Genomic DNA, 57,671 nt, shown 5'->3' on the forward strand with positions numbered 1-57,671 from the left:
ATGGGAACCACCATGACGATCTTCCAGTCATTCACATCAGAATCCTTTACCTGGATCATCTGGCTTCCTAAAGTCTCCCGCCCTTTTGTCAAATCACCGGTTTGCTCCAGGATATCTTTCTTTAACTTCTCCGGGATCGCTTCTGCCTCCACTGCGGCTTCATTGCTGGAGGAAATCAGACTGCCCTCCTCTGTTATCACATAAATATCGCCGGGAACGGACCGGGCCAGTTCCGCATACTGTTCATAGATATCCTGCTCCTTTAAGGCAAAGACCTGCACATATTCATACCGGCTCTTTTCCCAGGAATAAATTCTGCGGATGCCCATAACAGCCTTTCTCTGCCTGATCTCTTCGGGCTGGTCGCTGAGAAAGAAATTATCCTGAAGGGGATACCAGCGGAATTTCATCAAAAGGTCAGGGTCTTCAATGTTCATGTCCCGCAGTTTCCTGACCACCTCTTCCGTGTCGTTATTGGGGTCTAAAAGATTAAACAATTCCCCTTTGTAGGTGTACATGGCGCTGATCCTCACCCGCCGGTTCAGCATGTCATAGGCTTCGAATATGTTGCTGTAAATTCTCACAATATCCAGCTTTTTATACATCCGGTCCTGGGGGGAGTACTCTTTTTCAATGTATTGTTTCAACTGGTCATTGGCAGCAAAATTGTCGGAGACGCTGTAAATATCCTGAAGCTTTGCATCGATCTTACTGGCAATGTCCGTGATCCGGCTCTGGGTGGTGCGCATGTATTCCTGCTTCATGACATTTCGGGTGTGCCAGAACAGCATGGTGATGATCACCATAACCGGAATCAGCACCTGCAGGATTCCATACAGCATCCGGCGTTTTAAATCCGCGCTCTTTTTCTTCTGTACTTTTTCATTCATTTTCATCGCTGTATTTTTCCATGCCTCCGCCTTCCGCCTGGAGAATATTCCGGTATTCCTTGGGGCTTATGCCGTACTTCTTCTTAAACAGCTTAATGTAATTGGACACATCGGCCCAGCCCAGTTCCTCAGAAATCTCGTAAACCTTCCGTGCCGGGTCCTCCAAAAGCTTCCTGCTCTTTTCCAGCCGTTTCGTAATAATGTAATCACTGAAATTACAGCCGAATTCATTTTTAAAAATCTTGGAAATATAAGCTGTGTTTTTATGTACCTTTTCCCCCACGTACTCCAGGGAAATCTGGTTGGAATCGTACTCTTCGTTGACAATTTCCCTGATTTTCATGGCAAGGCTGCTCCGATTTTTCCATTCCCCTTTCATGCGGGCCGTTTCTTTCGAGGCTTCCTTTAGAATCCGGGATAAGAATTCCTTTTTTTCTTTCAGGCTTTTTAAGGAATAAATACTGGTATACGTGCAGTCCATGGCCTTCATGACTTTTTCAAGCTGAACGCCGCAGCGCAGTAATTCACGGGATAAATTAAACAACAGTTCAAGGCTCAGCCGGTCAATATAATCGTAATCCAGGACCACCTTTCCCTTAAACTCAGCAAATATCTTATCCAGAGCAGTTTCTATGTTGTTTTCCTGCTGCTCCATGATTTCCTTTAAAATCTGCCCTGAATCAAAGGAAATGGCGTAATAATCAAAGTCTGCCTCCTGTATTTCTTTATAAAAGGTGACCAGATTCTTTCCTTCGCTGTAGATTTTCTGGCTGGCGCAGCATTTTGCCTGTTCGTAGCATTGGGGGAGCATTTGAAAATCGGCATAAAAGCTGCTGATGCCCGCGTAAATATGGAGGCCGGTCTCTTTAAAAACGATTTCCGCCAGACTTCTGACAAAGGGCTGTAAATCCTGTTCCAGAGGCTCTTCTTTGGAACTTAAGATTCCGGTTATCCTCTCTTCAAAATTCCAGATAAAGGTTCCATCGATCCATTCTTTGGAAACCTTTTCGTTGAGAATTTTTTCTGCCTTTATCTGGTCCTGATAGATGGTGTTTTTATCCTCTCCCCCGGAAACGTCCAGATGAATGACCATGACCCCCAGCCAGTTTTCCCCCTGGCGGAAAAACTCTTCTTCCATCTCTTCCACATCATAGCCATAGCCTTTTATCAATAAGTTATACTTCTTCCGGAGCTTTAAGCTTTTGCTCTCTTCATAAACGGATTTTAATTCTTTTTCCTCTAATTCCTTTTTCCTCTCCTCATCAAGCCTGATTTTTATTTTCCGGAATGTCACTTCAAACTCATCTAAGTCCGTGGGCTTTAATAAGTATTCCATAACCTGATTTTTAATGGACATCTGCAAATACTCAAAATCATTATAGCCGCTTAAAATAATAATTTTGATTTCAGGATAATGCTGGCTTAAGTGCTGCATCAGCTCGATTCCATCCATTTCCGGCATGCGGATATCGGAAAGCACCACATGGGGCTTGTCCTTTTTGATCTGCTCCAGAGCTTCTATCCCATTGCTGCATACACCACTGATTTCAAATCCCCACGTTTCCCATTCAATGCTGTTTGCAATTCCATATGCGATTGATTTTTCGTCTTCCACCACCAATAGTTTATACATATCTTCCCGTCTTTCTCCTGCCATACCACTTACCTGTTTTTTATTATGATTGGAATCCCGGCAGCCACCTCAACCACCGTGCCGGCCTCTTTGCCAATCCGCTGATTGACTTCTCCAAGAACTTTCCTGTATACCAAAGTCTCTTTGCTGTAGCTGTCCCCGTCGGAAAAGACTTCATTGGTCACGATAATAACGTGTTCTGCCTTTTCCTCCAGGTTTTTGATTCCTCTCAATATCTCTTTTGATACGGCCCCTTCTTCCAGATAGGGAGCCTCATTTTCCTCTCCCAGTCCGAACAGCTCATTAGAGACCAGATTGGACATGCATTCCAGCAGAATCACCCCGGCTTTCCCATCCCCCGGCAGTTTCAGTTCCTTTAAACTGCGATAGCATTCCACTGTCTCAAACTGCTTTTTCGCTCTCATCTGCCTGTGGCGTTCAATTCTCTGCCTGCATTCCTCATCCCAGGGCTTCATGGTGGCGATGTAAATACGCCTTTCCTGTCCCAGACTCACGGCCAGGTTTTCGGCATACTCTGATTTTCCGCTTCCGCTTCCTCCGATAACTAGTGTGACCATCAAGAACCTCCCAAGGGCTTATATTCTTCAATGCATATATCCTGAAAGGAACTCATTTTTTTATAAACCCCATACGCCATGTCAAGGAGCGGAACGGCTGCCACTGCTCCGCTTCCTTCTCCCAGGCACATGCCTGCCTGTATGAAAGGAGTTAATCCCAGCTCATCGAGAAGCATCTTCCCGGCGGGTTCCGCGGATACGTGGGAGGCCAGCATATAATCCCGGCAGCCCGGATAAATCCGCTCCGCACAAAGAGCTGCGCTTGCGGAAATAAATCCATCCACCAATATGGGAATTCGACAGATGGCGCCGCCTATGAATACGCCTGTAAGCCCGGCCAGATCAAATCCGCCTACGTGAGCCAGAATATCCACAGCATCCTGGCACTCTAAGCCGTACATTTCTATGGCCTCCTTGATCACCTGAACTTTTCTCCCAAGCCCTTCATCGCTCAATCCGGCTCCTCTTCCAGTCAGTTCTTCCGGATTTCTCTTTAAAATCATGGAAGAAACGGCACTGCTGGTGGTGGTATTTCCAATTCCCATTTCTCCGGTGGCAATGAGTCCATAACCTTTTGCCGCCAGTTCTTCCACCAATTCGATACCGGTTATCACGGCTTTTACCGCCTCTTCCCTCGTCATGGCCGGCTCTTTTCTGAAATTTCTCGTTCCGTAAGAGACCTTTTTGCTTATGAGAGTGTGGCGGCTGCCGGATTTTAAGTCTCTGGCAACTCCCATATCCACCGGAAATACGTCAACCTTGGCCTGCTCCGCCATAATACAGACACTGCTGTTTCCCTCTGTCATATTTTCCGTCACAACGGCAGTCACTTCCTGGCCTGTCTGGGTAACCCCTTCCTCCACGATTCCGTTGTCACTGCATAAAATGAGGAGAGCCCGTTTTCCCATATCAGGCTGCAAAGTCTCTCTGATACCGGCTATTTTTATGATACATTCTTCCAAAATACCCAGGCTGTTAAGAGGCTTTGCCACCTTGGCCCATTTTAAGCGGGCCATTTCCATGGATTTCTCATCCAAAGGACGTATTTGAGATAAATACGGCTGTAATTCTCTGTTCATGGTCACTCTCTTCCCTGCAAAGACTTTTCATACACCCGAAACCATTTCAATCCCAAATAAGGCTCGTATCCCAGATCAGCGGTTCCCGCGTGTTCATATCCCAGGCTTTCATAGAGGCGAATCGCAGGCTCATTGTGTTCGTAAACGTCAAGACGGATGGTTTTTCTTCCTTCTTCTATGGCCTTTTTTTCAGCGAATTCCATAAGGGCTCTGCCGACTCCGAATTTCAGGTAATCCGGATGGACCAGGAATGTATGGACCACCGCCACCTCTTCCGGGCTCGCTGGAGTTTTCCATGAAATAAACTCATAACCCGGTTCCTGCTCCTGGTTGACAATCACTGAACCAGCAAATTTTCCTGATGAAAGAGCAACGTAAAGAGTACCTTCCTTCACCCCTTCCTCCGCCTGGATGCGGGTAGGATATATCCCTTTTTTCCAGCCGGTATAATTGGTATGGCTTTCCAGGTATTCAATGACTGCATCGTATAGCGCTGATATTTCATGAATATCCTGTTCTGTTCCCTGTTTTATCTTCAAATCATTCATGTGTCTCTTCCTCCTTTGATGGCATGACACGAAATTCCTCACAAGCCTTTACAAACCGTTTCGGCAATACAGGATTGGAGGGGTAGTAAAAATGAGGAAAGCCCGCCAACAGACTTTTCCCGGCGTGAACGCAGTCCCAGCGCTTCTCCTGTCCGGGCTTTTTGGCTTCCATCCGGTTTCCGTTATCCGTGCTGTCCCAATAATGGAATTCGTGGCCCCGTATGGATTCTCCTGTTTTAATAAACCCGGTGTTTTCCCTGGAAAAAGCTTCGATGTAGCCGAATCTCATAAGGCGTTCTGTGGGAAAAACTTTTCCTTTTATGATTCCGGCCATAGGATAAACCTGACGGTCTTTTGTCTCCATTTCCTCATGAATATACATAAAGCCTCCGCATTCAGCCAGCAGGGGCATGGAACATTCCGCTGCCTGCCTGATTTCCCGAAGCATGGACTGGTTTTGAGACAGTTCTCCGGCATATAATTCCGGATATCCGCCTCCCAGAATAATGCCGCAGATTCCCTCAGGAAGGCATTTATCATGAATGGGGCTGAAAGGGATCAGCTCTGCTCCCATCTCTTCCAAAAGCCTTAGATTTTCCTGATAATAGAAACAGAATGCCTCATCCTCTGCAATTCCTATGGGCACCCGGATTCCGGGAACAGGCTTTTCCTCTGCTCCTTCATGTTCTTCCCCGCAGTTTTCTTCATGGCAAAAAGGCAAAGGTCCGGCGCTTTTGGCCAGCATGATCAGCCCGTCTAAATCTATGGTGTCCTCCAGCTTTAAAGCCAGCCGGTCAAGCTGTTCTTTTAACCCGTCCGCTTCACCGGGAAGCACCAGGCCCAGATGGCGGCTTTCCAGGCGGCCCTCCTCACACTCCGGCAGATATCCATAAACCCGGACTCCCAAAGCTTCCATGGCAGGCGTAAGCCGTTCTGCCATAACCTTTGAAGTTCTGTTTAAAATCACGCCGCAGATATGGCTGTTCTCTTTATATTCTAAAAATCCTTTTACCACAGCAGCCATGGACAGGCTGGCGCCTTTGCAGTCTAAAACCAGGACAACAGGAGCTTCCACCGCACAGGCCACCTCATAAGAGCTGGCCCATGTGCTGTTTCCTCCGACCCCGTCATAATATCCCATAACGCCTTCCATAACAGAAATCCCGGCTCCTTCTGCCCCGGCGGCAAATAAGCTTTTCACTTTCTCTTTTTCCAGAAAGAAAGTATCCAAATTTCCCCCATCTATGCCGAGGACATATTTGTGAAACATGGGATCAATGTAATCGGGGCCGCATTTAAAGGAGCGGCAGGATAAAATTCTCTTTAGAAATGCGTTTAACAGCCCGCATGTCATCATGGTTTTGCCGCTTCCGCTTTTGGGAGCGGCCAGCATCAGTCTGGGATATTCACACTTCAAGCAGAGTTCCTCCTTCCCCTCCGAAAGAAATCACATAAACCGGATTCTGTCCCATCATCAGATGATAACCCCCTGCTTCCTTGGCCCTGGAAACCTGTATCTGAACAAGCTCTGCTGCAATGGAATTCTCTTTTAACCAGCTTAAAATCTCCGAAAGAGACTCCAGAGCGAGAACATTGATGACGATACGGGCCCTGGGATTCTTTTGCAGAACAAGGGAAAGCACCTCTTTCATGGAGCCGGAGGTCCCTCCGATAAATACATGGGTCGGCGCTTCAAGGCTCTCCAAAGCCTTTGGGGCGGTCCCCTCTACGATTTCCAGACAGCCGGCATGAAACCGTTCTCTATTGGCTTTGATCAGACTGATGGCTTCTTCTTTTCTCTCGATGGCATAAACCTTTCCCTTTTTAAGAAAAGAAGCGGCTTCAATGGATACGGAACCTGTCCCTGCTCCCACGTCATATAAGACAGAGTCCTCTGCCAACTCCAGCTTTGATATGGAAACAGCCCTGACCTCACTTTTTGTCATGGGCACCGCTCCCCGGATAAACAGTTCATCTCTCATAACGTTCCTCTCTTCCGCCCGTCTTCTCATGGCATACGGATATATCTGCAAGGGCTTGCCATTTTCTACCTGCAAGGCACTCCCTGCTCCCTTTCAATCAGCACTACCGACAGAACATCAAACTCCTCATTTTCCAGCACCTCTGGCATCCCAACCGTAATCCGCTCATCAGGATAAGAAAGCCGCTCTCCTACAGAAATCTTCACCTCGTCAAATCCCTGTTCTCTGAGAAGTCTGCAAATATTTTTCACTGTATTGGTTCCGTCTAACAGGGCAAAAACCCTGGGATTTTTCCTCAGTTCCTCTATCATATCACATCCCCGCCCGTGAAGACTTACAAGCCGCACGTCCTCCCAGCCGGTTTTCAGCCTGGAACACAAATAAGAAACAGAGGATATTCCCGGAAACACGGATACATCATGCATCAGGCTGTACGGTTCCTGATTTAAGCTCTCAGCCATTTTTTTTGCCCCGCTGTAAAATCCCGTGTCACCGGAATACAAAATTCCGATTCTGCGGCATTCTTTGTGGTCCATAAGCCAGGGAAGTATGTCTTTGCTCAAATAAAACGGTACTTTCCTGGCCTTTGGCGCTGCCTGGGCAAGTCCAAGAAGCATCCGCTCTGCACCGAATACCACATCGCAATCCTGGAGCGCTTTCCAGGCTCCTATTACCATCTGATCCTGTCCGCCCATTCCAATTCCGATCAGTGAAACCCTTCTCTTTTCCTGCTGAACATCACGTTCTTCCCCGGTTTTCCAGCTCTTTAATGCTTCCATTGCTTCCTCTGGTGTAATTCCATTTTCCTTCACCGGGCGTCCTACCACAACCGCTGTAATGCCGCATTCGGCTGCTGACCGCATCTTTTCCGGAAAACCTCCGGCATTTCCCGCTTCTTTTGTCACCAGATACCGGATGTCATACTGCTCTATCATGGCCCGGTTCATTTCTGCGGAAAAGGGTCCCTGCATCCCAATCAAACGGTTTCCTTTTATTCCCATCTCTTCGCAGGCGGAAATCACGGATACGGTCGGAAGAACTCTCGCAAAGACCCTCTCTTCCCAGGAGTTCATGGCAGTATAGCGGGAAAGCTCCTTGCTTCCTGTTGTCACAAGCACATTTCCCGTCTGTTTATTCAAGTAAAGGACTGCATCCTCCACCGAATCCACCCACACGGTGCTCCCTCCTTCAAAGCCTTCCGACGATTCCCGAAGCACCCGCATATGCGTGACCTCTGCTTTTTGGCAGGCGATGAGAATGTTTTGGCTCACCACTGCCGCATAAGGATGGGTAGCATCAAGAACCAGGGCAATTTCCTTTTCCCTTATGAAGCCTTCCATTTCACCGGCGTTCATGGGAGACTTGTGAATATGAAGGTATTGGCTTTCAGGCAGTACCATTTCCCCGTATCCGGTGGCTACGCTGACCCAGACGTGAATCCCCTGCTCATGGCAGTATTGCGCCAGAATCCGGCCTTCCGTAGTTCCTCCGAAAATAAGAATCTTACACATTTTTATACCCTCTGGGCGTGACCATCCGGCCTCTGATTTCTTTTGTCATGGAGTTTCCTATGTAAACCGTAGTAAACATGTCCACCTGGGCATCCTTTAATTGTTCCAGGGACAGAATCTCCATTTCTTCCTCTTCCCTGCTGATGTTCCTTACAAAGCCGCACACGGTTTTTGGACTCTTGTATTCCATGACAATTTCACAGGCCCTCTTTAAATAATCGGCCCTCTTTTTACTGGCCGGGTTATAAATGCACAGAATCATATCCGCCTGGGCAGAACGCCTCAGCCTTTCTTCAATCAGTTCCATGGGGGTTAAAAGATCGCTTAAGCTGATCACTGCAAAATCGTGGCCAAGGGGTGCACCTAACAAAGCGCCGCCGCTTAAAGCCGCAGTCACTCCGGGAATCACCTGAATTTCCAAATCAGCGTCATGTTCCGCCATTTCCAATATCAGACCGCTCATTCCATACACACCGGAATCCCCGCTGCACACCATTGCAACCGTTTTCCCCTTTTTGGCCTCATCAATGGCAAGCTGGCACCGTTCCTGTTCCCTGCGCATGGGAGTGGTGATCATTTCCTTACCCGGAAAATGGTCCCGTACAAGGTCCACATATACGGTATATCCCACAATAACCTGGCTCTCTTCCAATGCCTTCACCGCCTTTACGGTCATATCCTCATAGGCTCCGGGGCCGATTCCCACCACGTAAAGTTTTCCTGTATTCTTCATATTCCTCCTAATCAATACGCTCAGATAAACTCAGCTTCCAGTCCAAAGCAGCCACCGCCACTGTCACACCGTTTGCTGCCTGTTTTCTCACCAACAGCTTCCCGCCTCCCAGCTCCTTCACACAGGCAAGAGCGGCCCTTTCACAGACGTTGTCCACTCCTGTCACCTGCTTTACAAAAGAAGAAGCAGAGAATTCGCCTTCCACCTTTGCGAGGACCTCAGAGGGAAAAGTATAAAACCGAATTCCCCTGGCAGCCGTAAATTCACAAAGCCCCGGCTCTTCTTTTTTTAAATCAATGCTGGCACAGGCGGCCAGACTCTCTTTTGATAAGTTCTGGGTCTCTAAAACCTGATTCACAGCTTTTTCTATTATCTCGGAAGCAACTCCTTTTCGGCAGCCGATTCCCAGCACCAAAAGTTTAGGAACCAGTTTAAAGGCATCTTTCAGCACATCCTCCTGCGGCTCAGCCTTTATGGCGGTCCAGATGTTTACAGCCCGTTCATCACCGGAGACAAGAGGGGCAGGGAGTTCTCCTTCTATCGGAAAATCACTGAAAAATCCGATTTCTTCCCCTCTGAGAACCGCAGAAGAAACCTCTTTTATCTTATGAATCTCACAAATGGCCAGCTTATGCTTTTTAGCAAACAAATCCACTGCAAAACCGCCGTGAATGTCCGTGGCCGTGGTGATCACTGCCTGGCCTCCTGAAATTTCTGCCGCCTCTTCTGCCAGCTCATTTGCACCTCCCAGATGGCCTGATAAAAGGGAAATGGAAAATCTCCCCATATCATCTAATACCACCACTGCCGGGTCCTCTGCCTTTGTCTTTAAAAATGGGGCAATGGCCCGGACCGCAATCCCTGCTGCCCCGATGAATATAATTCCATCCCTGCTTAAAAACTGTTCTTTTGTCCACTCTGACAGAGATACCGAAAGGGGAACCAGTTTTCCCCCATAAGGGCTGCTTTCCGCCAGCTTCCCAGGGCCATATCCCTGACACTGGCTGCCTTTTTCAGAAAACCCTTCCATAAGCTTCACACACAGCTCTGCTCCAGCCTCCGTAAAGCAGATAAGGGACAGCCTTTTCATAAATCCTCTTTCCTGTCCATATTTTCAGGACACAGCGGTGTGTCTTCCGGTCCTTCTCCCGTTCCCTTGCGAAATTCCGTAGTAAAAACCGGATCATAGAGCTTGGAACGCTCATAACCGTTTTGGGCTACCGCCTCTCCTACAACGATTAAAGCAGTTTTTCTTATATTCTCCTGCTCTGCCCGCTCGCTTAAACTTTCCACCGTACAAACCACAGTCTTTTCCTCAGCCCAGGTGGCCTTGTAAACGATGGCAGCAGGGGTTTTAGGCCCATAGCCTCCTTTTATCAGCTCCTCGGACAGCTCTTTCAGCATTCCGGTGCTCAAGAAAATGACCATAGTGGCACCGTGAGCTGCAAAGGAAGCGATAGACTCCTTCTCCGGCACAGGCGTTCTTCCCGCCATGCGGGTAATAACCACGCTTTGGGATATCTGGGGAAGGGTATATTCCATCTTTAAAGCGGAAGCCGCGCCGCAAAAGGAACTGACTCCCGGACAGATATCATAGGAAATCCCCCTTGCGTCCAGTTCATCCATCTGCTCCCTTATGGCGCCGTAAAGGCAGGGGTCTCCGGTGTGAAGCCTGACCGTCACCTTCCCTTCCCTTTCCGCCTGTTCCATGACTTTAATCACTTCTTCCAGGGTCATCCTGGCACTGTCATAAACCTGGCAGCCTTCTTTTGCCGCCTCCAGCAGGACAGGATTGACCAGAGAACCGGCATAAATGATCACATCAGCCTGTTCAAGCAGAGCCTTTCCCCTCACTGTTATTAAATCCGGTGCTCCCGGACCCGCTCCCACGATATGTACCATATTTACCTCACAATCAATAATGAATAATAGCCTGCATCTTCCGGGATTTCCTCAAGAGAACGGTAAATTTTCTCCTCAGCCATCCCGCAGTTTTCCACCATCACAGCACTGGCTTTGCATTTCCTGATTTCTTCCTTTACCGCTTCCATCTGCCTGCCGGCCTTCATCAAAACCTTGACTCCCGGCATTTGCAAAGCTTCTTTTATCTGGTAAGAAGCGGGAATGATGTGAAGCTCCTCCGCTCCTGATACCAGGGGAATCCCCAGTCTGGCAGCCGCCGCACAAAAGGAAGGAATCCCCGCCTCCAGACGGGTGGTATAGCCTTCCTCCTGAAGCCTGTCCAAAAGATAGCTGCACGTGGAATAAATGCTCACATCTCCCAGATTAATAAATCCCACATCTTTCCCTTTTGACAAATATTCCATCACGGTTTGGGCCGCCAGTTCATGGCTTTCCTCCAGCACCTTTTTATCCTTAGTCATGGGCATGGAAAGGTAAATGCATTCCTTTTCCTCAATTTCCGGTACCGCCTGTCTGGCGATCTGATACGCCACACACAATTCTTTATCTGTATGAGGGATGGCAATGATATCCACGCTCTTAATCCTCTTTACCGCCTTTAACGTCATAAGCTCCGGATCTCCCGGACCCACTCCGATTCCATACATGATCCCTGTCACGTCTTATCCTCCTGCTCATCCATATCTGAACTTTCCGTTTCTCCGGTAAAAAGGCGGATGAAAACCTCCGCTTCCCGGCTCTTTCCAAGTATACCGTATACAGTGGAAAATGTCACCACCTCCACACGAATCCCTCCTGCGAAGCGGGAGGCGAACTTCTGGATTCTGTTCACCGCTTCCTCCATGACAGGCTCTAAAATTCCATATTCTTTCAGCATCCTCACGCCTTCATCCATGGTGTTTGCCGTGAGAATATTATTTTTCAACGTTTCATCCTCGTGTCCGCCGTTTTTTAGCAGAAAAGAGGTGATGTCCCACAAAATTTCCATTCTCCGGTCCCCGTATTTGGAATGGGTGTTGAACACGCCTCCTGCCACCTTAATCAGCTTTCCGATGTGGCCCACAAATAAAATCCGGTCAAAGCCTTCTTTTGACGCCATTTCCAACGCTTCCCCGATAAAGTTGCTGCAAGTCACCCCGTTTTCCATGGAAAGTCCCAGAGATTCTTTTATAAATGCTTCTCCGTAATTTCCCGGAGTCAGAATCACCTGCCTGACTCCTTCCACTGCTTTCATATGCAGTTCCAGACCTATGGTGGCTGTCAAAGCCTCTTCACTCATGGGCTTTACGATTCCGGTGGTCCCAAGGACCGACAGACCGCCTTCGATTCCCAGCTTTGGATTAAAGGTCTTTTCCGCCAGTTTCCTTCCCTCCGGTATCCAGATGCATATTTTTAAAGGGCCTTCATAACCGGCATCCCTCCTGGCCTCCTCCACTCCCTGAAATATCATGGCGCGGGGAACCGGATTAATGGCTGGCATGCCGACAGGACAGGATAGCCCTGGCTTTGTCACCCGCCCGATCCCCTCTCCTGACGTTAAAAAAAGCGGACTTTTGCCCGCCTCCTCTCCATACCAGCAATAATATTTCTCTGTTTCCCCGTCCTTCTGTTCCTTCACATATTCCACGGAAGCAAAGATCAGGGCCTGGTTCGTCACATCCGGATCGTCTCCGGCATCCTTTTTAACAGCACATGAGACTGTTTCCCTGTTTTTGGCAACGCAAAAAAGGGGCAGATGGGCTTCTGTCCCTTTTGGTGTCATGAGCTTCATATGTTCCAGTTCCCCTCCCGTAAGCAGCATAACTGCCGCTGCCTTGGCCGCCGCAGCGGCGCAGGTTCCGGTGGTGAATCCGCTTCTTAATTTGTTTTCTTCCATCTCATTCCATCTCTCCTGCCCTGTTTTTCAGGCATAACAGACACTGATAAGGTGTTTCTTCCTTTGTTTTGTATTATAAAAGATTTTTGCTGACGGTGCAAGGCATTTTCTGCTTTTGCCTATTGCTCTTCTTCCTTTTGTAAGTCACTCTGCTTTAATTCCCGTTTTCTTTTGGTGATCAGCCCCCCGATCCTCCCGCTTTCCTTGGCAGTCAGGCTTCTCCAGCCATCCTTTACCACCTTATCGCTGAGTCCAAGCTCTGTAGCGATTTCAAACTTAAGTACATCCTCAGGCTTCATGTTTTGAGGATCAAAGGGCTCATTTTTCTTTCCTTTTGGCATATATCTGTATCTCCTTTCACAAATCTAAAGAGAGTATGCCCGCTGCAAAAGGAAATAAACATTTATCCCAATCTTCTGGGAATAATTACTGCTGCTATAATGTAGGCGATGATCCCTGCGCCGCCCATGCAGGTCAGCAATGCCCACAGCAAACGGATCAGTGTTGCATCCACGTTGAAATATTCTGCAATTCCTCCGCATACTCCGCAAAGCATTTTATCTGTATCGGAGCGGTATAATTTTTTCTGATTGTCTTCCATTTTTATTTCTCCCTTCCTGTTATGATTCCTTTATGAAATCCACCTGAATGCTGCCTGTGCTGCATTCCAAATCCATGGTTTTTCCAGCGTTGTTATCCTTCTTTTTACTGCTTCTTAAGCCTGCTATGCTCTCTCCTGCAACGTTTACCTCTCCCACATTGCATTCAATGTCATAGTTATAATCTTCTTTTTCTCCTTCCAGCTCCATCTGGATGCTGCCGGCCTTGCATTCCCCGTAAATATCTCCGTCAACTCTTCCTGTAAATTCCACACTGCCTGCGCTGCTTTCCACTTCAAGCCTTCCTGCTTTTGCCTGCCCGATTTTTATAACTCCTGCTTTTGTTTCAAGCCGGAGCTTATCGGCAGAAATGGTTTCCGCCGTCATAACAGACCCCGCAGCCTTCCAGCCTGAAAATCCCCTGGAATGAGATGACTCCAAAGTCACAGAGGAAAAATGGTAGTTTTCAGGTATCTGGATGGTGATCGCCTGACCGTAATCTGCTTCCAGTTCCAGCTTTCCATCCTCTTCATCCCAGTCCCAGTCACCCATATACCGACTGCTGAGCACCTTAATCTCATCACCGGAAGGAGCCTTTACAAATACGACTTTTCCTGAATTGGCAATCACTTCCAGTTCCTTTACACCGGAAAATGAGCCGATCTCCTCTCCTCCCAACTCCATATCGGTATAATCCAGTTCATCCCAGACAGCGTCTGAGATTTCCCGCCTCCACTCAAGGGCATTTTCAGGCACCAGTTCCGTTAAATTTCCGCCTAAAGCAGCCGCCGAGATCGCTGCAGCCCCTCCTATGATCATGCAGACAACGCCTGCAATTAAACAACTTCGAACAAATCTTCTCATGAACGGCCCCTCCTTCTGTGAAATAACCGGCTGATGGCATCAGTACAGCTTCGAAGCAGGAAAGGCAGAAACCTTCCATAAAATACGGCACTGAAAGCCAGAGCCAAAAGACCGAGGCCAAGAAACAGTATTCCCAATCCCAAAAGCAGCATTCCGCTTAAAGGATGGACAAACATGGAAACAATTCCAGCCACTGCCATGGCCACTCCTGCCAGGAGAAGGGCAAAGGTCACGGCTCCCACTCCCACCACTGCCGCCACAAAAACGCCGAAAAGCCCGCTTACCAATCCGACGATGCCGCCTCCTATTCCCAAAAGTGCGGGGGAAGCCACAACAATCAGTACGATCCATAAAATTAATCTTACCGTCCTGTTCCTTTCCGGAGATATACCGCCCTTTGAAGGCCCTCTGCCGGATTCTTTCTCATATTCTCTCTGGTAATCGGAAGCTTCCGGAAGGTCATACCGCTTTGCCATCTGATAATTAGGGTCCTTAAACCGCTCATCCTCATAACCTTTTTCCGTAAACTCCCCTCCGTCCTCTAAATTGCCGGAAATATCCGAGCGGATGATAGATGCAATCCGTTCAGGGCTTCCAAAGGAATTAATGACTTCCTCCTCATGCTCTTCTCCCGCTTCCTCCAGATAATCCCTGTAGTACTCAATGGCATCCGCCTTCTCTTCCTCAGGAATATCCGAAAGCAGATATTCCAGCTCCCTCATAAACTCAGCCCTGTTCATATACGTGCCTCCTCAAAAATGCGGGATATTTTCTGCTTATAGCTTTCCCATTCACCGCTGTATAAATTTAGCTGTACCCGTCCTTTTTCCGTGATCTTATAATATCTCCGGTTCCTTCCGTCAAATGCCTGGTCATAGACCTCCAGGCATTCCTCCTTCTGCAGCCTGCGAAGGACCGGATACAGGGTTGATTCGGATATTTCAATCACATTTCTCACATCCTGAGTGATCTTATATCCATAGGTGCCGTCCTGATCCCCTGACACAATTGCCAGGACAATGGCATCCAATAATGCTGCTCCCGTGTTAAAAACCATATGCCACTCCCATCCTCGATTTCCGAAAAATTCACATTCCTCCCTCATCCCCTGGATTGCGGGGAATGATGACCGCTGCAATGATATACAAAACCAGACTGCCTCCTACCAGGGAAAATCCCATGAAAGAGTGAAATAAACTGCGCCATGGCTGAAACAGCATGAGAAGGACCCATATCAGTCTGATGATGACAGGATCAACCTGGAAATACTCCCCGATCCCGCCGCATACACCGCTGATCACCTTGTTTTTCACGGACCGGTATAAACGTTTTGTCTTCACTGTGGCTCCCTTCCTTTCTTTATCAAATAAAAGTATATAATATTAATTTTTATTCTATATTATATCTTGTATAGTATATATTATATGCTATATAATATTAGTTGTCAACACTTATTATAAATTTTTTAATATTAAAGCTCATCATAAAATCCCTGTCCCCCACTTTTAACTTCACATATAAAAAAAGCAGTAAACCCAAAATAGGATTTACTGCTTCACTATCTGTACCGATAACTTCTATTTCTTTATAAATTCCTGAAAACAACGGTCTGCTTCATACTGTATCTTTTCTTCATCAATTGTCACCAGATGTCCCTGTTCCACTGCTATCTTACCGTTAATCACAGTATAATCAACAGCGCTCTTTAAGCCGACTGTCGCCAGTACGGACTTGGGGTCTACCATGGCGCCCACCAGCTCAAAGCGCTTTGTATCCACCATAAAGAAATCTGCTGCTTTGCCTGTTTCCAAAGAACCGATATCTGTTCTTCCCAGTATTCCGGCGCTTCCTGCTGTGGCAAGTTTCAGTATGTCATAACCTGTCGGGGCAGTGCGGCCATAGGTCAATCTGTGGAGCAGATAAGCCACTCTCATCTCTTCCAGCAGATTAGAACCGTCGTTGCTTGCGCTTCCATCTACGGCAAGGCCTACCGGAACTCCTTTCTCCAGCATTTCAGGAATCCTTGCAACGCCTGAGGACAGCTTCATATTGGAAATCGGACAATGGGCCACGCCTGTTTTAGTCTCTGCCAGCAGCGCCAGTTCCTCATCATTAAAATGAATTCCATGGGCGAACCAGACATCACTGCCGATCCAGCCCAGGCTCTCCATGTAAGCAAGAGGTCTCATCCCGTAAGTTTCCAGGGTGAAGTTTTCCTCATCTTTCGTCTCTGCCAGATGGGTATGCAAACGCACACCAAGGCTTCTTGCCAGTTTTGCGGATTCCTTCATCAAGTCAGGAGTCACGCTGAAAGGAGAACAGGGTGCCAATGCCACCTGTTTCATGGAAAATGGATTCGGATTGTGGAATTTCTCCACCAGTCTGCTGGAATCCTTTAAAATATCGTCGATTGTCTGTACCACTGTATCAGGAGGCAGGCCTCCGTCTTTTTTGCTTAAAGACATACTTCCCCTGGATACGTGCATACGGATTCCAAGTTCCTCTGCTGCCTGAAACTGGGATTCTATCATCTCATGTCTTCCTGCCGGGAACACATAATGATGGTCAAAGCAGGTGGTACAGCCGTTTTTCATCAGCTCTCCCATACCCACTAAGGATGTGGAACGAATCACATCTTCATCAATATTTTTCCAAAGTTCATAAAGGGTGATCAGCCATGGGAAAAGCTCCATGGACTGTACCTGGGGCAGGTTCCTTGTAAATATCTGATACAGGTGATGGTGGGTGTTTATAAGTCCCGGATATACGCACATGCCAGTGCCGTCGATGACCGTATCCGCCTCCCATTCCTTACTGCTGATATCAATAATTACCCCGTCTTCTGCGTACAGATTTACATATTCCAGCATACTGTCCTGCGGGTCACAGGTTACCAGATATCGTATGTTTCTGACAAATATGGATTTTTTCATGATTACCTCCTAGTGTTTTCATTCGCTTTCCGGTTGTTTTATTAATGATGGTTACCGGTTTGACAACACCATTTTGCTATTTCAGCAATGAGGGAAAGGGGCAGCGGCTTACTGTAGGGAAACTGCACCGCACCTTTGCTTGTCTTATATTCTGTAAGACTTTCTCTGAAATGTTCTACAGCCTTATCGCCGGGATACAGTCCTATATGCTTTTTAAATGCCGCAAAATGGATTATATTTCTCTTATTCCAATAAGTCGGCATCCGCCAGGAAATCCGTTCCTGTGCATCCGGAAGTGCAGTCCGCAGCGTATCACGCACCTGGTTTAAGTAAAGTTTAACCTCTTCAGGCTGTGCAGCAATATAGTCATCAATGGTTTTTACAGGCTCACCGCAGAAATGATCCTGATTGTCTTTTTGAAACTCTCTCCCGCATTTAGGACATTGCCACATCATATACTCCTCTCCAGTGCGTCAGCGTTTAAGCTCGCTGTTTTCATCAATTTTCAGCCAAAGTCAGTATAACACACTTCAGAGAGAAAATCACCACACAAATATTCCTGTTTTCACATATTTCGGCAAATGAAAAAAGGCGCTGCCAATGCAGCACCTCTTTTCCTGACATTTTAAAATTTATATCCATGAAACTCCCTTACATATTAAATGCCCTCCAAAGCCGTCTGAAGTAATCGAAGAATCCGGCTTCCTTGACTTCCTGGGCCGTCAGAATCGGCACCTCTCCTATTTTTTCGCCTCCCAGAGTATAGACCAGAGCTCCCGCGTTCTGTCCTTCCTCCACCGGAGCTGAAATAGAAGGAAGCAGTTCCAGTTTCTTTTCAATTGCATTAAAGTCTTCCCCCTTAAGACTTAGATAAGAAAAGGAACCGCCGTATTTTAAAGGAACCTGATCCTCTACGCCGTTATCTACAATCAGCTCAGGAAGAGGAACCATTTCCTTATCTTCATACAGCTTGCAGTTTGCATACCCATAGTTTAACAGCGTCTGGGCATCGGCGAACCGGATTTTATAATCGGGCGCTGCCATAATGGAAGCGATGAGGCGGACCCCGTCTTTTTCCGCAGTGGCGGAAAGACAGTATTTCGCCAGAGCAGTGGAACCGGTCTTTAAGCCTGTTACCGTGAAATTTGTGGCCATCTTTAACAGCTTATTGGTATTGGAAAGTCCGAACTCCTTGCTTCCCTGCTTTGTCACATGGGTGATATTCTCCATCCATATGGTAGAATAATTATGGACCTGAGGATATTTGTTGATCAATTCCCTTGACATGATTGCAATATCCTTGGCAGTGGTCACATGGGAGGTGGAATCCGTCAGTCCGCAGCAGTCTTCAAAATGGGTGTTAACCATGCCAAGGCCCGCTGCCCTTTCATTCATCAGCCGCACAAATTCATCCTCTGTTCCTGCTATGTATTCTGCCATGGCTACGGAAGCATCATTGCCGGAAGCTATGACAATGCACTTAATGAGGGTTTCCACAGTCTGAATTTCCCCCTCTTCCAGAAATACCTGGGAACCTCCCATGGACTTTGCATAAGCGCTGGTAACAACCTCATCGGTCATTTTGATTTTACCTGATTCCAAAGCGTCAAAAATCAGGATCAGAGTCATGATCTTGGTAATGCTCGCCGGACTCCGTTTCACATCTGCCTCTTTTTCAAAAATAATCTGTCCGGTGGATGCTTCCATTAAAACAGCGCTGGGAGACTGGAGGGACGGGCCGCCCGAAGTGTTTGCCTCCTCTGCGTGAATAATCATGTCCGAGGCTGCCGCCATATCCGGCTCCTGTGCTGCCGCGGGCAGGCATAAATAGAAAAACAGCAGAAAACAGCTTAAGATAAACGCCGTAACTCTCTTCATGTTTTACACGATCCCCTGATCAATTCGTTTATACCATTGTATGGGATTGTTTCATATACATATGCCATTTTTTCCAAAAAAAATTGACACCTTTTGATTTCATCCTCCCGAAAAATATGCTATACTGTTACAGGGAAGGAAAAAAGCCTGTCTTGCCCTCCCCTAATATTACAAAAATCAAGAGGTTAAGTTATGAGTTTAGACGATTTCCGTGACCGGAACCCTGGCAAAAGCCGCAGCCGTGGACTGCACATTGCAGCCATCATTTTAGTAGGTTTTCTGATCATTGCTGTTTTAGTTTTCTGCGGGATTACCTTTAATAAAAATTTTAAGGACAAGGCATTGCCCGTTGATTCTTCTGTTTCACAGAACCCCCCTGAAAATGAAACCACCATCCCCGTAACAGAGGAGCAGACCACTGCAGACCCAAAGGAAGCTTTGAATGCCCTTCTGGCTCAGGCAGAGGCTCTTGCCGTTCAGTACGATTATGACGGGGCCATTGAACTGCTTAAAGCAGATTCCGCTCATGCCGCAGAAGAGGAAGTCCTTTCTGCCATCAGCACCTATGAAACCACAAAAAGCACTCTGGTCCGTGTCAATCCCCAGGAGGTCACTCATGTGTTCTTCCACTCCCTTGTTATGGATACGGCAAAGGCATTTGACGGAGACGCCAAGGAAGCCGGATATAATCAGGTAATGACCACTAAGTCGGAATTTCTCAAAATCATGAAATCCATGTATGATAAGGGATACGTTCTGGTGAAAATTCATGACCTGGCCTATGAAACAACAGACGGGAACGGAAATTCAAAATTTGTATACGGGGACATTATGCTGCCGGAAGGAAAAAAAGCCTTTGTTCTTTCCCAGGATGACGTATGCTTTTATGAATACATGAAGGGAGACGGCTTCGCCACCCGCATGATCATCGGAGAAGACGGCTATCCCACCTGTGAAATGGAAATGGAGGATGGAAGCATTTCCGTAGGAGATTATGACCTGGTTCCCATCCTGGAAAGCTTCATCAGAGAACATCCGGACTTTTCCTACAAGGGCGCCCGCGGAATCCTGGCATTTACCGGATACAACGGAATCCTGGGATACCGGACAGACGAGTCCTATAAGGACACCAATCCCAACTACGAGGCTGACAGGGAAATGGCCGCAAAGGTAGCCCAGGCTTTAAAAGATCACGGCTGGGAACTGGCCTCCCATAGCTGGGGCCACCGGAATCTTGGACAGATTTCCATGGAACACTTTAAAACGGATTCTGACAAATGGGAGCGGAACGTGGAATCACTCATCGGCCCCACCGATATCATCCTCTTCCCCTTTGGAAGCGACATCGGAAACTGGACTCCCTATGCAGGGGACAACCCCCGTTTTGCTTATTTAAAATCTCTGGGCTTTCGCTATTACTGCAACGTGGATGCCAGCAAACCGGCATGGGTTCAGTTAGGCTCTGACTACTTCCGCCAGGGACGAAGGAATTTAGACGGTTACCGGATGTATTATTATCCGGACGGATTAAAGGATTTATTCAATGTGCCTGATGTATTTGATCCGGCACGGCCCACACCCGTACCTCCGATGTAAACTCCGGTAAAAGAACATAAAAAAGGAACGCTGCTCCGCAGATGACTTTTCATCGATGGAAGCAGCGTTCCTTTTTAATATGTTAAAACTGGACGTATCCGCGAATTGGCTGGGCAGGAACCACGGAATCTGCATGAAGCACAGGTCCTTCCCCGTCATAATCCTTCCAGAATTCATATGCGATCTTGGCTCTGACACGAACCCATTGCTTTGTTTCCAGGGACTTCGCCTCTCTTGCTTTTGTGACAAAGCCTAAAAATGTCATATCATCCTCACAGCAGGTCATTGCCATGCGGCCTGGGACAAAGTAGTTCTTTGGGAACTCCGGAGATTTTAAAACCATGGCTGTAAACTCCACTGTTTTTCCTTCATACCGGTCCCGCCGTTCCATACAGTCGATGTACCAGATTCCGTAAGCCTCCGGAGATATCTCCACCACATCGGCATTGATATCGTAAGGCAGGTCTTCGTCGGCAATCTCGGAAACCTCTCCCTCAGAATCCTCAAATATAATTTCGCCCCCAAGGCACATGGCCTTAAGAGTGCGCCGGTAGCCGGACAAATCTTCTATTCCGTCACAGCGGTTGCAGATGACCATTTCCGAATCCCTGACCATGGCATATAAAAGCGGCTTCATATTGGCAGAGTACAAATCAAAGGTGGACATATCGATCAATGTGATCTGCTGGTAAATTTTCCAGTCGTCAGGAAGCTTTAACTGATCCTGGTTCCACATGCCGTTCCATTCGATTAAAATCCGCTCCGGGTTGTGAAGCAGCTCCAGCTCCAAAAGCCTGTCCGGAGTCATCTCAGCCATGGTTTCTATAAATACGGCTTCTGTTTTATTCCGTTTCAGAAGCTCCTCATCGTATTCTGTTTCTCCGTCCTCGCAGACGATCAGCAGCGTCTTTCCGTCAGCCTTAAAATAATCCTGTTCCATGGTAAACTGAAGAAACTGGGTTTTTCCTGACTCCAAAAAGCCATTGATGAGGAATACCGGCATAAAGTCGTCGTTTATTTCATTGATATTGCTCATGACTTCCTCCATTCGCCTTACTTTACAAAGGCTTTTTTAAGTTCTTCTTCCTTCAGATTTGCGCCGATCACACAAACCTTGCCGGTGTATTCCGGCATTCCGTTACGGATCTCATACTGTTCCGGCACCAGGTCAAAATAAAGCCATGTTCCTTTTTCTTCACCGGGAATCATTCCCTTGGCCCGGAGAACTTCTCCGAAACGGTCTCCGTAAGCCAGCTCGTCAAGAATCTCGTCAAGCTGCTGCTTTGTCATGACAGACACATTTTCCATTCCCCAACTGGTGAACACTTCATCAGCATGGTGATGATCGTGATCCTGGCCGCAGCCGCAGCCTTCTCCATGCTCATGGTGGTGATGTTCATGATGGTCGTGACCGCAGCCACAGCTTTCTACTTCGTGATCGTGATGGTGGCCGTGACCGCAGCCTTTTCCTTCATGACCGTGATGGTGGCCGTGGCCTGCTTCTTCATGATCGTGGTGGTGATGGCCGTGACCTTCTTCCTCATGATCATGGTGATGATGGCCGTGACCCTCTTCCTCATCGTGATCATGGTGGTGATGGCCGTGGCCCTCTTCCTCATGATCATGGTGGTGATGACCGTGACCGCAGCCTTCCTCATCGTGGTCATGATGGCCATGGCCGCAGCCGCAGCCCTCTCCATGCTTGTGATGATGGCCGTGACCCTTACCGCATCCACACCCTTCTCCCTCATGACGGTGACGCTTCTCTCTCACCTCTTCCATAAGGTCCGCTGCCATTGTATCCGGTTTTTCAATGATTTCCAAAAGCTGTTTTCCGCTCAATTCTTCACATGAAGTCGTCACAACGGAAGCCTTGGGATTCAGCTCACGGATAATTTCAACAGCCTGATTTACCTTCTCGGCAGCAGCCATATCCGTACGGCTTAAAACAACAGTCCCCGCATTTTCAATCTGGTTGTTAAAAAATTCTCCAAAGTTCTTCCGGTACACCCTGCATTTTTGCGCATCTACAATGGTCACCGCACTGTTTAAGGTCACCTCCAGCTCAGAAGCCACATCGATGACAGCTTTCATGACATCCGATAATTTTCCGACTCCAGACGGTTCGATGATAACGCGGTCCGGATGGTATTTCGTCAAAACCTCTTCCAGAGATTTTCCAAAATCACCTACGAGAGAGCAGCAGATACAGCCGGAATTCATTTCCCGGATTTCTATGCCCGCATCCTTTAAAAAGCCTCCGTCAATGCCGATCTCTCCGAATTCATTTTCAATGAGGACCACCTGTTCGCCTACAATGGCCTCCTGCAGTAACTTCTTAATAAAAGTCGTCTTTCCGGCTCCAAGGAAACCGGAGATAATATCAATCTTTGTCATATTAAAATACACCTCTATTCTTTCCATAAACACCATCTGCGGCATAACAGGCTTTCTTATAAATAAAAAAACCTCCAGCAGATGAGTCCAATCTGCATAATTTTACACGAATCTGCAACCCTTTTATTGTGTCACAAACCTTATGCAAAGTCAAGCCGTGGTACGCTGTTTTTACGGCACCTATTGTCTAAAAATTATCAACCTCCGCAAAAAACTTGTATTTTTACAAATTTGTGGTAAAATACATGACAACTGCTTTGACAAAGGTCAAATGTGTGCACCAACAATTTAAAGGAGATTTTCACTATGGAAAAAAGCGGCGTAAAGGAATTCCTAAAAAGGAAGAACGTCACACTTACCGTCAGGACCTATCTCATTGATGCATTGGGTGCTATGGCATTTGGCCTTTTTGCATCCCTTTTGATCGGAACCATTCTGGGAACTTTAGGTCAGCATACGGGCATCGAAATTTTCAATGTGGTAGCAGATTATGCCAAAGGCGCCACAGGAGCGGCCCTTGGCGTGGCAACCGCCTATGCCCTTCATGCTCCGCCTCTGGTACTCTATTCAGGTGCGGCTTCCGGAATTGCAGGCTATGCTCTCGGCGGCCCGGTGGGCGCTTTTTGTGCAACAGTCGTCGGTACGGAACTGGGAAAAATCGTTTCAAAGGAAACACCTCTGGACATCCTTGTAACTCCGGGAGTGACCGTCATTTCCGGCATCCTGACTGCTCAGTTCATAGGACCTGGAGTGGCCGGATTCATGAACTGGTTTGGCTCTCTCGTAAAAACCTCCACAGAGCTGCAGCCCTTTCTCATGGGAATTTTAGTGTCTCTGCTCATTGGACTCGCTCTCACTCTGCCCATCAGCAGCGCCGCCATCTGCATTGCCTTATCCCTTGACGGTCTGGCCGGAGGAGCTGCTACAGCCGGATGCTGCGCCCAGATGATCGGCTTTGCCGTCCTCTCCTTCCGTGAAAACGGGATGAACGGTCTCATCGCCCAGGGCCTTGGCACCAGCAAGCTGCAAATGGGAAATATCGTAAAAAACCCCAGGATATGGATTCCTCCTATCCTGACCTCCATGATAACCGGCCCCCTGGCTACCATGGTATTCCGTTTAAAAAACATCCCCACCGGAGCAGGAATGGGCACATGCGGACTGGTAGGGCCCATTGGAGTTTTCACCGCCATGGGAAACAGCCTCAATACGTGGCTGGGAATTTTATTTATCTGCTTTCTTCTTCCCGCCGCCCTCTCTCTTTTCTTCGGTGAAATACTGAGAAAAGCCGGATGGATCAAATTCGGAGATTTGAAGCTGGATTTAAAATAATTTCGCAGCATGAACAGGTATCCTGAAAGGCTTTTATGAGCCGGCCAGGATACCTGTTTGCATTATTTTCTCAGCCAGCTTCTCTTTTCTCCCCTGCTTCTGGATTATTTTCAGATTTTATGATATTCTAATTTTATCCATTGGCTTCACTTAAGAGAAAGGATAAAACCGCATGCCCCGCCTGTCCATAAAAAAATTATACGTCTGTCTTTTGCTTTTAAGCTTTTCCATATCTGGCTGCTCACCCCGGCCTTCCGCCATCTTACCGCCGGATACCCCGGACTTGACAGTCTTTACCAGTCAGGAAAAATCCATATACGAACCAATCGTAAAAGAATATCAGGAACGGACCGGATATAAGGTGCATGTGGAGGCAGGAACCTTTCAGGACTTAAAGCATTATATTGAAGAAAACACCCTGGCTGACCGCTATGATGCCGTGTTTGGCATCCATTCCTCTGATCTGGAACATTACAAGGACAGTTGGGAAGCCTATGAAAGCCCTGATGCATCCGCTCTCTTTTCAAATACCTCCCCCTCCCACCGGCTCTGGACAGGCTTTTGCTCCCTCCAGACGGTAATTGTATACAACACCAAGGTTGTCACCTACCGCGAAGTGCCTACAAGCTGGGAAAGTTTGCTGGACCCTTCCTGGAAGGGCAGAATTGCTTTTTTTAATCCCGAAGCCTCAGACATCTATTCCGCCGCTTTGGTCTGCGCTTCCCAGGCTTCCCAAAATCCCGAAGAGTATTTAAACGCTTTTTCCAAAAACTTAAACGCCCCTCTCTACGCCTCTTTGGAGGAAGTCAATCAGGCCATTACCGACGGGCAGTACTCTCTCGGAGTGACTCTGGACACGCTGGCTGAACAGGTGAAATCAGAAGGCGGTGAGATTAATTACATCTATCCAAAAGAGGGGAACTATTCCCAGCTTTACGGCTCTGCCCTGATTTTGGGCTGTAAACATCTGGGCCCGGCAAAGGAATTCATCGATTTCACCGTCAGCAAGGACGTACAAAGCCTTTTATCAAACAAATTAAACCGCCTGCCCATAAGAAAGGGAGTCCACTCCGGTCTGGCTGTCACAGGCACCTATCAGGACTCACAGACATTTGTTTCCCTGCGGGAAGCTGCCATGAACAACTGGCGGTCCCTGATGAAAAATACGGCTGAAGAAGGACGGTGATTGGTTTGTTCAAAAATCCGGTTTATAAGCTCCCATTTAACATACAGATCTTTCTTGGCTGCCTTCTCGTCGCCATGATTCCGCTTTTATTTTCAGGTGTTTTTGTAGTCAAAATTTTTGAAGCCTCCTTAAACCGCCAGTCAGTCACTTCTACAAAAAAACAGTTGGAGGACGCAAGGGACCAGATCGACCAGCTCTTTTCTTCCTGTGAATCCTCCTGCTATGAATTGGCCTGGGACAGCACCACTTACCGGACAATGCTCGATAACAGCAGCATTGACGTTCAAAAAGACTTATACTTATCCCTTTACCAGTCCGTCCAGAAAACATACAGCTCCATCAGTTTCAGCCTTTACGATGCCGGAGGCTTTCTGCGTTTTACCACGGAAAGCAACAACCAGATTTCAGAATACCTGCCCCGCGATTGGGGTATTTTGAAAAAAGCTTCTCAAAGCAGGAACATGGCGTATTACTGGACAGACCCCTACTTAAATAAAATCCCCGGCCTGGTGCTCCAGGCTGCCTGTTCCCTGGAAAACCCTGAGGGAGCCAGAACCGGTTACTTAGTCCTTGACTTCACCCACGATAATTTAAGCCGGATTCTGTACAGCGATTATTCCGACAAGGACACATTTATCATTCTGGATCATTTGGGCAATCCCGTTTACTGCACAAAAAAAGAGTACGGCCCGGATGAAATCAGCCAGATCATCACCCAGGCAAGGAGCGGGACGGACGCGGGAAGATTCTTATACGACAGCATCAGCAGCCCCAAGTACGGATACACCATACTGCTGCAAAAAGGCTCCCAGATCAGCGCCAGCGGAATAAAAACCATGAAGACCGTAAGCATTGCCATCGCACTGTTTTGTCTGTGGCTTTGCCTCATGGTTTCCCTGGCTTTGAGCCGGAGCATTTCCCTTCCGGTCAGCAATCTGGACCGGGCCATGAAAAAGGTCAGGGATGGGGATTTGACCATTCACTTAACCACCAACAGAACCGACGAGCTCGGCCGTCTGATCGAAAGCTTTAACCGGATGACGCGGGATTTAAAGTCAAATCTGGAAACAGCCATCAGGCAGCAAAAAGATTTGAATGAAACCAGCTTAAAGCTGTATCAGACCCAGCTTAATCCCCATTTTCTCTATAACACACTGGACACGATCAAATGGAATGCGAAAATCAATCAAAATCCACAGATTCCGGTGCTGGCGGAAAATCTGGCGCAAATTCTCCGGAGCAGCATTTCTTCCTCCGCCTTTATCACCCTGCGTCAGGAGCTGGAAACCATAAAATCCTATATCGAAATCCAAAAAATCCGGTTTACGGAACGCTTTGTATATGAAGAGGAAATCCCCTACCAACTGGAAGACTGTCTGGTTCCCAAAATGATCCTCCAGCCTCTGGTGGAAAACGCCATCTTACACGGCCTGGAGGACTATTCCCAAGGCTATATCTGCATCTATGGAACGGAAACGGAGCAGGATGAAAAAAAGGTGCTGCTCATCGCTGTGACAGACAACGGAAGAGGCATGAGCCAGGAAATCATTGACTGGATCAACAGCCCGGCCCCGAAGAACCGGACCGGACACCTTGGCCTGTATAATATCATCCAGATTTTAAAGCTTTATTACGGCCAGCAATACGGCTTACACGCGGAGTTAAACCCTGAGGGCGGAACTACCGTAACCCTGATTTTTCCCTTAGAACGGGGATAACTATATCAAAATCAACAGAGAAAGGCCGGTGTTCTATGTATCGTGTTATACTTGTAGAGGATGAGTCTGTGGTGCGCAAAGGCATTGCACTAACGACGGACTGGGCCGCACTTGGCTGTGAGCTGATCGGGGAGGCTGCCAACGGAGAAGAAGGACTGACTCTCTCCCTCCAGCTAAATCCGGACATCGTCATCACTGATGTAAAAATGCCCCGCATGGATGGGGTGGAAATGATAAAAAAGCTGAGGGACACGGGCTCCCTTTCCAAATTTATTATTCTCACCGCCCATGGGGATTTTAAGTATGCCCAAAGCGCCCTCCGTCTGAGGGTGAGCGACTATTTATTGAAGCCCTTAAAGGATGGGGATTTAGAGCAGGCCATTTCCCAGCTCATCCTCTCTCAAAGCCCGCCCTCCTCCAAGGAGCCGCCTCCAGGGTTAAATCCGGAAATTTTTTCCATGGATTTTAACCCAGATTCCTTTAGCAGATACGTGCAGGAAGCCCTTTTGTTCATCTCCCATCACTATATTGAAGATATCAACATCAGCACAATTTCCAGGCATCTGGAAATCAGCGAAGGCTACTTAAGCCGTATTTTCAGAAAAGAAACCGGCTATACCTTCAGCAATTATCTGATTTTCTACCGTATCAAGCTGGCTATGAAGCTGCTGGAAAACTGCCGTGTCAAGGTTTATGAGGTGGCAGATCAGGTTGGTTACTCGGATACCGCATACTTTAGCGTGCAGTTTAAAAAGATTGTGGGGATTTCCCCTTCTGAGTATCAGGACCGCTGCCAATAAAAACAGAGCGTTATCAAACAGCGATTGCCCGCCTGTCTGATAACGCTCTTTCCTTTTACTGCTCTTAAGATTCCACATCCAGAAACTTTTCCATGACCCTGCAAAGCTTCACAGCGTCCTCTTCTTTCTCCATTTCGCAAAAGATTCTGAGAAGAGGTTCTGTTCCCGAAAATCTGGCGCTGATCCAGCCGCCGTTTTCCAGATAAATCTTACAGCCGTCCATATAGCTGACCTGACTGACATCAAAGGGGATTTCAGGCAGTCTTTTCTCTTCCATAAGAAGATGCTCGATCTCTTCCTTTTTTGCCGGAGTAAAACGGTAATCCCTCTCCAGCATGAAAAGCTCCCCATACTCTTTTTTAATTTCCAACCAGATTTCCGATAGCTGCTTTTTTGTCAGGGCAATCATTTCCACCAAAAGTGCGGCAGCATAAATTCCATCCTTGCCGTGAATATGCCCTTTTACCGTCAAACCGCCGGAGGACTCCCCTCCTATTATAGCGCCTGTCTCCTGCATCTTTGCAGAAATATGTTTAAAGCCCACTGGAACCTCATAACACGTTTCTCCAAAACATTCCGCCACATGGTCCAGCATATGTGTGGTGGAAAGATTTCTGACAACCGGTCCCTTCCAGCCCTTGTACTTTAAAAGATAATAGTAAAGCAGAACTAAAATCTTGTTGGGGTGAAGGAAATTTCCTTTATCATCAATGACTCCCAGCCTGTCCGCATCTCCGTCTGTTGCAATTCCAATGTCGCAGAAACGGTCAAGCACATAGTTCTGGAGATTTCTCATGGTGTTTTCCGTAGGCGCAGGCATCTTTCCTCCAAACAGAGTGTCGTGCTGGGCATTGATGGTTTCTATGGTGCATCTGGCCGCGGAAAGGATGGTATTTAAAGCCGTTAAGCTCACTCCATACATGGGGTCAATGGCCACCCGCAAATCCCGTTTCCGTATGGCCTCCATGTCAATCATTTCAATAATCCGGTCCAGATACTCATTTAAGGGGTGAATCTCCTTTACGGTTCCTGCTTCTATGGACTTTAAGTAACTGGAGGGCGGCATTTTTCCCTCTTCGGAGGGGTCTAAAACGTATTCTTCCTCCGCCCGTTCCAGATAACGTTCAATGTCCTTTGTCTGCTCCTCATCCGCATCCCTTCCTCCATAGGTAAACACCTTTATGCCGTTGTAAATGGCCGGATTGTGACTGGCTGTCACCATCATGCCATAATGGAGCTTATGCTTCATCACATAGTACATAATCAATGGGGTCGGTGAACTGCGGTTTACGAACCACACCTGGATTCCTTCCTTTGTGAATACCTCACTGGCCCATATCACCGCTTCTTTGGAGAGAAAACGCCTGTCATATCCGATGACAATGCCTTCTCCTTCTACCCCTTCTGCCTTCATCTTCATGGCCAGGGCCAGAGACAGCTTCTGTATATTTTCTTTCATAAAGCCTTCGCCAATAATCGCTCTCCAGCCGCCTGTTCCAAACTGTATCATAGGATCTCCTTCCCTATTTATTGCCCACGCTTTCTGGGCATCATGGTATACCCGCAGGGTGCTTCTTAAACGACAGATACCCTTCCTTTGCTCACCTTTAAAAATATCAGCAGGGAAATCACCGTACTGATGGTCAGAATGGAAGCCAGAGCCGCCGCCGTACCGTAGCTGTTCCTCACTACTTCCGTATAAATAGCCACAGAAATGGTGCTGGTCTTTCCGCTGTAAAGCATAACGCTGGAAGACAGCTCATTGATACAGGTAATCCAGCTTAAAATCGCACCGGACAGCACACCTGGAGCCATTAATCTGGCCGTCACCTTGAAAAATGTCTTCATGGGAGATACCCCTAAGTTAATGGAAGCTTCCTCCACACTGGGGTCCATCTGGTGAAGAAATGCACTTCCTGAACGCACGGTATAAGGAAGCTTTCTCACCACGTAGGCAATAATCATGATCAGGGAAGTGCCCGTAAGGATGACCGGAGGCTTGTTAAATGCAACGATCAAACTGATACCGAGAACTGCTCCCGGTATAACAAACGGGAACATGATCAAAAGGTCCATCACCTGAGCAAACCAGCCCTTTTGTCTGACAACGATATAGGAAATCAGCATACCGATGATGACAATGAACACAATGGCAATAGAAGAAAAGGTAAAGGTATTGCGGATATTGGTTCCAAGACGGTTAAAAATAGTCATATAGCTTCCAAGGCTGAAGCCCTTTTGAAATCCCGTAAAATCGCTTTTCACAAAGCTGCTGACAATTACCACGATCTGAGGAAGAATGCCGATAAATGTAATGATGCACACAGGCAGGGTGGCAAAAAAACGCTTCCAGCCCTTTAACTGCACTTCCTGAGGCGGCCTCATGGCGGTCATCACATAATTTTTTCTGGACACATAAAACTTCTGCACCAGAAGCACAGTTGTGGAACACAGCACCACAATAACGGACAGGGCACTTGCCAGATGGGCATTTCCTCCCATTTCACTCATGTACTCGTTATAAACCAGAACCGGAAGCACCATGTAGCCCTCTCCAATCAGCATGGGAGTTCCAAAATCTGCAAGGCTGGTCATGAACACCATGATGGCGCCTGCCAATATGGAAGGGATGATGACCGGAATGGTCACTGTCAGCAAACGGCGCATCTTATTGCTTCCCAGGTTTTCCGCTGCCTCCTCCAAGCTGGAATCAATGCTTCCCATGGCTCCGGAGGTATACAGGTAAACGTAGGGAAAAAGCTTAAAGGTAAATACGAGAATAATTCCCAGCCTTCCGTAAATACTCGGCAGCACAATCCCAAGGGAATCTGCAAAAAACCTTGTAACCAGTCCGGAACGGCCAAATAAGGTGATCCAGCTATAAGCGCCGATAAAAGGCGGGCTCATCAAGCTCATGATGATGAAAATATGTATCAATTTCTTTCCCCAGACATTATACCGGGTGAGGATATAAGCCATGGGAATTCCCACAACCATGGTGGTAAATGTGGTGATCACCGACACCTGAAGGCTTCGTCCTAAAGCAGAGTAGTAATATTTCTTTGTAAAAAACCTGATGTAATTGGCCAGCGTGATCCCCGGCTCTTTGCCGGAAAAGAAGCTTCTGGTAATCAGGGTGATAAAAGGATAGATCAAAAATACTGCCATGAACAAAAGCACGGCCACCTTGATCCAAAACCAGAAATCCAGTCTTTTATTCTTTAACACGAAATCACCTCCATGGTCTCTGCGTCATAAACATTTACCGCATCCGGCTTAAAGTTCACATAAACCGTTTCCCCGTCTTTTCTCAGTGTTTCTGAATCCTTGGTATATTCGTTCAACTGTAAAATCTGTCCATTTTCCAGTTCGATTTCGTATTCAATAAAGTCTCCCAAAAAGGTGGAGATGACAACCGTGCCTTTAAGCCCCTTTGATTCGTCAAAGAACAACTGCTCCGGTCTGGCAGAAATAATGCCCTTTCCCTTAAAAGACTTATTCAGGCCGACAGAAACTGTGTAATCCGCGCCTATAGTCAGAGCCGCCTGATTACCGCTTTCCCCTTCCACCTGACAATCAATAAAATTGGAAACTCCGATAAAGCCTGCCACAAAGGTGTTTTCCGGTTTCTTGTAAATCTGTTCGGGAGTTCCCACCTGCATGACATTTCCGTCTTTCATGACTGCAATCCTGTCGGAAATCGCCAGCGCCTCTTCCTGGTCATGGGTTACATAAATGGTGGTGATCCCCAGCCTGCGCTGAAGCTTTTTAATTACCGTCCTCATTTGCACACGGAGCTTTGCATCCAGGTTGGAAAGAGGCTCATCCATCAAAAGGACACTGGGTTCAATGACAAAGGCCCTCGCCAAAGCGACACGCTGCTGCTGGCCTCCTGAAAGCTCATTGGGCTTTCTGTTCTTCAGCTTTTTGATCTGCACCAGGTCCAGGGCTTCATCCACCCGCCGTTCAATTTCAGCCTTGGGAACCTTTTTTGCTTTCAGTCCGTATGCTACGTTTTCTTCTACGGTTAAGTGCGGGAAAATGGCATAATTCTGAAATACCATGCCAATCCCTCTTTTGTGGGCTTCCACATGGTTTAAAAGCTTGTCATCAAAATAGATTTCTCCCCCATCCACGCTGTTAAAACCGGCAATCATGCGAAGCAGGGTTGTCTTTCCGCATCCCGACGGTCCAAGGAGAGTAAAAAATTCCCCTGGGTTCATTTCCAAGTCCACCCCGTTTAGCGCAACGAAGTCACCGTACTTTTTTACTGCTTTTTTAACTAAAACCTGATGGCTCATATCCTTACTCCCTTCCTTTTTCAAAAGGCAGAAACTGTTTCCAGTCCCCGCCTTTTGCATGATGATTAATTTTCCACCATAATATCATTGAATTTTTCTATAATCTCTTCCTTGCTGTTTGCTGCCCAGTCAAAATCGTAATCAACTAAGATCAGGTCGCTTAACTTAGCCATACCTTCTCCTACTTCCATATCATTTCTTACAGGACGGCGTCCCCAGCTCTGGCTCTGCTCGGCCTGGCATTCCTTGGAAAGAACGAAGTCGATAAACAGTTTTGCATTTTCCTCATTGGGGCAGCCTTTGATCAAAGCAACTCCATCGGGAACGGCTGAAGTTCCATCCTTAGGATAGACAAATCCAACCTTATCATCACCTGCATACTTAACAGCAGACTTTTCAATGGTAATACCAACATGGAATTCTCCGTCTGCTACCATCTTGTGGCATTTGCTGGAGGAGTCCACGATTTTGCCATCGAGATTTTCATACAGCTTCTGTATGAAGTTCCATCCCTCTTCCTTGCCGCCATGTGCAAGCATCATGGTGCAAAGCTGGGTATAAGCGGAACCGGACTTAGAAGGCAGACAGTAAGCGATTTTACCTTTCCATTCCGGGCTGATCAAGTCTTCCCATGTCTCTGGAATGGTAAGGCCGTCTTTTTCGATCAGTTCTTTGTTATAAAAGATTACCATTGGAAGGGGGCTTTCTCCGATCCACAGTCCGTCGGGATCTTTATAAGCTGCGTCAATGAAGCTGTCGTTGACCTCTGATACGTAAGGAGTGAAGTACTCTTTAAATGCTGCCAGAGAATCCGCTCCGCCTCCCCATAAAACATCTGCAATAGGGTTAGCTGATTCTGCCGCGATTCGGTTGGTCAGCTCTCCTGTTCCTGCTGCAACCACTTCAACCTTTACATTTGGATATTTTTCCATAAACTGGTTCACACCTGCGTTTAAGGGGTCTGCATCGTGAGGGGAATAAACGACTACGCTTCCGCTGTAATCCTCAGGTTTCTTCTCTCCTGCCGCTTCCGTCTGGGCCTGTGTCTCCGCAGCACTTGAAGCTGCACTTGGGGCCGCTGTTTCTGCCGGTTTGCTTGTGCCGCCGCATGCAGCCAAGCTTAAGATCATCAATGCCGCCAGTGAACTGCCAATTACTTTTTTCATAAATATCGCTCCTTTTTTCTGGTTTTATAAATCAATTATACGTTTTACATCCTGCATTTTCCATGTAATTTGCTTACATTTTATTTGTTATTATGACATAACGTATATTTTTTTGACATTTCAATCAAGTTAATTATGCATATTAACAGATTTTATATTTTCCACATCAATTCATCTTGGGATATATGAGAGTTTTATAGAGATTCCGGAAATGAAACTGGGCAATATAGAATAAATAACTATAAAAAACTGCCAGCCCAATCAGCAGGCCGGCAGTCTGAAATTTTTGATATGAAGCTTTTCGCAGTTAATCCAGCAGGGTTTTCCACCCATGGTCACCATACGCCTGAAAACACATATGGATTTGTTCTGCATTATTTTTTTCGGTGGCAAGCAGAGGCAGTTCATCCAGTGAAAAATACCGGCTGTCCGTTGTCTCTAAATTTTCCGCGAAGGAACCTCCAAGGACAGAGCACTGCACAAATATCTTGCAGACCTTATGGGCATAGACCGGCAAATTGTGTTTTTCCCTGTCCTGCACAGCAATGACCTTATCAACCCGGACATCCAGACCGGCTTCCTCTTTCACTTCTTTTATGATGTTTTCTTTCACCGATAAATCCACATCAACCCAGCCTCCGGGCAGGGACCACGTCCCGTTGTTTTCTTTTACCAGAAGAATCCTGCCATCCCTGAAAATAGCGGCTCTGGAATCGATCTTAGGCGTCTGGTATCCGGTTTCATTGCAGAATAAATCCTTCACTTTTTCAACAGGCACCTCTGAATAAGCGCTGATCATCTCCGCAGAAATCTCCCGGATTCTTTCATACCTTTCCTTATCATAGCAATCCCTCACATAACATAATCCATTCTGTGCGATTGCCTGCAGTTCCACTGCCAAATCAAGCCACTTTTTATCAGACATTGCACTCCCCTCGCCCTTTCCTCCTGATGGTCAGAGAAGCAGGACTTCAACCTCACTGCCCTTTTCAAGCCTCCCGCTGTCTGCCGGTATGTCAATCAGGCAGTTGCATCCTGACATGGAGGCCAGCATACCGGAGGAATGCTTACCGGAAGGAGGTATGATCACCTTCCCCTCTTTCACTTTTCCCCTGATAAATCTCCTGCTCTTGCTTCCCTTTGTAAACGTTTCATCCAGTATAGCCCTTATCCTGTTTATATACAAGCCTTCATCCCGTCCTGCCTTCGCAAGAAAAGGCCTTACCAGCAATTCAAAGGTAGTGGCTGCCGCAAAAGGGTTGCCGGATAAATGAAACATAGGCGTCCCTTCATATATAGAAAACATGGCCGGAGTGCCGGGCTTTACATTCACCTTCCAGAAAATCCGTTTCGCCCCAAGTGCAGGCAGCACTTCATGAAATATGTCCTTATCCCCTGCTGACACGCCTCCGGTGGTAATCACCAAATCTGCCGTTTTACAGCTCTCCCTTATGGCTTTTACAACCTCCTCCGTCCGGTCAGGCAGAGGCTTTGCTGTCACCGGCCTGATGCCAAACTCACAAAGCCTTGCGTACAGAAGGAATAAGTTGGAATCATATATTTTCCCCGGCCTCAATTCTGTTCCGGGCAGAATCAGTTCATCTCCTGTAGAAAAAAGGGCCACCCTTAACGTGTGATACACCCTCACTTCTTCCATTCCCAAAGAGGATAATATCCCCTGTTCCACATAAGTCAGCTTCATTCCCTTGTGAAGCACAGGTGTCCCCTTTGCCACATCTTCTCCCTGAAAGCAAAAGTTCTGATTATGAGCCAGTTCCCTGTCTACCTGTATCACATCCCTTTCCCTGCAAGTTCCATCTTCCACATCCTCCAGCCTGATCACACAGTCAGCTCCCTCCGGTATGGCGGCTCCCGTCATAATGCGGACGCCCTCTCCCTGCCCTACCTTCTGACTGCACCAGTCCCCCGCATAAACGGTATCAATGATTCTGACCGGCCTGGGATTTTCTTTGGAGACCCCCAGCAAATCCTCTGACCGGAGAGCAAACCCATCCAGAGGAGACCGGTGAAAGGGAGGAATGTCAAAAGGAGCATACACATCCTCAGCCAGTATTCTCCCGTTTGCCTCCATAGCGGGAACCAGTTCTGTCCGCTCCAGCTCTGCCAGGCTGTCCAATATCAGAGTGACCGCCTCTTCCAGCTCAATCCCTGTCCGTTCTGTGGTCATATTTTCATTCCTCCCCTTTTCAATAAAAACTGCCTTCTCTTTTCACAGAAAAGGCAGAAAAAACAAAAATCCCATTTAATCGGCAAAGTCATCCTCGTGAGCCAGCGCCTTTGCGTACTTCGGCGACAGAGACTGGGTAGAAAACAGAAAATCAGAATTCCGGTTATTGGTAAAACGCTGAATATCCCCGTTTTCCTCCCTGCCGGATAAAACCTGATAAGCCCGTTCAATCTGAGGTTTGGTGGCATAGTAAGGATGCCGTTCAAAATAAGACAGAGGTGTAGGCGCAGGATAGGTCTTGCTGTTAAAACGCACCATATGAACCATGGTAGCCGCCAGATCCTTATCCTCCACCAGAGCCGCGATCATGGCATAATTGTCGCTCATGTTCTGCTGGGAGTAATAATACCGGTCCTTTTTCCCTTCCTTACATGCAATATCCTTACAATTCTCATCTTCTCTGATTTCTTCAAGAAGCCGGTCCGCCTCTTCAATCTCTTCCTTTAAAGAAGAATATCCGGTCAGACTTCCGGCTCCCGAACGGATGCGGATATAATCTGCCAGCCTCCCGGCCTCCGTCATCTCTTCTCCCTCTTCCTCCGGCTCCTGATCGTTTGATTCTGCAAACTCAGCAAACTCATCCTCTGCCTCAGGCAGGGAGGTCAGATATTCCAGCAAATCCGGCTTATCTGATTCCTCACCTGCAGCCTTGGCAATTTCTTCAATCTTTACAAAACCCGGTTTCTTTCTTCCAAACAGCATACGAAAACCTCTTTCATTCAATCAATTCCTGAAGCAAAAACCACGTTTTATGCCGGAAGGATTCCTCTGGCAGCCAGATCATCAGCCATATCTCCCAAACCGAATTTTTCAAGAGTGGCTCTCGTCGGTATGCCGGTCTTAATATCCCAGCCCATTTCCTCATAGAAATAGTCCTTTGCAAGCTCCATATCGGCACGGTCCATCTTATAGGTTCCCTCTTCAAAAGCTGCAAAATCCGGGTCCTGTTCAAACACCCATTCAGGAATGGCATCATGGGTATCCCGTAAATTGGTATCTCCGAAATGAATGTTAAAGGAAATCGCCGTCATAACACGAAGCATCTGGGAAATGCGCTCTGATGCGAATTCAAGGCTTTCTCTCGTATAGTTCACACCAGTAACCGCTGCCATGAAATCCGCTTCCAGATTCAAGTCACCCGCATAATTTCTATCCTTGGAGGGAGACTGGGTCATAGGCCACATCCAGTTGCACAAGGTGGCGCTGTCATGGAACTGTTTCCCGTTAAACGCCCATTTTGCCAGCTTTGCCTTATTGCGGTTCATAGGCTTGTAAGCCTTTTTATTGTCATAACATCCCTCTCCGAAAAAGCCTTCCATAGTGGCCTTGGTCACTTCGTAAGGAGCGCCGGAGTTCTCCACGTTGGTCAGATGGTGGATCATACAGTCGCGGTTATACATCAGGTTAAATAACATACCGATCTGTCCGGAATCCTCGTTGGCATGGTGCTTTGGATATCCGTTATAGGTGATGTTGGTGTTATTGGAATTGATGGCATCAAAAAATTCTTTTCCTAAGTTCCATTTTTCCACCATGGCAAGGGTTCCCTCGCCTATTGTGGCGAGCTCCCCTTCCTTATAGGAAATGCGGCGTATGATCTCCACTGCCCAGCGGGGATCTCCGCTCTTCTCCCACTCCCATGGAAGGCTGTCGTACTCTGCCTGGGGAAGCACTTCCTTGATCTTTCCGGATACGCATAACCAGTTAAAGTCCCTTTGAAGGTTGGCATAATTACACCACAGTCCCATATCATCCTGGGCGCGGGAAGAAGCTCCGCTGAGCACCAGGTTGGCGTCGCCTTCATATTCAAAATCCTTTACCCCGCTTGGATAGAACATCTTTCCATAAAGAACGGGGACACAGGTATTGGACACGTAAACAGGCAAATCATAATCTGCCAGAGGGTCCATCTCATACTGGGTGTAGCAGCGGATTGGACATGCGCTGCAGCCTCCCTGCTTTATTATGTAATTTGATGCCACTTCGCCGTGATCGAATACGCCCTTTAAGGTGCGGTATGCAATCCGGTTCACATCGCCGCATGGCTGCTCTCCCATGTCAATGGGGCCGCCCTCTGCTTTTTCCCATCTGCGTCCGGGAGCGCCTGACCAGCGGTTCTTTCCGCCTACGGCAGAATACTCCGCCCAGCTTTGGGGAACTGCAGGAACGTTGTGGTTATTGTTGGCACCGATTAAATCCTTTAACATGTATTCATTCAGCTCTTTTACCCTGTTAATGTCGGCAACCTTTACAGAACCCGTACCCCGGACCACAATGCCTTTCAGCTTCTTGCTTCCCATGACGGAGCCCACACCGCCCCCGCCAGAGTTTCCAAAGGAGGTGTTTAAGGTGGAATAATTGACCAGGTTCTCGCCAGCCGGTCCGATGACCGCTGTCTCAAATTCCCTGCCGTTTTCCTCTGTTAAAATCCGGTTGGCATCAAAAGTGCCTTTTCCCCAAATATGGGAGGCATTCTCTATGGTCACTTTATCATCATCGATTTTAATGTATACCGGGGTGGAGGACTTTCCTTCCACGATGATGGCATCGTATCCCGCATATTTGATTCTCGGTCCAATATGTCCTCCCATATGGGCATCAATAATGGAATTTCCCTTTGACCATGAGGATAAAAGAGAAATGTTCATTCTTCCGGAACATGGTACGCTGGAACCGGTCAAGGGGCCTACTCCCATAACAATTTTAGATGCCTCATCATGTGGATGCGTGGTTAAGGGAACCTCCTCATATATGATCCGGTATCCCATACCCATACCGCCGATGTATTCCTGATATTTTGTTGAGTCTTCAATTGAAATATTTCCTGTGGTCAAGTTGACACGAAGAATATTCCCAGCCCATCCGTATGTCGCCATAATATACAGTCCCTCCTTATGCTATCGCCTGAGCTGCCGCAGTCACTTCATCCCAGGGGATAATAGCCAGAGCAGTGCTGGGACATCCAGCCGCACAGGCTCCGCATGCAATGCATTTGCTCGATTTATTTGTCTCCGGGTTCACAGTGGGCATATGCCATGGACAGGCTTCCACACAGGCTCCGCATCCGATACATTTTTCTTCATCCACTATCCTTGTTCCCAAACTATTGGTGCCGATGGCTTTTACAGGACATGCGTTTCCGCAGGCAGGGTCCTTACACTGGCGGCAGGTGTCCGGATAATATGTAAAATTGCCGTTGTACATTCCTTCTTCTCCGTGAATGTGCAGATTGCGGCTCACCTTTACCCTTGATATGTAGGTGGATACCTCTTGATCATTTGTCAAGGTACAGTTGATCTCGCACCGCTCGCATCCGGTGCACTTTGCGGTATTTACCACCAGCAGCCCCTGGGGAAGTGCCCAGGTAGATACCTGATCACTTTCTACCTCCTGCTGGGAGCAGCCAAACAGGGAAAGCATTGTTGCAGAAACTGTCAGTCCTGCCAGACTTTTTCCGGAAATTTTCAAGAATTGCCTCCTTGTCATTTCTTTGTCAAAAAACCCCTTCTTTACGTCATCAGACATAAAACCCTCCAATCCGGTAATTATATATATTTTACCCTCATATTGCAGTAAAACCCGATACTTTGCAATATTTTTGATAGTTTTATTGTATAATTTTATAGACAGTTAGTCAATATTTACCCGTTATTATTTTAACATTTTATCGGTAAATAACGAAAAATTCATTGATTTTGAAATTTATCTAAGGTATAATGAAACTAAGAAACCAATTCTATTTTTGAGAAATGAGGTAATTATTATGTTTGGAAGATTAGGTCCCTTTGAATTAATTCTGATTCTCTGCATCGCTTTGATCGTATTTGGTCCAAGCAAGCTCCCCCAGGTAGGCCGTTCCTTAGGCCAGGCCATCCAGGAATTCAAAAAAGGAACTGCTGATGTGAAGAAGGAAATAAACAGCCTGACAGAGGATACCCCGGAAAACGAGAAAAACGCTTAAGGTGGAAGATATGGATTCAGCAAAAAAGACCGACACCCTGGTAACACACCTGGCTGCCCTGAGAAAAAGACTGATCATCATACTGGTCGTTAATATCGGTGCAGCCATGATCTGCTATCAATTTATGGGAACTCTGATCCAATACATACTAAATTTGAATCCAGGAATGAAGCTCGTATATTTAACGCCTTCAGAACCCTTTATGGCATACCTGGAACTGGCCCTGACCTGCGCCATTGTCTTATGCTTTCCCATAACGGTTCTGCAAATCTGGCTGTTTGTATCTCCGGGACTTTATAAGAGAGAGCAGATTTACGTTCTCCTGTCCCTGTTTTTCGGATTCTTTTTCTTTATCTCCGGAGTAATATTCGGTTATTTTGTAGCCCTTCCCATTACCCTGGACTTTTTTATGAGGATTACCGTAGAGTCAGTGACCTCTGCCGTATCGATCAAAAACTTCGTTTCTTTTTGCAATGCCACACTGCTGAGCTTTGGCGCCGTCTTTGAGCTGCCTGTTCTCGTTTTCCTTTTGTCCCTGCTGGGCATTTTAAAGCCTGCTTTTATGAAGAAAAGCCACGGTGTGCTGATTCTGATCATCTTTATCATTGCAGCAATCATCACCCCTCCCGATGTGGTATCCCAGGTACTGCTGGCCATTCCCATGGTAATCCTGCTGGAACTAAGTATGGGAATCTGCATCCTGGTTCACAAGTACAGAGAGAAAAGAGAATTGCTGGAACAAAGCAATGCCTGATCCGTGAATTCATTACAACATAAAGAGGCCTTGGGCCCCGGCTGAATCAGCCGCGGGCCCAAGGCCTCTTTTACACTTCTGGTTTCACAGATTATTTTAATACCTCTTCCTTTAAGAAGAAATATCCGTTGTTGATGGTTGCTGCAACTGCTTTAGAGGAAATGGTAGCGCCGGATACGGCATCCACATCCGTCACAGTGACAGGCTCTCCTGCCGGTTCTTCCACTTTCCTTACTGCCAGCCCTGCTTCTTCCAGCTTCAGCGCTGCCTGCTCTTCCGCAGACAGATCAGAAAACGGCTCCGTCAGCTTTTCCCCTTCTATGGAACTTGCCAGCAGACCGGCATCATATAAGGCGTGCCTGGACTTTCCTTCCGCGGACAGATCAGCAACAGGAGTCTCCAGCTTCTCCCCTTCATAAGAGCTCTTTAAAAGGCCGGCCTCATATAAGGCATGCATGGCCTTTCCTTCTACAGGCAGATCAGCAACAGGAGTCTCCAGCCTCTCCCCTTCATAGGAGCTTTTCAAAAGACCTGTCTCATACAAAATGCGCATGGCCTTTGCCTCCGGTGAAGTGTCCTCAGGATTCCACTGTGCCGGATTATAGTTTTTATCAGCCAGGGCCGCTGCCCGCCCTTCTCCTGCAGTTCCTGCTGTACCCCCGACCGGGGATAGAACCGCTAAATCAGCCACTTTTACAGGTGCCGCAACATTCTGAAACTGACTTAAAAATCCGTTTTCCGTCGCCTTGGTTCCAATGCCTGCTGTCTCTCCATGTGATGTGACAGCCAGATTTAAAATATGTTCTCCCGTCTCATTAAAGACAACGGCAGTTTCAATATCACCCGCAAACCCTTTTGCAGTTCCGTATACCACATAACTTCCGTCAGCCAGTGTATGTAATTCTCTTACCTGATACCGGTCCCCGTTCAATCCGGAGATATCTGCCACTATGCCGCTAAAAGCCGCTGCTGCCTGCTTTCTCACTGTCTCCGCAGTAAAAATCGTTCCCAGGGACAGTATGCACATCACCCCTGCGCCAATGACCTGATCATATCTTTTTTTCCGCATACCCTCATCTCCTACACATGTTAGACATCAAACCCCTTATATTAAAATGATATCAAACAGTCCGTCATATGTAAAGAATTTTCGTTAAAATTATGACAAAATTTTCCTCGGTTGAATTTGCCGATTAAAAATGCTATAATAAACCCATTGTGAAATCAAAACAGCAGGGAAAAAATCACTTATCCCAACCAGGCAAAAACCAGATCGGAGCACCCATGAGCACAGAAAATCAGAATCTTCTGCAGGCAAAACGCATGATATTAATAGGAGCCACAGGCCGCAACAGCGGAAAGACGACCCTTGCCCTCCAGATTATCAACGCATTTCAGAATAAAGTACCCATTATCGCATTTAAGCTGATTACCGTAAGAGATCACGAAGACATCTGCCCCAGAGGGGGACATGGCTGCGGGATATGCAAGGGGCTGAAAGGCTGCTTTGATATAACCGAAGAAAACGGGACCGGAAACAAGGACACCATGGTGATGAAAAAGGCCGGAGCCAAACATGTTTATCTGATCAGATCATTAAAAGAACACGTGAGAGAGGCCCTGGAAGAAGCTTTAAAAGCAGTTCCCGAAGGAGCTCTTATCCTGTGTGAATCCAACAGCGCCCGCCTTTCTGTGGAGCCAGCCTGCTTTATTATGATCCAAAGCAGCACTGCCTCCTCCATCAAGCCTACGGCAGAGGCTGTCATGGCCTATGCCGATGTGGTTCTCCCCCAGGATGAAGCTGCCTTTGCAGAATTTGTTCAGGACCAGCTTCCGGGAAAAATTGGTATAAATTTATCAATCAATTCAGCAGAGGACTGACCTCTCCCGTACAGAATAAATTAAGTCTGTGAAGAGCTCTTGTACAAGCAATGTATAAGAGCTTTTTGTCATCCTGGCTGTAATAATTTCCCCTGTCAGCATCACATATTAAGACAGCGTCAAACTCCAGCCCTTTTGACATGTATACAGGAATGACGAATATGCCATGCAAATCCGTACTGCTCTCACTGTTTACCAGTTGAATATCCATCTTGCCCTTTAACTGTTTAAACAGGGCCGCGGCATTTTTCTCGGTCTTGCAGATCAATCCGATGGACTGGTAGCCTTTTTCCATGCAGAGCCGGATTTCTGAAATGATTTTGCCGGTCAGTGATGATTGGTCAGCCATTTCATAGACCTCAGGCTCCTCGCCCTTCCTGTTAAAGCTCTTTACCTGTGAGCTGCCTCCAAGAAGTCTCATTCCGTAATTTAAAATTTCATTGGTACAGCGGAAGCTTTTATCCATGGTCACGAGAGAAGTCTTTTTCTTATTTAAGATTCTTTCGATCTGGTCATATAAGGATAAATCCTCACTCTTTTCCAGGGTCTGGTTGATATCTCCCAGAACCGTAAATTTGGATTTTGAAAACAGCAGGCGGAAAATCTCAAAATGAAGGGGATAATAATCCTGGGCCTCATCGATGACCACCTGTCTGATGGTTTTATATTTACTGGTTCCGTTGATCTTTAGGCTCAGGCAGGCCAGAGCCCCTGCATCGTCATAAAACAGAAACTGGCTGCATAAATTCTCCTGGGTAAATATTAAAATATCCTCTATGCACTCAGGAAGCTCTATTCCCTCTGCCAGTCTGTAAAAATACTCTTTGTCATAAAATAACTTTCTGTAAAGCTCTCTGACACGAAGTTGCGTAAAACCTCCTGTCCGTTCCCTTATGAGCATCTCCTCCTGCCTGCTGACAGACCGTTTCTTCGCCTCTCCTGCCAAATCCAGGACATACGTTTCCAGCAGCTTTAATTTCGTTCCCAGAAGAGTTTCTTTCCCGCCCGCGCATATCTTTGCTCGCAGAGCTTCTTTGCTTACAATACATTCTCCATTGTAAAAAACATCCTCAAATTCAATCCACCGGCAGGGCAGATCATCAATAAACCTCTCTAATATTTCTAAAAATGCCTGAGAGGTCTTAAATTCCATGGATTTCTTTATGATATCCCTGTAACGGGAGCTTGAAATCAGATTTTCCAAAAATTGATTTCTGGATTGTATCTGTTCAGTCTTTAAAATCTCAGAAAGAATTTCTTCAAATACAACAGAGAGCACATTTTCCTCTCCAAGCTCCGGCAATACGTGGGAAATATACTGTTCAAACAGGGTATTGGGAGAAATGATGATGATATTATTGGCGGACAGCTTAGAGGACAGCCCCTGATACATCAGATAGGCAGCCCGGTGAAGGGCAACAGAGGTCTTTCCGCTTCCAGCCACACCCTGTACCATCATCAGATCATTTTCCATGTCCCTGATAACCATATCCTGATCACGCTGTATGGTTTCCACAATGGCCTTCATCTGGGTGGATGTGTTTTGGGAGAGCAGTTTTCTCAAAAATTCATCGATGATCTGCACTTCCGCATCAAAGAAATATTCCAGTGTGCTTTTCCTGATTTCATACTGGCGTTTTAAGCTCACTTCCCCTGTAATCTTTCCTCCAGGTGCATCATAAAAGGCCGGCCCTGTCACAAAACGGTAAAATACACTGGCGATGGGTGATCTCCAGTCGTAGACGAATATCTCATTTCCATTGTCCCCCTTTAAAGAAGACCGCCCGATATAGATTTTTTCAAATTCATCCTCGTCATCAAATTTAAAATCGATCCGGGCAAAATAAGGTGATTGAATCATGTTCTCCAGCAATATGATTTTATTTTCCACTGCTTCATAATCTGCAAGCTTATCCGTAATGGGATTCACATATTGATTTAAATCCGCAAGAGCTTCAAATGCTTCACTGCCCCATAAATTGCCTATGGAATGGGACGTGTTTTCCCGCAGTTCCTTTTTAGCCGAGATAATGGCTGACTTATTCTCCTCATTGCGCTCTCTCGCCTGGTTCAGTTGTTTTTCCGCTAAAGCTATGGTTTGTTTTAACCTCTTTTGTTCAAATTCCAATTCAGAATTGTTGTTTTCCATAACCAACATCACCTCTCTTTTAGAATGGGCAGGAAACCTGAGCCCCGAACCGCTATGGTAAAAATTCTAACACAACCGGAATCTGAAAAACAGTCTTGTTGTTGGCGGTGATATGTGTTATGATAAATTCAGAGGGAAGAGCGACTGCACAATTGATTCAGTCACTCTTCCCTCTGAAATTTACTCTTTCCGGCATTTTACCTTCAATCCAGACCGTGACGTATCCGTTCCAAACGCAGCTCCGTTTTGATCTGATCCATGGTTTTTCTGGTCAGCTTATCAGACCTGCTGCTGTTTTTTAGAAATGAGTTCTGTATTTCCTGGACATGTTTCATCTCATCCCTATGTTCGATCAGCATTTTTTTCAAATTTTCCAGTTGGCGTTTTTCTTGATCCATCACGTATTCCTGAGCCGTAATTCTGGTTTCCAGCACCGCAATCTCTTCGAGGTTTTTATTGGCTGTTTCATTCTTTTCCTGAACCTGCTGCCGGTCTGCATGAACCATGAAAGATATGGGGGCATATCCCTGGCCTTTTGTCTTTTCCTGCTTCTCCCTTTCCTGTGCTGCATGGACATAATCTGCCGTTTCAGCACTGTGGAATTCATTGATCTGATTTTGGACTATGTCCAGCAATACAGTCTTATTTCCTGTAATCTGCCGTACAAGCTGTAAATCCGGCAATGCCTCCTGCCAGCTGTTTTCAATACGGTTTATCCAGCCCTCAGCATTTAGAACCTGAGTCTGGATATTGGGTTGAGATGCCGACAGGTTCACTATATTTAAAACCTGGGTAAGAATCTGTCTTCTGTTTTCCGGACTGACCGCCTTCAGCACCTGCAAAAGCTCCAAGCGCTCCCCGAAACTCTCCTCCCTGGGGCCTGGCTGTACGGAAAGATCCATCAGCAAGTCTGCCGACACAGTTTTGTAAACCGACTCCGGCAGCTTCATAATCAACTCCGGCAATTCCTTCTGCCAGATACTTTCAACATGGTTCACCCCTGCCTCAGCTTCTTGTTCTGCCTGTTCCCTCATTTCATTTAAATGTTCTGCCGCCTCTCTGAGCCTTTCCTTCTCATAGCTTTCATTCCCATTTTCCGTCCCGCTTCCATGGGAAGCTGCCGCCTGATTTACAGTCTCCCACGTCTGATTGAGTATTTCTCTGCGATATTCCAGACTCTCTTTCTGCCACGACTGCAAAAGCTCCCGACGCTCTATAAAGGCCCCCTCTCCAGATTCTATCCTTGCATTCAGCTTCTCTGCCACAGCCGCAGCCACATCCTGGTAAACCGGTTCCGGCAGCTTCATAATTAATTCCTGCAATTCCTGCATCCAGATGCTTTCAGTATGACTTTCCCATGCCTCAGCTTCCTTTCCGGCCTGTTCGCTCACTGCAAGCAGAGAATCTGACAGTTGGCTGCTCCCAAGGAACATATCGGCATCAGCAGACAAGTTATTTTCTGAAAACACACGCTCTCCAAACGAACGGCTCCGGATGATCTCCAGCAGACGGAGACTTTGGCTGTTTTGTTCCTTCATTTCACTCAGACGTTCTGATGCCTCTCTGAGCCGTTCCTTCTCCTCATTATCTTCATAAGAATAAAAGGCATGGCTCACGGTCTCCCATAACCGGGCAAGAACCTGACTTCTGGTTTCCGGACTTGCAAACTGCCACAGCAACGAAATATGCCGGGTCTCTGTTAGGCCTTCCTCTACAAAGCCTTCCTGTATAAAATCTGCTTCTGCAGAACCTCCTCCTGCAGAGCCTCCCTCTATAGAGTCTTCCTTCCCAGGAGCAGTTCGCACAGGCAGGTTTTTCACCATAACCTCTGCCGCAGTTTTGTAAACTGCTTCCGGCAATTTCACAACCAGTTCCGGCAATTCCTGCATCCAGGTACGCTCCATATTTCTTATCCAGTCCACAGTCTCATTCCAGAATTGTTCCCAGGTATCAGACAAAATCCACGATAGCTTTTCTGTTTCCGGTCGCTTCTCCGCCTCCGATTGCTTCTCTGCCTCTGATTGCTTCTCTGTCTCCGACCGTTTCTCTGCCTCCGATCGTTTCTCTGCCCCCCAGCGTTTCTCTGCCTCCGATTGCTTCTCTGCTTCTGATCGCTTCTCCGATTCCCAGCGTTTCTCCGTCTCCGATCGTTTCTCTGCCTCCCAGCGTTTCTCTGCCTCCCAGCGTTTCTCTGCCTCCCAGCGTTTCTCTGCCTCCGATCGCTTTTCCGCATCCGATCGCTTCTCTGCCTCCCAGCGCTGCTTTTCCTCTGATCGTTTCTCCGCATCCGACCGCTTCTCTGCCTCCCAGCGTTTCTCCGCATCCGATTGCTTCTCTATCTCCGATCGTTTTCCCAATCCTGTTACGTTCCCTGAAAACAAATATTCCAGCGAAACCTGATTCCACTCCGGAACCTGGCTCTGAATAGTTTCAAGCATGCGAGTACACCCGATATCATATTCTTTTATGCGATCCAGTCCTTCTCTTATTCTGTTTAATTCACTCGGTTCTCCGTTCTCATCCCCCTCCCAGTTCTTTAAGGAAAGGGCGGCATGAGCCGCTGCCTCAGTCACTTCATCAAGAAGTTTCCTCCTGGCCTTAAGTTCCGATCTTTGCCACGCCGCCAGCAGCAGCTCCCGCCCGGCCGCTCCTGTCTCGTCCCGGAAAATCCAGCTATCTGCATTTTCTGACCAAACTTCACAGACCGTTTGGGGCAGTCTTGCCAGCAATTCCGGTACAGCCTTCAAAACAGTTTCTTCCAAACGGTATACCTGGGTTCCAGCCTCCAGCAGAACTGATACAGCGGACACGTCATCTGCCCTTTCCAGCATCTCCATTTGCGTCAGCCTGTCCGGACCATACTGCACATTCCCCTTATGCAGAACCGATTCCTCTTCCTCCCGGCTTCGGACTGCCCCTGCAGACTGGATCTGACGAAGGAGACTTCCTGCAGCTTCCTCATATTTCCAGGGATCATCATACCGTATATCTCCAATCAGCTCTGCCTGTCCCATCTGTCTGACATATTCTTTCACCAGCTGTCTTTCAGAGGACTTAAGCTCTCTCCTGAGAAATACCCGAATAAGGGATTCTGTTCTTCCTGCAACATAATCCCTCATTATAGTCGTATAAAATTCTTTCTGCTGACGTTCCGTTGATTGACGAAACAATTCCTTTCCCCTTGCCATATATCTGTGAACGGAGACGGCTGTCATCATATGCTCAAATGGCTTTCCCACAGAACAGAGAATAAACCCAGGCGGATCCGGCCGTTTGCCTTCTTTCCAGCGTTTCCCGATACCTGTCTGCTCCAACTGCAAAAACACCCGTTCCCGTTCCTCTTCTCCCATCCGGTGCCCGGTAACATACAGAGACCGGAGCAGCTCAGACAAGGTTCCATCGCCAGTCCGGAGCAGATTTAAATTCATCTCAATATTCTGCTTCAGATTTGTCAGAAAGATATGGGGATTTCCCAATATCTCTCTGCTCCTCTCGCTCTGACTTAAATAAAGGCGGAGAAGATTTATGGTTATATGGAGGGTTTCCGCCAGCTCCGTGTTCTGATGCTCTTCCTCATGGCTGTGCATCAGAAACTGCATCACCGCAGGATTCCAGGGATAATTTCCTGAAACCGCATATTTATCCAGAATTCTCTGTGAAAAACCGGCCAGTCTGGCACCCCGACCCATAAAGGTTTCAGGTACCGGAAATGGCCGGATAATTCCCTGCTTTTTATCATTCAATTCCTGTCACCTCGTTAAGGAGGGTCAATCTCCGATATTCCCGTATGTGCCAGTTCCAGCTTTTCAATGAAAATCGAGCTGGACCCGGCATCCAAATCCGTGAATTTCCTGGAGAGAATCAGACCCTCATCAATGCCGTAAATCTTTACAATACTGCCCGCTTTTTTTACAAAAATAAGAATATTGGTGAGCTTCATTCCCTCTCGCAGAATTTCAAAAATACTGCCTTTGGAGGTGCGGGGCATGCCTTTTTCAAAAATAATAATATCCGGACTCCGGCTGGGCTTCTTCCTTATAATGGGATAATCATTGTTTCCTCCCTCTACAAAGACCTCTGTCTCTATCTCGCTTCCCATGTTGGTAATCCTGCTGAAATTCACCTGAACCGTGTCAAGCTGTACATCAAACTCATAAGAGCCTATGAAATCCTTTGCAGCTTCCGTATTGACAGAAGAAGAGGCCGGCGGACTCTGTGCCTTTACATATCGCTTGACAGGAGCCGGTGTGCCGCTTCCCTTTGGCTGCGGCTGGTATCGTTTTTTCTCCGTCGCCCCACCGGCTTCTGCTTCCGGAATATATCTTTTTTTTCCGTTGATAATCGGCATAGTCCCCGCTCACCTCCTTAATCTAAAGCTTGAATACATTCTCCGGTTCCTGATTCAGCTTGCTGTTGATTTTCGATATCTCCTTGCACCATCTAAGCCGGTCCCTGTGATTGAGCCTCATGATTTCTTCATGGGGCCAATGCATATAATATGCAATAAAAGCGACTTCCTCATAAATTTTATCTGCCGGATAAGTGCTTACAGACCGGCTTCCATAAAATTTATGGGAGCCTCAATCTCTTTTCCGCAATGCGGACAGATGGTTTTATATACCGGCATTTCCATGGTATTCACCCGCTGGTATAAATCCTGGAGATAGGCCAGATCCATAGTATACAGCCTCTCCACCACATTGGTGTCCACAGTGGGAAGGGTTCCCAGCCTGGTTATCACTCTGGCCAGGAGAATGACGGTCAGATACCCCGGATTCTGCTGAACCCTTGGGTCACGCAAGGGAAGTATCTCATCCCCCGCATTGGCCAGGCGCATAACGCCCTCCTTATGTACAGTGCCGTCCCTGTCCACAAACCCTCTGGGCAAAGTGAAGTTAAATTCTGTCTCAAACGCCTGCATGGCAAAACCTCCTTGTTACATAGACATTAGGAAACACGAACCATTCCCTCATGTGCGATTTCCAGTGTTTCAATCGCAACCTCAGAAGAGCTTGCATTAAAATCGGGAGCCGTATATTTCATAGGCCATGCATTGATCACCTGCCAGGAAGCGGCCGGAGCCTCTTCTTCATCCAGTAAGGTGATGGTAATTGTCTTTCTGTCTGCCGCACCGTCTACGCCTGAAATAATCCAGTCATAGAGAACCATGGAATCTGCAAGACCCTGTTTTAAGGTGATATTGCTGTATTTTCTAAGCCCCGGCAGCTTCATGGGAGTACGAACCATGTCTCCCTCTCTGTATTCCATAACATCTATGGATACGTCAAAACCGCTCACTTCTGAAAAGCCGCCTGCGTCCAATCCGTCAATTTCTACTTTATATCTGAATTTACCATGTGGGTAAGCCATCTGAATATTCCCCTTTCTCTATATGATTACTCTGCCGCTTCATTCGTCTTCTGAGTGATTCTGAAGATTACGAATTCAGCCGGTTTCACAGGTGCAACACCGATCACGCAGATGAGCCTTCCGTTATTGATGTCATCCTGGCTCATGGTGGATCTGCCGATATTCACAAAAAAGGCTTCATCCGTAGAACTTCCTGCCAACGAGCCGTTCCTCCACAAATTAGTTAAAAACACGCTGATGGTTCTCTGCACACGCACCCACAGAACTTCATCATTGGGTTCAAATACAGCCCAGCTTGTGTTAGCCTTAATAGACTCTTCTATGAAAATAAACAGACGGCGGACGTTGATGTATTTCCAACTTCCATCGCTGGAGGCAGTCCTGGCTCCCCACACCCGGATTCCCTGTCCGGGGAATACACGGATCAAATTGACACCCTTGGGGTTTAAGATATCCTGTTCGCCCTTATTGAACTGGCAGTCAAGTCCCACACAGGCTCTTACTGTTTCGTTAGCCGGAGCCTTATGCACGCCTCTGGTGTTATCACTTCTCGCATAGATTCCCGCCATGGAACCAGAGGGAGGAATAGCCACATTCTTCTTATCCAGCGGATCAAAGACCTCCAGCCAGGGGTGATAAAGGGCTGCATAGTTGCTGTCAAAAATTTCCCTGTGTGCAATGACATCCTGCACCTTTTTCGATTCTCTTGGGATATCGAGAATCGCAAAGCGGCTTCCCAGATTTTCACAGTGAGCCACAAGCGTCAGCTGGACATTGGGATCAGTCACTCCAGGAACTGCCATAACGGAAACCACATCATTATCCACAAAGGACTGGATGCCGGTTCTCCTTCCCGCTCCATTGTCCACGCCAATGAAGTCTGACGCGGAAATACTGCTGACGGAGCCGTTGCTGCCGCCGGAAAGCACAGTCACGTTTGGCGCAGCACCCTCTGAAGTGAGCTCATCAAAAGGTGACAGCGGCAATTCGGATTTTTCTCCAACGTATTCGGCAATAATGAGATCGGATTTTGCAGTCTTTTTGTCAAGGTAGGTGGAAGCAGATACGTTAAAGGATACATTTTCGTACGTCTCTATTAAATCTTCGTATTTAACCTCCAGATTGATTTCACAGGTTGAAATAACTTTGGACGGAAGAAGGTCTTTATCCGTTACATCGCCGGTAAACTCTGTTTCAAACGTTATGATATTATCCTGATTGGCAACCACCCTGTTGTATTCCGGATTTGCTTCATTTCTGCCTGTAAAGACGACTACATCGCCCGGAAGGAAGCCTGCTCCGTTCTTTACCCGGTACTTTTTCCCGCTTCCGCTCTCAATCACTTCCAGAACTTGTGTTTTAGCCTTGCTGGCCGGAGCCGCACTTACCGTTACCCTGTCCCCCCAGATGCCCGGATTCTTTGCAATCAATTGGACAACCGCTTTTTCCTTGGAAGGCATAAATCCCATGGACTGTTTGGCATCGGATGGTGCGACTCTGCTGATAAAGCATCTGGCTCCTCCGTTGATAAAGAAATGCTCCACCGAATAGGCCAGGAAACGGTAATTTCCAAATTCATTTTCTGATAAATATCCGCCATAGCTCCTTTTAAAATCTGCGAAATTGGTTACCAGCTGCGGCAAGCCCAAAACCGGCCCCTTTTCCGCCAATCCGATAAATCCCGCCGTGCTGGTACCCACACCTTCCATTGGTTTGGCACCTGAATCAAATTCTTCGACATATACTCCTGGTGATAAATATTCTGCCATATTGTTCCCGGTTCCACAGGATAACTTCTATGAAACCAGTTTCCTCCTTCCTGTTGCTTTTTGTTATATTATAAGAGTCTGTTATATACAATTTTATAAACAATCCAATTTTTTTATTTTTTTTCTGACTCCGAATCAGAAACTCCATTATTTTCGTCAGTCTTTGCCTCATCTTTCTTTTCATCTTCCTTTTCATCCTGCTGATCCAATAAGGCATTGACCAGAATTGACATAAGCTGAGACATAAGAAACGGACTTCTGGAGATTTGGGGAGTTTCCATTTTCACCTCATTCATAGCCTGTACCAGCTTTTGATTGAAGAAGCTTTCCATCTGACGGTTTTGCTGAAGCAGCTGTTCTTCATTTTCTCTTGCCAGGTTCAGTTCGCCGGCCCAAAATTCCTTTCCCCGTTCCCTCATGGTTCTTGCTGCTTCTTCCAGACATCGCTTCCTGTCCAAATCCTCCTTATCCGACAGAAATGGCATCATCCGGCGAACAGTCTCCTGTTCATGAGCCGATGCATACTGCTTCATCCTTTTCATCATCTCAAAACGGGAATCACCCGGCTGATGCTGAAAAGCAAAGGCTCCCTCCTTCAGCCCTCCGGCATTGGCAATGACTCTTCCCTGTCCCATGAGCCGTTCCGTCTGACGGCTTTCCCAAAGAGTCTTTTCCTTCTCTGTAATTCCCTGACTGTTATGACGCCGCTTCTCACTGGCTAATATCATCAGTCCTCCCCGCTCATCTGCGCCGAAAGCAACGGTTCCATAGGAATTTTCAAATCGAAGGGACTCCTTCACCCGTTTCCTTTCCTCCCGGTAAGAAACGTATCCAGCAAGGTCCTTCTTTTGTTCTTTGGAGACAGAGGTTTTAGCCTGAAATATCCCTTCCGAATTCCTCCGCCAGCCGGAGGATGGCTGTCTTTTTTTCTCTTGCTGACAAAACACCTTCTACCACCTCCATATGCCGGTTATCGGATATCAGGCAAAAGCATGTGATACTCTCCCACATCTTCCTTTGTAAGAATCTTTCCGCTCTTTGCAAATTCATTTCTTACTGCCATAAGAATCTCTTTCATCCCGATTTTCCTGTCGTCAGACGCCGCCAGAAAGGCTGCATGGAGAACAATATTGCGGATGCCGCTTCCTGACAGTTCAAAGCTTGATGCCAGATAATCCAGATCCAGCTCTCCCACCGGCATTGGAGCCGGTATGGCTCTCTCCCACAATTCCCTGCGCTGTGCAAAATCCGGGAACGGAAAGTCAATGACAAACTTTACTCTTCTTTTAAATGCTTCATCAAAATTCTGGATCAGATTGGTAGCCAGAATGGTCACGCCGTCATAAGTTTCCATCTTCTGAAGAAGAAAGGCCGCTTCCATGTTGCTGTACTTGTCATTGGCCTCCTTTACCTCTGTCCGTTTGGAAAACAGCACATCCGCCTCGTCAAAGAGCAGGATAATCTGGCTCTGCCGGGCCTGTTCAAAAATCTCCTCCAGATTTTTTTCTGTTTCACCCACATATTTACTCACCACAGCAGATAATTCCACTTTATAAAGATCAATTCCCAGTTCAGCGGCAAATACCTGAGCCGCCATAGTCTTTCCTGTACCCGGCGCCCCCGCAAAAATCATGCTGACCCCGCGCCCATAGGGCATCTTCCGGTCAAATCCCCATTCCTCATAGACTTTATGCTTATGTTTTACCTGATTGCAGGCAGACAGAATGGTTTCCTTTTGAAATGCGGGCAGCACCAGATCCTCCCATCTGTATACAGTCGGCATCCTGACAGCCTTTTTCACCAGATTCTGTTTAAAAAGACTGTAGCAGCCTTTCCGCAGCAGCTCCCTGTCAATGACCTTCTTTCCCTGGCTTTTTGCCTCTCTCTCCGCATTCCTTAAAGCTTCCTTGATTCTTCCATAGGTGAAATGAAACAAATTGGCCATCTCTTCCACATGGATATCCTGATCAAGGGAATAATTCGTTCCCTCCTGTTTCCATACCTCCCTTTTTTCCAGCAGACTCAAATCACGGACTTCCAGCACCAGCCGCTTTGTCTCTTCCCCGGTCAGCTTGGTGGGAAGAGGATTCTGGCTGATGAGAAAGATGAGACCCTGCACCTGGGAAAGAGGCAGTATAAAGTCTTTCCTCCAGACCTCCAGCTCCTCTTTCTCATAATACTCCGGTATCATGACCACCGGTATTGCCTGAAATATCACGCATTCCAGCAGAATCCTGTCGGCCAGACGTTCCGGCGGCTCTCCGTGTACAGACATTTCCTCCAGCCTGATCAAATATGCCATCCGCCCCAGCCTGGCACAGGCCGTCTCCGCACAGAAACGTCTTCCGCTTCCCTCCGCTCCGTATAACTCCACCACCCGGATTCCTTCCTCTAATAGAGCGGCTGCATCCGGCTGCTGTCTGGTGAGAGGAGGCAACTTCTTATCCGGCTCCCATCTGGTAAGAATCCTCCTCAGCCTTTTGTCTTCCCCAAGATCCCATAAAAGAAAGGAGCGAATCCTGCTGTTTAATTGAAGACGCTGTTCCATAAAGGGGGAGGAGGATTCCGCACGCTGAAAAAACAGCTGCATAAGAGACGACTCTCCGCCAAAGGCTTCCCAAAGATGAAGCAATTCTGTTTTTTCGTGCCAGGCAATTTCCGCCAGCCAGGGAGTTAAGTAATTCCGTTCCCTGTCATCATGGAGGTAAGCACAGTCTCCACCCATATGGGGATTCAGTTCATAGCCCAGAGCCAGAAGCAGAACGTGGCGTTCAAAGGTTTTACACCCTAAAACCCGGCAAAGATATTCCAGGGGAATGAACAAGCCCTTTTCCAGTTCCTTCCCTGACTCTTCCCAAAAACTGTTTTCCTCTTTTTCCAGTTCCTGCGCCAGCCTTCCGGCTTCCTCCCCGTCTTTCTCCCGGGCAGAGTCCAATGACCGCAGAGATGCCAGCTTCATCTTTTGCGCCGTCAAATACCGGACGGCCTCTATGTATTGCTGTTGCGTAGATAATATCAATGTCTTCCCGCTCCTTTATCCTCAGCCGTTACGCATTCATTACCTTCCTGTAGATCTCCGCCAGTTCCCATCCCGGCTTCAGCCCCAGATCCCTTTCCAAAAGGGAAGTGAACCGTTCATATTCCGACTTAGCCAGTTTCAAATTCTGCATGGCTCCGTAACATTTCAAAAGGCTCCCCGCCAGTTCCTCCGAATAGCTGTTGATCATCATGGCATTTTTCAAAAACCGGATGGCCTCCGGATATTGTCCGGCTGCCGCCGATTCCTCTGCCAATACAGCACATCCCATGAAAAACCGGGTGTCATAATACTCCCTCTGTTCCGCAATCCTCTGATTGTCCATGTCCTCCAGATACCGGCCCCAATAAGTGGAAAAACGCTCCTTATGCAGCTTCAGTTCTTCTGTCTTTTTCTGATCAATCAAAGCACACAGACTGCGTATTTCCGCCAGATCCGTTTCTATGGTTTCCATACGGATGCAGTACAGCCGCTCTTTGTACTGGATTAAATCCTCCATATGATAGGCAGACAGTTCCTTTCGGATATTATAAAACATGTTGTGGAGCATGGTCACAGCATTATCCGGCAAATCCTCACTCCACAATTTCTGGAATAACTGTTTTCTTCCCACCGCACGCCCGTTAAGCTCCACCAGACAGGCGAACAGTTCGCTTCCCTTTCTCGTTCTCCAGGAAAGCGGCTTCTGCTCTTTTACCACCACCGCCTGAAAGTCTCCAAAAAAGGTCACTCTTAACGCCCCGGGCTTCTCCTGTTTTTTCTCATCCTCAAGGCGGTCTAAAATTGCAAGCTCCTCCTGTTTCAGATACGGAAGGCCGTACCGGTTCTCCTCCAATAAAAACATGGTGTTGCTGATCTGCTTTTCGTATTTAGAGGGATCCTCCTGATATTTCAGCAGACCCTTATAAAGTCCACGGTACATACCGTATTTATTTTCTTTTCCAAAGGAACTGTCTGCCCGGTTAAGGTATCGTTCCATCTTTTCCGGTATTCCTGACTTGTAGTAATACTGTGCTGCGATTCCCAGTACCTCCGGATCAGGGGGCGTTATATTCTGCTCCGGAAGCGGCTTTTCGCCCATGATATTTACATCTTCCTCCAGATACCGAACACAGCGGCCAAGAATCTGATCCCCGTCCCGTCCCAGAAGCTCACTGCCGTACACCTCCATCACTTTTATAATCAAGGCGGTATATCCGATGTCCACAGCCTGTCTGACAGCCTGGAAACAATCCTTTTCTTCCAGATAATACTCCGCTGTTTTCCTGGCAAGCTCCGCCTGCAGGGCACTGTCGGCTCTTTCCTTGAGAAACAGACGGATCGCTTCATGGTGGCAGATTCTGCCGACTCCATTCTTTCCGCAGGAAAGGAGAAGATTTTTTTTCAAAAGACTTCGGATCATGGCTCCTGAATTGTTCTTTTGCAGGACACGGTCACAAATCTCCTGCTTCAACTCCAGCATGCCCGACGTACTGATCAGAAAGTCCTTTTCTTCCCCTGAAAGCTCCTGGAATATTTCACTGGACATGAAACTGTTAATCATGGAATCCTGAAACAGATAAGACCAGTTGACAGCTTCACCGTTCAGCTGACGTTTCTCTATACAGAGAAGAGCCAGAACCAGTCCGGCGGGCCATCCTCCTAACATTCCGGCACATTGTCCAAGAATCCTTTTTGCTTCCTCCCCGTTACAGCTTAGCATCTTCCCTGCCAGAGTACGCTGTTCTTCTTCCGCAAAGGCAAGATCAGTCTCATCCAGAAGCAGGCAGGTTCCCTTCATCACATGCCGGAACATAAAATCCGGCACACTGCCCCTGGTGATAAAAACCAGCTTTAAATTCTCCGGAAGACTGGAAGCCATCTTCTTAAATATATCCATGATTTTATCATTGCGGATCGCTTCCAGTGAATCAAAAACCATCACATACCGGCGATTTTCATCTTGTTCAAGCTGTTCACAAGCCTTTAAAAGTATATGAAGAAAACGGGTCTGTACGCCCTCCGGTTCAGAGGAAGGCTGATATTCTTGAAATATCCCGAAAAACAGGCAGTCGAGATAAGACAGGAACTTCCACACATCATTATCGGAGGAATCCAGAGTATACCAAAAGGATGCCGCGGAACACCTCTGACAATACTGTCTGATAAGCTCTGTCTTTCCATATCCCGCCTTCCCGTGAAGCATCATAATAGAAGCCTCTGTATGAAGAAGCTTTTTCAGCAATTCTGTGCGTTCCAGGCTATACCTGCATTCTTTGGGATGTAATTTTTTTTGTTTTAAAAGCTGAATTGAATGTTTTTCCATAGTCAAATGCCCTTTTGCCTATATGAATCACTACGGATGGCTGGAGCCGCCTCCACCCATACCTTTTCCTAATATGCTCAACAGAGAAAGTGGATCTTCGGACGCACTGCCTGACGAACTGTCCGGGGCTTCTGAACTCCCGCCCTGTGCCTGTCCAACTCCGCTGATGGCATCGAAGAGTCCGCCTCCAAGGCTGGCAAGCTGGCCTATCGCACCCAGAATACCAAGAATGCTGCTTACCAATTCAAAAAGGCCGCCCAAAAGACTCAGTATGTCGCCTGCATTGCCCCCCGAACTCCCATCATTGATTCCAGCCAATGCCCCTTGGACTCCGGCTGGGCTCTCTTCTGTCCCGGCTGGTACATCTTCCACGTTCTGTTCTTCTGAAGTGTTGTCCGTAGATGCGATCATATCCACCAGGTCTTCTACTTCTCCATTGGCTCCGGCTGGTCCTTCCTCGGCTCCGGCTGGCGCATCTTCCACATTCGGCTCCTCCGAAACGTTATCCGAAGATGCGATCATATCCACCAGGTCTTCTACTTCTCCATCCGCTCCGGCTGGTACATCTTCTATATTATTCTGTTCTTCTGAAGTGTTGTCCACAGATGCGATCATGTCCACCAGGTCTTCTACTTCTCCATTGGCTCCGGCTGGTCCTTCCTCGGCTCCGGCTG

The 57,671-nt window shown here is 47.3% G+C and carries 52 protein-coding genes and 1 pseudogene (2 of these 53 running past the window's edge); 8 read left to right on the plus strand and 45 right to left on the minus strand.

Annotated elements, in window-relative coordinates:
- The 22 genes from QM657_RS08550 to QM657_RS08655 all read right to left on the minus strand — a co-directional run.
- A protein-coding gene (locus QM657_RS08550) for a sensor histidine kinase (protein WP_415066196.1) crosses the window boundary here: on the minus strand, positions 1-896 show its start. 979 nt of this gene lie to the left of the window's left edge; only the first 896 of its 1,875 coding nucleotides appear in the window; the start codon lies at positions 894-896; the stop codon falls past the left edge of the window.
- Positions 883-2,523, minus strand: coding sequence for a response regulator (locus QM657_RS08555; RefSeq protein WP_415066197.1), 1,641 nt, complete (start codon positions 2,521-2,523; stop codon positions 883-885). Before QM657_RS08555 ends, QM657_RS08550 begins: the two co-directional genes overlap by 14 nt.
- 29 nt (positions 2,524-2,552) lie before the next feature.
- The gene (locus tag QM657_RS08560) at positions 2,553-3,101 is read right to left on the minus strand and encodes a bifunctional adenosylcobinamide kinase/adenosylcobinamide-phosphate guanylyltransferase (protein ID WP_415066198.1); all 549 of its coding nucleotides are present in this window, start codon (positions 3,099-3,101) and stop codon (positions 2,553-2,555) included.
- Positions 3,101-4,180: a nicotinate-nucleotide--dimethylbenzimidazole phosphoribosyltransferase gene (gene cobT, locus QM657_RS08565; protein WP_415066199.1), complete on the minus strand. Its 1,080-nt coding sequence runs from the start codon at positions 4,178-4,180 to the stop codon at positions 3,101-3,103. The genes QM657_RS08560 and cobT overlap by 1 nt, the downstream gene beginning before the upstream one ends.
- A gap of 2 nt (positions 4,181-4,182) precedes the next feature.
- On the minus strand, positions 4,183-4,728 hold the full coding sequence (locus QM657_RS08570) for a GNAT family N-acetyltransferase (RefSeq protein WP_415066200.1): 546 nt from the start codon (positions 4,726-4,728) through the stop codon (positions 4,183-4,185).
- A complete protein-coding gene (locus tag QM657_RS08575; protein ID WP_415066201.1) occupies positions 4,721-6,145 on the minus strand; it encodes a cobyrinate a,c-diamide synthase in 1,425 nt (474 codons plus the stop codon). The genes QM657_RS08570 and QM657_RS08575 overlap by 8 nt, the downstream gene beginning before the upstream one ends.
- Positions 6,135-6,710 (minus strand): precorrin-6Y C5,15-methyltransferase (decarboxylating) subunit CbiT, encoded by a 576-nt coding sequence (gene cbiT, locus QM657_RS08580; RefSeq protein WP_415066202.1) that lies wholly within the window; start codon positions 6,708-6,710, stop codon positions 6,135-6,137. Before cbiT ends, QM657_RS08575 begins: the two co-directional genes overlap by 11 nt.
- Positions 6,711-6,775: 65 nt before the next feature.
- Positions 6,776-8,221 carry a precorrin-6A reductase gene (cobK, locus tag QM657_RS08585; RefSeq protein ID WP_415066203.1) on the minus strand — a complete coding sequence of 482 codons (1,446 nt, stop codon included), beginning with the start codon at positions 8,219-8,221 and terminating at the stop codon, positions 6,776-6,778.
- Positions 8,214-8,954 carry a precorrin-3B C(17)-methyltransferase gene (gene cobJ, locus QM657_RS08590; RefSeq protein WP_415066204.1) on the minus strand — a complete coding sequence of 247 codons (741 nt, stop codon included), beginning with the start codon at positions 8,952-8,954 and terminating at the stop codon, positions 8,214-8,216. The genes cobK and cobJ overlap by 8 nt, the downstream gene beginning before the upstream one ends.
- Positions 8,955-8,961: 7 nt before the next feature.
- The gene (locus tag QM657_RS08595; RefSeq protein WP_415066205.1) at positions 8,962-10,044 is read right to left on the minus strand and encodes a cobalt-precorrin 5A hydrolase; all 1,083 of its coding nucleotides are present in this window, start codon (positions 10,042-10,044) and stop codon (positions 8,962-8,964) included.
- Positions 10,041-10,856 (minus strand): precorrin-4 C(11)-methyltransferase, encoded by an 816-nt coding sequence (cobM, locus tag QM657_RS08600; protein WP_415066206.1) that lies wholly within the window; start codon positions 10,854-10,856, stop codon positions 10,041-10,043. Before cobM ends, QM657_RS08595 begins: the two co-directional genes overlap by 4 nt.
- Before the next feature lie 2 nt (positions 10,857-10,858).
- Positions 10,859-11,536, minus strand: coding sequence for a precorrin-2 C(20)-methyltransferase (gene cobI, locus QM657_RS08605; protein ID WP_415066207.1), 678 nt, complete (start codon positions 11,534-11,536; stop codon positions 10,859-10,861).
- A complete protein-coding gene (cbiD, locus tag QM657_RS08610) occupies positions 11,533-12,753 on the minus strand; it encodes a cobalt-precorrin-5B (C(1))-methyltransferase CbiD (protein WP_415066208.1) in 1,221 nt (406 codons plus the stop codon). The genes cobI and cbiD overlap by 4 nt, the downstream gene beginning before the upstream one ends.
- A gap of 119 nt (positions 12,754-12,872) precedes the next feature.
- The gene (locus tag QM657_RS08615; protein ID WP_415066209.1) at positions 12,873-13,094 is read right to left on the minus strand and encodes a small, acid-soluble spore protein, alpha/beta type; all 222 of its coding nucleotides are present in this window, start codon (positions 13,092-13,094) and stop codon (positions 12,873-12,875) included.
- Positions 13,095-13,156: 62 nt separating this feature from the next.
- Complete coding sequence (locus QM657_RS08620) at positions 13,157-13,354, minus strand: PspC domain-containing protein (protein ID WP_415066210.1); 198 nt, start codon at positions 13,352-13,354, stop codon at positions 13,157-13,159.
- Between the two features lie 19 nt (positions 13,355-13,373).
- Positions 13,374-14,216: a DUF4097 family beta strand repeat-containing protein gene (locus tag QM657_RS08625; protein WP_415066211.1), complete on the minus strand. Its 843-nt coding sequence runs from the start codon at positions 14,214-14,216 to the stop codon at positions 13,374-13,376.
- Positions 14,213-14,956 carry an HAAS signaling domain-containing protein gene (locus QM657_RS08630; RefSeq protein WP_415066212.1) on the minus strand — a complete coding sequence of 248 codons (744 nt, stop codon included), beginning with the start codon at positions 14,954-14,956 and terminating at the stop codon, positions 14,213-14,215. Before QM657_RS08630 ends, QM657_RS08625 begins: the two co-directional genes overlap by 4 nt.
- Positions 14,953-15,273, minus strand: coding sequence for a PadR family transcriptional regulator (locus tag QM657_RS08635; protein ID WP_415066213.1), 321 nt, complete (start codon positions 15,271-15,273; stop codon positions 14,953-14,955). The genes QM657_RS08630 and QM657_RS08635 overlap by 4 nt, the downstream gene beginning before the upstream one ends.
- A 31-nt stretch (positions 15,274-15,304) precedes the next feature.
- Entirely contained in the window at positions 15,305-15,556 is a 252-nt protein-coding gene (locus tag QM657_RS08640; RefSeq protein WP_415066214.1) for a PspC domain-containing protein, read from the minus strand.
- A 237-nt stretch (positions 15,557-15,793) separates the two neighbouring features.
- Complete coding sequence (locus QM657_RS08645; RefSeq protein WP_415066216.1) at positions 15,794-17,149, minus strand: 8-oxoguanine deaminase; 1,356 nt, start codon at positions 17,147-17,149, stop codon at positions 15,794-15,796.
- A 41-nt stretch (positions 17,150-17,190) separates the two neighbouring features.
- Entirely contained in the window at positions 17,191-17,604 is a 414-nt protein-coding gene (locus QM657_RS08650) for an iron chaperone (RefSeq protein ID WP_415066217.1), read from the minus strand.
- Positions 17,605-17,800: 196 nt separating this feature from the next.
- Positions 17,801-19,027, minus strand: a complete 1,227-nt coding sequence (locus QM657_RS08655) for a D-alanyl-D-alanine carboxypeptidase family protein (RefSeq protein ID WP_415066218.1) — start codon at positions 19,025-19,027, stop codon at positions 17,801-17,803.
- A gap of 192 nt (positions 19,028-19,219) precedes the next feature.
- Here QM657_RS08655 and QM657_RS08660 point away from each other — a divergent pair, with 192 nt between their 5' ends.
- Positions 19,220-20,623, plus strand: coding sequence for a polysaccharide deacetylase family protein (locus QM657_RS08660; RefSeq protein ID WP_415066219.1), 1,404 nt, complete (start codon positions 19,220-19,222; stop codon positions 20,621-20,623).
- Positions 20,624-20,705: 82 nt separating this feature from the next.
- Here the strand turns inward: QM657_RS08660 and QM657_RS08665 are convergent, their stop codons facing one another.
- Both QM657_RS08665 and QM657_RS08670 read right to left on the minus strand, forming a co-directional pair.
- A complete protein-coding gene (locus tag QM657_RS08665; RefSeq protein WP_415066220.1) occupies positions 20,706-21,659 on the minus strand; it encodes a GTP-binding protein in 954 nt (317 codons plus the stop codon).
- Positions 21,660-21,676: 17 nt separating this feature from the next.
- On the minus strand, positions 21,677-23,020 hold the full coding sequence (locus tag QM657_RS08670) for a CobW family GTP-binding protein (RefSeq protein WP_415066221.1): 1,344 nt from the start codon (positions 23,018-23,020) through the stop codon (positions 21,677-21,679).
- 306 nt (positions 23,021-23,326) lie between these two features.
- On the opposite strand from QM657_RS08670, the gene QM657_RS08675 reads away from it, so the two are divergent.
- The 4 genes from QM657_RS08675 to QM657_RS08690 all read left to right on the plus strand — a co-directional run bounded on the left by QM657_RS08675 (position 23,327) and on the right by QM657_RS08690 (position 28,056).
- Positions 23,327-24,352 (plus strand): PTS transporter subunit IIC, encoded by a 1,026-nt coding sequence (locus QM657_RS08675; protein ID WP_415066222.1) that lies wholly within the window; start codon positions 23,327-23,329, stop codon positions 24,350-24,352.
- A gap of 172 nt (positions 24,353-24,524) precedes the next feature.
- Positions 24,525-25,538, plus strand: coding sequence for an extracellular solute-binding protein (locus QM657_RS08680; protein ID WP_415066223.1), 1,014 nt, complete (start codon positions 24,525-24,527; stop codon positions 25,536-25,538).
- Positions 25,535-27,256, plus strand: coding sequence for a sensor histidine kinase (locus QM657_RS08685; protein WP_415066224.1), 1,722 nt, complete (start codon positions 25,535-25,537; stop codon positions 27,254-27,256). Before QM657_RS08680 ends, QM657_RS08685 begins: the two co-directional genes overlap by 4 nt.
- 35 nt (positions 27,257-27,291) lie before the next feature.
- On the plus strand, positions 27,292-28,056 hold the full coding sequence (locus QM657_RS08690) for a response regulator (protein ID WP_415066225.1): 765 nt from the start codon (positions 27,292-27,294) through the stop codon (positions 28,054-28,056).
- A gap of 64 nt (positions 28,057-28,120) precedes the next feature.
- Here the strand turns inward: QM657_RS08690 and QM657_RS08695 are convergent, their stop codons facing one another.
- From QM657_RS08695 to QM657_RS08735, 9 genes are all read right to left on the minus strand, one after another.
- The gene (locus QM657_RS08695; protein WP_415066226.1) at positions 28,121-29,566 is read right to left on the minus strand and encodes a phosphoglucomutase/phosphomannomutase family protein; all 1,446 of its coding nucleotides are present in this window, start codon (positions 29,564-29,566) and stop codon (positions 28,121-28,123) included.
- Positions 29,567-29,631: 65 nt separating this feature from the next.
- The gene (locus QM657_RS08700; protein ID WP_415066227.1) at positions 29,632-31,284 is read right to left on the minus strand and encodes an ABC transporter permease; all 1,653 of its coding nucleotides are present in this window, start codon (positions 31,282-31,284) and stop codon (positions 29,632-29,634) included.
- Positions 31,278-32,357 carry an ABC transporter ATP-binding protein gene (locus QM657_RS08705; protein ID WP_415066262.1) on the minus strand — a complete coding sequence of 360 codons (1,080 nt, stop codon included), beginning with the start codon at positions 32,355-32,357 and terminating at the stop codon, positions 31,278-31,280. The genes QM657_RS08700 and QM657_RS08705 overlap by 7 nt, the downstream gene beginning before the upstream one ends.
- 65 nt (positions 32,358-32,422) lie before the next feature.
- On the minus strand, positions 32,423-33,523 hold the full coding sequence (locus QM657_RS08710) for an ABC transporter substrate-binding protein (protein ID WP_415066229.1): 1,101 nt from the start codon (positions 33,521-33,523) through the stop codon (positions 32,423-32,425).
- A gap of 307 nt (positions 33,524-33,830) precedes the next feature.
- Positions 33,831-34,448 carry an NUDIX hydrolase N-terminal domain-containing protein gene (locus QM657_RS08715; RefSeq protein ID WP_415066230.1) on the minus strand — a complete coding sequence of 206 codons (618 nt, stop codon included), beginning with the start codon at positions 34,446-34,448 and terminating at the stop codon, positions 33,831-33,833.
- Between the two features lie 30 nt (positions 34,449-34,478).
- Positions 34,479-35,711 carry a gephyrin-like molybdotransferase Glp gene (gene glp / locus QM657_RS08720; RefSeq protein ID WP_415066231.1) on the minus strand — a complete coding sequence of 411 codons (1,233 nt, stop codon included), beginning with the start codon at positions 35,709-35,711 and terminating at the stop codon, positions 34,479-34,481.
- Positions 35,712-35,786: 75 nt separating this feature from the next.
- Positions 35,787-36,473, minus strand: coding sequence for a hypothetical protein (locus tag QM657_RS08725; RefSeq protein ID WP_415066233.1), 687 nt, complete (start codon positions 36,471-36,473; stop codon positions 35,787-35,789).
- A 47-nt stretch (positions 36,474-36,520) separates the two neighbouring features.
- A complete protein-coding gene (locus QM657_RS08730) occupies positions 36,521-38,647 on the minus strand; it encodes an aldehyde ferredoxin oxidoreductase (RefSeq protein ID WP_415066234.1) in 2,127 nt (708 codons plus the stop codon).
- Positions 38,648-38,663: 16 nt separating this feature from the next.
- Positions 38,664-39,296, minus strand: coding sequence for a ferredoxin-like protein (locus QM657_RS08735; protein ID WP_415066236.1), 633 nt, complete (start codon positions 39,294-39,296; stop codon positions 38,664-38,666).
- A 238-nt stretch (positions 39,297-39,534) separates the two neighbouring features.
- Between QM657_RS08735 and QM657_RS08740 the strand changes: the two genes are divergently transcribed.
- A complete protein-coding gene (locus QM657_RS08740) occupies positions 39,535-39,732 on the plus strand; it encodes a twin-arginine translocase TatA/TatE family subunit (RefSeq protein ID WP_333650624.1) in 198 nt (65 codons plus the stop codon).
- Between the two features lie 10 nt (positions 39,733-39,742).
- Positions 39,743-40,486, plus strand: coding sequence for a twin-arginine translocase subunit TatC (gene tatC / locus QM657_RS08745; protein ID WP_415066238.1), 744 nt, complete (start codon positions 39,743-39,745; stop codon positions 40,484-40,486).
- Positions 40,487-40,577: 91 nt separating this feature from the next.
- On the opposite strand, the gene QM657_RS08750 is transcribed toward tatC, so the two are convergent.
- Entirely contained in the window at positions 40,578-41,555 is a 978-nt protein-coding gene (locus QM657_RS08750; RefSeq protein ID WP_415066239.1) for an FMN-binding protein, read from the minus strand.
- Between the two features lie 149 nt (positions 41,556-41,704).
- Between QM657_RS08750 and QM657_RS08755 the strand changes: the two genes are divergently transcribed.
- Positions 41,705-42,367 (plus strand): hypothetical protein, encoded by a 663-nt coding sequence (locus QM657_RS08755; RefSeq protein ID WP_415066240.1) that lies wholly within the window; start codon positions 41,705-41,707, stop codon positions 42,365-42,367.
- Here QM657_RS08755 and QM657_RS08760 read toward each other — a convergent pair.
- The 11 genes and pseudogenes from QM657_RS08760 to QM657_RS08810 form a co-directional block, all read right to left on the minus strand.
- Positions 42,348-44,516, minus strand: a complete 2,169-nt coding sequence (locus QM657_RS08760; RefSeq protein WP_415066242.1) for a HelD family protein — start codon at positions 44,514-44,516, stop codon at positions 42,348-42,350. The genes QM657_RS08755 and QM657_RS08760 overlap by 20 nt on opposite strands.
- 203 nt (positions 44,517-44,719) lie before the next feature.
- Complete coding sequence (locus QM657_RS08765; RefSeq protein WP_415066243.1) at positions 44,720-48,259, minus strand: hypothetical protein; 3,540 nt, start codon at positions 48,257-48,259, stop codon at positions 44,720-44,722.
- Between the two features lie 14 nt (positions 48,260-48,273).
- The gene (locus QM657_RS08770; protein ID WP_415066245.1) at positions 48,274-48,864 is read right to left on the minus strand and encodes a phage tail protein; all 591 of its coding nucleotides are present in this window, start codon (positions 48,862-48,864) and stop codon (positions 48,274-48,276) included.
- Positions 48,865-48,886: 22 nt separating this feature from the next.
- Positions 48,887-49,045, minus strand: a pseudogene (locus tag QM657_RS08775) (DUF6760 family protein); the annotation flags it as partial.
- A gap of 17 nt (positions 49,046-49,062) precedes the next feature.
- The gene (locus QM657_RS08780) at positions 49,063-49,437 is read right to left on the minus strand and encodes a phage tail assembly protein (RefSeq protein ID WP_415066246.1); all 375 of its coding nucleotides are present in this window, start codon (positions 49,435-49,437) and stop codon (positions 49,063-49,065) included.
- 26 nt (positions 49,438-49,463) lie between these two features.
- Entirely contained in the window at positions 49,464-49,886 is a 423-nt protein-coding gene (locus QM657_RS08785; RefSeq protein WP_415066248.1) for a phage tail protein, read from the minus strand.
- A 26-nt stretch (positions 49,887-49,912) separates the two neighbouring features.
- Complete coding sequence (locus QM657_RS08790) at positions 49,913-51,655, minus strand: phage tail sheath family protein (protein ID WP_415066249.1); 1,743 nt, start codon at positions 51,653-51,655, stop codon at positions 49,913-49,915.
- Positions 51,656-51,768: 113 nt separating this feature from the next.
- A complete protein-coding gene (locus QM657_RS08795) occupies positions 51,769-52,602 on the minus strand; it encodes a hypothetical protein (protein WP_415066250.1) in 834 nt (277 codons plus the stop codon).
- Positions 52,603-52,625: 23 nt separating this feature from the next.
- Positions 52,626-54,674, minus strand: a complete 2,049-nt coding sequence (locus QM657_RS08800; protein WP_415066251.1) for an ATP-binding protein — start codon at positions 54,672-54,674, stop codon at positions 52,626-52,628.
- A 28-nt stretch (positions 54,675-54,702) separates the two neighbouring features.
- Positions 54,703-56,997, minus strand: a complete 2,295-nt coding sequence (locus QM657_RS08805; RefSeq protein WP_415066252.1) for a BTAD domain-containing putative transcriptional regulator — start codon at positions 56,995-56,997, stop codon at positions 54,703-54,705.
- Between the two features lie 30 nt (positions 56,998-57,027).
- The coding region annotated (locus tag QM657_RS08810; protein WP_415066254.1) for a hypothetical protein crosses the window boundary (this coding region is incomplete at its 5' end): on the minus strand, positions 57,028-57,671 show 644 of its 775 nt. The annotated region continues 131 nt past the right edge of the window.

The sequence above is a fragment of the Lacrimispora sp. genome (genome assembly GCF_047605665.1).
In the GTDB taxonomy this organism is placed as follows: Bacteria; Bacillota; Clostridia; order Lachnospirales; family Lachnospiraceae; genus Lacrimispora.

What these genes read in the sequence shown, in the direction of transcription:
- QM657_RS08620 (WP_415066210.1), bottom strand. Translation starts at nt 13,354, where the DNA reads ATGGAAGACAATCAGAAAAAATTATACCGCTCCGATACAGATAAAATG.
- cobT (WP_415066199.1), bottom strand. Translation starts at nt 4,180, where the DNA reads ATGAACAGAGAATTACAGCCGTATTTATCTCAAATACGTCCTTTGGAT.
- QM657_RS08715 (WP_415066230.1), bottom strand. Translation starts at nt 34,448, where the DNA reads ATGTCTGATAAAAAGTGGCTTGATTTGGCAGTGGAACTGCAGGCAATC.
- QM657_RS08730 (WP_415066234.1), bottom strand. Translation starts at nt 38,647, where the DNA reads ATGGCGACATACGGATGGGCTGGGAATATTCTTCGTGTCAACTTGACC.
- QM657_RS08670 (WP_415066221.1), bottom strand. Translation starts at nt 23,020, where the DNA reads ATGACAAAGATTGATATTATCTCCGGTTTCCTTGGAGCCGGAAAGACG.
- QM657_RS08785 (WP_415066248.1), bottom strand. Translation starts at nt 49,886, where the DNA reads ATGGCTTACCCACATGGTAAATTCAGATATAAAGTAGAAATTGACGGA.
- QM657_RS08675 (WP_415066222.1), top strand. Translation starts at nt 23,327, where the DNA reads ATGGAAAAAAGCGGCGTAAAGGAATTCCTAAAAAGGAAGAACGTCACA.
- QM657_RS08770 (WP_415066245.1), bottom strand. Translation starts at nt 48,864, where the DNA reads ATGCCGATTATCAACGGAAAAAAAAGATATATTCCGGAAGCAGAAGCC.
- QM657_RS08695 (WP_415066226.1), bottom strand. Translation starts at nt 29,566, where the DNA reads ATGATACAGTTTGGAACAGGCGGCTGGAGAGCGATTATTGGCGAAGGC.
- QM657_RS08555 (WP_415066197.1), bottom strand. Translation starts at nt 2,523, where the DNA reads ATGTATAAACTATTGGTGGTGGAAGACGAAAAATCAATCGCATATGGA.
- cbiT (WP_415066202.1), bottom strand. Translation starts at nt 6,710, where the DNA reads ATGAGAGATGAACTGTTTATCCGGGGAGCGGTGCCCATGACAAAAAGT.
- QM657_RS08645 (WP_415066216.1), bottom strand. Translation starts at nt 17,149, where the DNA reads ATGAAAAAATCCATATTTGTCAGAAACATACGATATCTGGTAACCTGT.
- QM657_RS08710 (WP_415066229.1), bottom strand. Translation starts at nt 33,523, where the DNA reads ATGAAAAAAGTAATTGGCAGTTCACTGGCGGCATTGATGATCTTAAGC.
- QM657_RS08655 (WP_415066218.1), bottom strand. Translation starts at nt 19,027, where the DNA reads ATGAAGAGAGTTACGGCGTTTATCTTAAGCTGTTTTCTGCTGTTTTTC.
- QM657_RS08630 (WP_415066212.1), bottom strand. Translation starts at nt 14,956, where the DNA reads ATGAACAGGGCTGAGTTTATGAGGGAGCTGGAATATCTGCTTTCGGAT.
- QM657_RS08690 (WP_415066225.1), top strand. Translation starts at nt 27,292, where the DNA reads ATGTATCGTGTTATACTTGTAGAGGATGAGTCTGTGGTGCGCAAAGGC.
- QM657_RS08735 (WP_415066236.1), bottom strand. Translation starts at nt 39,296, where the DNA reads ATGTCTGATGACGTAAAGAAGGGGTTTTTTGACAAAGAAATGACAAGG.
- cobJ (WP_415066204.1), bottom strand. Translation starts at nt 8,954, where the DNA reads ATGAAGAATACAGGAAAACTTTACGTGGTGGGAATCGGCCCCGGAGCC.
- QM657_RS08660 (WP_415066219.1), top strand. Translation starts at nt 19,220, where the DNA reads ATGAGTTTAGACGATTTCCGTGACCGGAACCCTGGCAAAAGCCGCAGC.
- QM657_RS08740 (WP_333650624.1), top strand. Translation starts at nt 39,535, where the DNA reads ATGTTTGGAAGATTAGGTCCCTTTGAATTAATTCTGATTCTCTGCATC.
- cobM (WP_415066206.1), bottom strand. Translation starts at nt 10,856, where the DNA reads ATGGTACATATCGTGGGAGCGGGTCCGGGAGCACCGGATTTAATAACA.
- QM657_RS08595 (WP_415066205.1), bottom strand. Translation starts at nt 10,044, where the DNA reads ATGAAAAGGCTGTCCCTTATCTGCTTTACGGAGGCTGGAGCAGAGCTG.
- QM657_RS08780 (WP_415066246.1), bottom strand. Translation starts at nt 49,437, where the DNA reads ATGCAGGCGTTTGAGACAGAATTTAACTTCACTTTGCCCAGAGGGTTT.
- QM657_RS08680 (WP_415066223.1), top strand. Translation starts at nt 24,525, where the DNA reads ATGCCCCGCCTGTCCATAAAAAAATTATACGTCTGTCTTTTGCTTTTA.
- QM657_RS08650 (WP_415066217.1), bottom strand. Translation starts at nt 17,604, where the DNA reads ATGATGTGGCAATGTCCTAAATGCGGGAGAGAGTTTCAAAAAGACAAT.
- QM657_RS08805 (WP_415066252.1), bottom strand. Translation starts at nt 56,997, where the DNA reads ATGGAAAAACATTCAATTCAGCTTTTAAAACAAAAAAAATTACATCCC.
- QM657_RS08560 (WP_415066198.1), bottom strand. Translation starts at nt 3,101, where the DNA reads ATGGTCACACTAGTTATCGGAGGAAGCGGAAGCGGAAAATCAGAGTAT.
- QM657_RS08760 (WP_415066242.1), bottom strand. Translation starts at nt 44,516, where the DNA reads ATGGAAAACAACAATTCTGAATTGGAATTTGAACAAAAGAGGTTAAAA.
- tatC (WP_415066238.1), top strand. Translation starts at nt 39,743, where the DNA reads ATGGATTCAGCAAAAAAGACCGACACCCTGGTAACACACCTGGCTGCC.
- QM657_RS08750 (WP_415066239.1), bottom strand. Translation starts at nt 41,555, where the DNA reads ATGCGGAAAAAAAGATATGATCAGGTCATTGGCGCAGGGGTGATGTGC.
- QM657_RS08570 (WP_415066200.1), bottom strand. Translation starts at nt 4,728, where the DNA reads ATGAATGATTTGAAGATAAAACAGGGAACAGAACAGGATATTCATGAA.
- glp (WP_415066231.1), bottom strand. Translation starts at nt 35,711, where the DNA reads ATGACCACAGAACGGACAGGGATTGAGCTGGAAGAGGCGGTCACTCTG.
- cobK (WP_415066203.1), bottom strand. Translation starts at nt 8,221, where the DNA reads ATGTGTAAGATTCTTATTTTCGGAGGAACTACGGAAGGCCGGATTCTG.
- QM657_RS08615 (WP_415066209.1), bottom strand. Translation starts at nt 13,094, where the DNA reads ATGCCAAAAGGAAAGAAAAATGAGCCCTTTGATCCTCAAAACATGAAG.
- cbiD (WP_415066208.1), bottom strand. Translation starts at nt 12,753, where the DNA reads ATGGAAGAAAACAAATTAAGAAGCGGATTCACCACCGGAACCTGCGCC.
- QM657_RS08725 (WP_415066233.1), bottom strand. Translation starts at nt 36,473, where the DNA reads ATGCTGTTTGGAAGAAAGAAACCGGGTTTTGTAAAGATTGAAGAAATT.
- QM657_RS08790 (WP_415066249.1), bottom strand. Translation starts at nt 51,655, where the DNA reads ATGGCAGAATATTTATCACCAGGAGTATATGTCGAAGAATTTGATTCA.
- QM657_RS08705 (WP_415066262.1), bottom strand. Translation starts at nt 32,357, where the DNA reads ATGAGCCATCAGGTTTTAGTTAAAAAAGCAGTAAAAAAGTACGGTGAC.
- QM657_RS08625 (WP_415066211.1), bottom strand. Translation starts at nt 14,216, where the DNA reads ATGAGAAGATTTGTTCGAAGTTGTTTAATTGCAGGCGTTGTCTGCATG.
- QM657_RS08665 (WP_415066220.1), bottom strand. Translation starts at nt 21,659, where the DNA reads ATGAGCAATATCAATGAAATAAACGACGACTTTATGCCGGTATTCCTC.
- QM657_RS08635 (WP_415066213.1), bottom strand. Translation starts at nt 15,273, where the DNA reads ATGGTTTTTAACACGGGAGCAGCATTATTGGATGCCATTGTCCTGGCA.